At 39.4% G+C, this 48,709-nt stretch carries 41 protein-coding genes, 1 rRNA gene and 2 riboswitches; of the genes, 39 read left to right on the top strand and 3 right to left on the bottom strand.

Translation table 11 applies throughout. From position 1 onward, the window contains the following. From rrf to purD, 16 genes are all read left to right on the top strand, one after another. Positions 1-77 (top strand): 5S ribosomal RNA (gene rrf, locus SLH51_RS24645); the annotation flags it as partial. Between the two features lie 413 nt (positions 78-490). Further along, positions 491-1,588 carry a type III polyketide synthase gene (locus tag SLH51_RS17565; protein WP_335962725.1) on the top strand — a complete coding sequence of 366 codons (1,098 nt, stop codon included), beginning with the start codon at positions 491-493 and terminating at the stop codon, positions 1,586-1,588. Continuing rightward, positions 1,588-2,148, top strand: a complete 561-nt coding sequence (locus SLH51_RS17560; RefSeq protein WP_335962724.1) for an isoprenylcysteine carboxyl methyltransferase family protein — start codon at positions 1,588-1,590, stop codon at positions 2,146-2,148. The genes SLH51_RS17565 and SLH51_RS17560 overlap by 1 nt, the downstream gene beginning before the upstream one ends. A gap of 79 nt (positions 2,149-2,227) precedes the next feature. Beyond that, a complete protein-coding gene (locus SLH51_RS17555; protein WP_390183759.1) occupies positions 2,228-2,437 on the top strand; it encodes an NETI motif-containing protein in 210 nt (69 codons plus the stop codon). A gap of 77 nt (positions 2,438-2,514) precedes the next feature. Next, a riboswitch (purine riboswitch) is annotated at positions 2,515-2,616 on the top strand. A gap of 150 nt (positions 2,617-2,766) precedes the next feature. Continuing rightward, positions 2,767-3,252 carry a 5-(carboxyamino)imidazole ribonucleotide mutase gene (purE, locus tag SLH51_RS17550; RefSeq protein ID WP_335962723.1) on the top strand — a complete coding sequence of 162 codons (486 nt, stop codon included), beginning with the start codon at positions 2,767-2,769 and terminating at the stop codon, positions 3,250-3,252. Then, positions 3,249-4,382 carry a 5-(carboxyamino)imidazole ribonucleotide synthase gene (gene purK / locus SLH51_RS17545; protein ID WP_335962722.1) on the top strand — a complete coding sequence of 378 codons (1,134 nt, stop codon included), beginning with the start codon at positions 3,249-3,251 and terminating at the stop codon, positions 4,380-4,382. The genes purE and purK overlap by 4 nt, the downstream gene beginning before the upstream one ends. A gap of 85 nt (positions 4,383-4,467) precedes the next feature. Further along, positions 4,468-5,766 carry an adenylosuccinate lyase gene (purB, locus tag SLH51_RS17540; RefSeq protein ID WP_335962720.1) on the top strand — a complete coding sequence of 433 codons (1,299 nt, stop codon included), beginning with the start codon at positions 4,468-4,470 and terminating at the stop codon, positions 5,764-5,766. A gap of 69 nt (positions 5,767-5,835) precedes the next feature. Continuing rightward, a complete protein-coding gene (gene purC / locus SLH51_RS17535; RefSeq protein WP_335962719.1) occupies positions 5,836-6,558 on the top strand; it encodes a phosphoribosylaminoimidazolesuccinocarboxamide synthase in 723 nt (240 codons plus the stop codon). Continuing rightward, positions 6,546-6,797: a phosphoribosylformylglycinamidine synthase subunit PurS gene (purS, locus tag SLH51_RS17530; protein WP_335962718.1), complete on the top strand. Its 252-nt coding sequence runs from the start codon at positions 6,546-6,548 to the stop codon at positions 6,795-6,797. Before purC ends, purS begins: the two co-directional genes overlap by 13 nt. Next, positions 6,794-7,477, top strand: a complete 684-nt coding sequence (gene purQ / locus SLH51_RS17525; protein WP_335962717.1) for a phosphoribosylformylglycinamidine synthase subunit PurQ — start codon at positions 6,794-6,796, stop codon at positions 7,475-7,477. Before purS ends, purQ begins: the two co-directional genes overlap by 4 nt. Further along, complete coding sequence (purL, locus tag SLH51_RS17520; protein WP_335962716.1) at positions 7,461-9,686, top strand: phosphoribosylformylglycinamidine synthase subunit PurL; 2,226 nt, start codon at positions 7,461-7,463, stop codon at positions 9,684-9,686. The genes purQ and purL overlap by 17 nt, the downstream gene beginning before the upstream one ends. Next, positions 9,662-11,074, top strand: a complete 1,413-nt coding sequence (gene purF, locus SLH51_RS17515; protein ID WP_335962715.1) for an amidophosphoribosyltransferase — start codon at positions 9,662-9,664, stop codon at positions 11,072-11,074. The genes purL and purF overlap by 25 nt, the downstream gene beginning before the upstream one ends. A 19-nt stretch (positions 11,075-11,093) precedes the next feature. Further along, positions 11,094-12,128 (top strand): phosphoribosylformylglycinamidine cyclo-ligase, encoded by a 1,035-nt coding sequence (purM, locus tag SLH51_RS17510; protein ID WP_335962714.1) that lies wholly within the window; start codon positions 11,094-11,096, stop codon positions 12,126-12,128. Then, the gene (gene purN / locus SLH51_RS17505) at positions 12,128-12,715 is read left to right on the top strand and encodes a phosphoribosylglycinamide formyltransferase (protein ID WP_335962713.1); all 588 of its coding nucleotides are present in this window, start codon (positions 12,128-12,130) and stop codon (positions 12,713-12,715) included. The genes purM and purN overlap by 1 nt, the downstream gene beginning before the upstream one ends. Continuing rightward, on the top strand, positions 12,715-14,250 hold the full coding sequence (gene purH / locus SLH51_RS17500) for a bifunctional phosphoribosylaminoimidazolecarboxamide formyltransferase/IMP cyclohydrolase (protein WP_335962712.1): 1,536 nt from the start codon (positions 12,715-12,717) through the stop codon (positions 14,248-14,250). The genes purN and purH overlap by 1 nt, the downstream gene beginning before the upstream one ends. Positions 14,251-14,270: 20 nt before the next feature. Further along, positions 14,271-15,542, top strand: a complete 1,272-nt coding sequence (gene purD, locus SLH51_RS17495; protein ID WP_335962711.1) for a phosphoribosylamine--glycine ligase — start codon at positions 14,271-14,273, stop codon at positions 15,540-15,542. Here purD and SLH51_RS17490 read toward each other — a convergent pair. Together SLH51_RS17490 and SLH51_RS17485 are read right to left on the bottom strand one after the other, a co-directional pair. Then, positions 15,517-15,627 carry an EYxxD motif small membrane protein gene (locus tag SLH51_RS17490; RefSeq protein WP_335962710.1) on the bottom strand — a complete coding sequence of 37 codons (111 nt, stop codon included), beginning with the start codon at positions 15,625-15,627 and terminating at the stop codon, positions 15,517-15,519. The genes purD and SLH51_RS17490 overlap by 26 nt on opposite strands. Positions 15,628-15,756: 129 nt before the next feature. Beyond that, entirely contained in the window at positions 15,757-16,032 is a 276-nt protein-coding gene (locus SLH51_RS17485) for a YgaP family membrane protein (protein WP_335962709.1), read from the bottom strand. A 133-nt stretch (positions 16,033-16,165) separates the two neighbouring features. Between SLH51_RS17485 and SLH51_RS17480 the strand changes: the two genes are divergently transcribed. From SLH51_RS17480 to ade, 4 genes are all read left to right on the top strand, one after another. Continuing rightward, positions 16,166-17,905 carry an adenine deaminase C-terminal domain-containing protein gene (locus tag SLH51_RS17480; protein WP_335962708.1) on the top strand — a complete coding sequence of 580 codons (1,740 nt, stop codon included), beginning with the start codon at positions 16,166-16,168 and terminating at the stop codon, positions 17,903-17,905. Between the two features lie 58 nt (positions 17,906-17,963). Beyond that, complete coding sequence (locus tag SLH51_RS17475; protein ID WP_335962707.1) at positions 17,964-19,019, top strand: DUF3048 domain-containing protein; 1,056 nt, start codon at positions 17,964-17,966, stop codon at positions 19,017-19,019. Positions 19,020-19,095: 76 nt separating this feature from the next. Further along, positions 19,096-19,410, top strand: coding sequence for a YerC/YecD family TrpR-related protein (locus SLH51_RS17470; RefSeq protein ID WP_335962706.1), 315 nt, complete (start codon positions 19,096-19,098; stop codon positions 19,408-19,410). Between the two features lie 162 nt (positions 19,411-19,572). Next, complete coding sequence (gene ade, locus SLH51_RS17465; protein WP_390183758.1) at positions 19,573-21,306, top strand: adenine deaminase; 1,734 nt, start codon at positions 19,573-19,575, stop codon at positions 21,304-21,306. An 84-nt stretch (positions 21,307-21,390) separates the two neighbouring features. Here ade and SLH51_RS17460 read toward each other — a convergent pair whose 3' ends face one another. Next, the gene (locus SLH51_RS17460; protein WP_335962704.1) at positions 21,391-22,617 is read right to left on the bottom strand and encodes a PucR family transcriptional regulator; all 1,227 of its coding nucleotides are present in this window, start codon (positions 22,615-22,617) and stop codon (positions 21,391-21,393) included. A gap of 304 nt (positions 22,618-22,921) precedes the next feature. On the opposite strand from SLH51_RS17460, the gene SLH51_RS17455 reads away from it, so the two are divergent. The 19 genes from SLH51_RS17455 to SLH51_RS17365 form a co-directional block, all read left to right on the top strand. Beyond that, on the top strand, positions 22,922-23,863 hold the full coding sequence (locus SLH51_RS17455; RefSeq protein ID WP_335962703.1) for an alpha/beta hydrolase: 942 nt from the start codon (positions 22,922-22,924) through the stop codon (positions 23,861-23,863). Between the two features lie 44 nt (positions 23,864-23,907). Continuing rightward, positions 23,908-24,228 carry a YbjQ family protein gene (locus tag SLH51_RS17450; protein ID WP_335962702.1) on the top strand — a complete coding sequence of 107 codons (321 nt, stop codon included), beginning with the start codon at positions 23,908-23,910 and terminating at the stop codon, positions 24,226-24,228. A gap of 333 nt (positions 24,229-24,561) precedes the next feature. Next, positions 24,562-26,022: a glycine betaine uptake BCCT transporter gene (locus SLH51_RS17445; RefSeq protein WP_390183763.1), complete on the top strand. Its 1,461-nt coding sequence runs from the start codon at positions 24,562-24,564 to the stop codon at positions 26,020-26,022. Between the two features lie 199 nt (positions 26,023-26,221). Further along, positions 26,222-26,401, top strand: a riboswitch (cobalamin riboswitch). 123 nt (positions 26,402-26,524) lie between these two features. After that, positions 26,525-28,795: a ribonucleoside-diphosphate reductase subunit alpha gene (locus SLH51_RS17440; RefSeq protein ID WP_390183757.1), complete on the top strand. Its 2,271-nt coding sequence runs from the start codon at positions 26,525-26,527 to the stop codon at positions 28,793-28,795. 24 nt (positions 28,796-28,819) lie between these two features. Then, entirely contained in the window at positions 28,820-29,863 is a 1,044-nt protein-coding gene (locus SLH51_RS17435; protein WP_335962700.1) for a ribonucleotide-diphosphate reductase subunit beta, read from the top strand. Positions 29,864-30,104: 241 nt separating this feature from the next. Continuing rightward, positions 30,105-30,800, top strand: a complete 696-nt coding sequence (gene pcrB, locus SLH51_RS17430) for a heptaprenylglyceryl phosphate synthase (protein WP_335962699.1) — start codon at positions 30,105-30,107, stop codon at positions 30,798-30,800. A 77-nt stretch (positions 30,801-30,877) separates the two neighbouring features. Then, on the top strand, positions 30,878-33,085 hold the full coding sequence (gene pcrA, locus SLH51_RS17425; protein ID WP_335962727.1) for a DNA helicase PcrA: 2,208 nt from the start codon (positions 30,878-30,880) through the stop codon (positions 33,083-33,085). A 56-nt stretch (positions 33,086-33,141) separates the two neighbouring features. Continuing rightward, positions 33,142-35,157, top strand: coding sequence for an NAD-dependent DNA ligase LigA (gene ligA, locus SLH51_RS17420; protein WP_335962698.1), 2,016 nt, complete (start codon positions 33,142-33,144; stop codon positions 35,155-35,157). Positions 35,158-35,180: 23 nt separating this feature from the next. Further along, a complete protein-coding gene (locus SLH51_RS17415; RefSeq protein WP_335962697.1) occupies positions 35,181-36,356 on the top strand; it encodes a CamS family sex pheromone protein in 1,176 nt (391 codons plus the stop codon). Between the two features lie 454 nt (positions 36,357-36,810). Further along, positions 36,811-37,944 (top strand): BMP family lipoprotein, encoded by a 1,134-nt coding sequence (locus SLH51_RS17410; protein ID WP_335962696.1) that lies wholly within the window; start codon positions 36,811-36,813, stop codon positions 37,942-37,944. 167 nt (positions 37,945-38,111) lie between these two features. Continuing rightward, a complete protein-coding gene (locus SLH51_RS17405) occupies positions 38,112-39,641 on the top strand; it encodes an ABC transporter ATP-binding protein (protein WP_335962695.1) in 1,530 nt (509 codons plus the stop codon). Positions 39,642-39,679: 38 nt separating this feature from the next. Then, a complete protein-coding gene (locus SLH51_RS17400) occupies positions 39,680-40,699 on the top strand; it encodes an ABC transporter permease (protein ID WP_390183762.1) in 1,020 nt (339 codons plus the stop codon). A gap of 1 nt (position 40,700) precedes the next feature. Then, entirely contained in the window at positions 40,701-41,663 is a 963-nt protein-coding gene (locus SLH51_RS17395) for an ABC transporter permease (protein WP_335962694.1), read from the top strand. 475 nt (positions 41,664-42,138) lie between these two features. Further along, on the top strand, positions 42,139-43,635 hold the full coding sequence (gene putP / locus SLH51_RS17390; protein ID WP_335962693.1) for a sodium/proline symporter PutP: 1,497 nt from the start codon (positions 42,139-42,141) through the stop codon (positions 43,633-43,635). 156 nt (positions 43,636-43,791) lie between these two features. After that, positions 43,792-44,082 carry an Asp-tRNA(Asn)/Glu-tRNA(Gln) amidotransferase subunit GatC gene (gene gatC, locus SLH51_RS17385; protein ID WP_335962692.1) on the top strand — a complete coding sequence of 97 codons (291 nt, stop codon included), beginning with the start codon at positions 43,792-43,794 and terminating at the stop codon, positions 44,080-44,082. 17 nt (positions 44,083-44,099) lie between these two features. After that, the gene (gatA, locus tag SLH51_RS17380) at positions 44,100-45,557 is read left to right on the top strand and encodes an Asp-tRNA(Asn)/Glu-tRNA(Gln) amidotransferase subunit GatA (protein ID WP_335962691.1); all 1,458 of its coding nucleotides are present in this window, start codon (positions 44,100-44,102) and stop codon (positions 45,555-45,557) included. Positions 45,558-45,571: 14 nt separating this feature from the next. Continuing rightward, the gene (gene gatB, locus SLH51_RS17375) at positions 45,572-47,002 is read left to right on the top strand and encodes an Asp-tRNA(Asn)/Glu-tRNA(Gln) amidotransferase subunit GatB (protein WP_335962690.1); all 1,431 of its coding nucleotides are present in this window, start codon (positions 45,572-45,574) and stop codon (positions 47,000-47,002) included. Positions 47,003-47,268: 266 nt separating this feature from the next. Further along, entirely contained in the window at positions 47,269-48,171 is a 903-nt protein-coding gene (locus SLH51_RS17370; RefSeq protein WP_335962689.1) for a diacylglycerol kinase, read from the top strand. A gap of 275 nt (positions 48,172-48,446) precedes the next feature. Continuing rightward, positions 48,447-48,709 (top strand): general stress protein (locus SLH51_RS17365; RefSeq protein WP_335962688.1); only part of this gene is annotated, 263 nt, incomplete at its 3' end.

Below are 48,709 nucleotides of genomic sequence, written 5' to 3'. Positions count from 1 at the left end.
CCGAACACGGTCGTTAAGCTCTTTTGCGCCGATGGTAGTTGGGGGCTTCCCCCTGTGAGAGTAGGACGTTGCCAGGCAGATAAAAGACAATCCAATTGGATTGTCTTTTTTTGTGCGCATGTTTGGAATTTTAAAATTGGTTTTGATGAAATGACTGAGTAACAAAAAGAAACGATTGTTTATATCCATTGCAAAACTCGGAGTAGAAGATCAAAATACACAATTAAATTACTGGATATCAGTTGGAGCAGAAGGATGAGAGATATCTTCGAAAAAATCAAATAAATAAGGTCAGCCAGGAGTTGTCACTACGACAGCTTTTTTATTTTTTGTTAGCTTAACTTCATCGAGAAGTGAACGATGCAAGCTATAGAACTTAGGAAAATTCAACTTAACCCCAAGCCTTTGCACGTAGTTACCATTTTAATGCATGTTTAGCTAACATTTGGTGAACCTAACAATAAATTACTGAGTAGGGTAGGTGCAACGAATGCCTTCTATTGTCTCTATTAGTACGTACAGTCCACCTCATACATTGGACCAAAATACAACGACGGAATTTGCTAGAGAGCTTTTTAGTGACAGCTTTGAAGATATTGAACGATTATTGAAAGTATTTGCAAATGGTCAGATTAATGAACGGCAATTTGCAGTCCCTTTAAATTGGTTTCAATCAAATCATTCGTTACAGGAAAAAAATGATCTATATATTCAACTAGCTACAACGTTTTGTACAAACGTCATCAAACAATGTTTAACCAATTCAGTATTTGTTAATGAAGAGATAGATGTTGGGGATATTCATGCAATCATACTAGTTTCAAGTTCAGGAATGTCTACGCCGAGTTTAGACGCTCGTATTATGAACAGACTTCCTTTTTCTGCTCATACAAAAAGAATACCGTTATGGGGTTTAGGGTGTGCAGGAGGAGCTGCAGGAATAAGTCGAGCGTATGAGTATTGCAAAGCATTTCCGGAAGAAAATGTATTAGTTGTGTGTGTGGAATTATGCAGTTTGACATTTCAAAAGGATGACCACTCCAAAAGCAATCTTGTTGGTACGTCTTTATTTGCAGATGGAGTTGCGTGTGCACTTGTAGTAGGTGATGGCTCTGAAATGGTTTTAAAATCAAACAAAGCTATCCGACCGAATATCGTCTCAACTCAATCGACATTAATGCCAAATTCAGAAGATGTGATGGGTTGGGATGTAAAAGATACTGGATTGCATGTCGTCTTTTCAAGAGATATACCAGCAATTATTAAAGATTGGTTGGGACCTAATGTAGCGTCATTTCTCGTTGATAACAATATAGGGATAGAACAAATAAATTCATTTATAGCGCACCCGGGCGGAAAGAAAGTTTTAGAAGCTTACATTGAGACATTAGAGTTAGCTGAAAAAATGACGAATGTATCGAGGGAAGTTCTTAGGAGGCACGGAAATATGTCCTCGCCAACTGTTTTGTATGTTCTTGAACAATTCATGTTACAAGAACATGTACAAGGAGATTATGGTTTAATGGCGGCTCTTGGTCCGGGCTTTTGCTCGGAATTAGTATTATTACAATGGAAGGGGATGCACTGATGTTAGCTATTTACATTTTTATCACACTTGTGATTCTACAAAGAATTGTTGAGGTGATGATTGCCAATCGGAATGCTGAATGGATAAAGCGTCAGGGAGGTTATGAGGCAGGTAGAGGTCATTATAAGTTTCTCGTTGCGTTACATGCTCTTTTCTTTGTTTCCTTATTAATAGAAGTTACTGTTGTTGACAGTCGTTTTGTCTTTTGGGCTGTTGCACCATTATTTTTGTTCCTTCTTGCGCAAATATGTCGTGTTTGGGCTTTAACTGCGTTAGGAAGATTTTGGAACACTAGGATTATGATATTACCTGGAGCGCAAGTCGTTGCCAAAGGACCGTATCGATACCTTCGTCATCCGAACTATGTCATAGTCGTGACTGAATTGGCTTGTCTCCCTTTAATTTTTCAAGCGTATTGGACTGCCATCCTTTTTACAATTTTGAATGCATTAGTTCTGTCGATACGAATAAAGGTTGAGGAACAGGCTCTTGAAGATGCGACTAATTACCAGGAAGTCTTTAAAAAAAAGAGACGGTTTGTTCCTACATATGAAGACTAATGTAAGAAAACCCTTGATCAGATATAACATAGGAGGCTATCATTACTGCATAAGAGAAGAATAATGGAGGTACCTAATTTTGGCCAAGAAAAGAAAAGAGCGATTTGAAGTGCAGGAGTCTGAAACAATTGAAGAGTGTTTAAAACGAATGAAAGCAGAAGGGTATCAACCTGTGAAAAGAATGGAGAAACCCATTTTTAAGGAAGAAACGTTGAATTTGAAAAAAGAATATGTTCCAATCAGACAACAGATTATATTTGAGGGTATTTTAATAGAAAGCGAACAATAAAAGTCTGACATTTTAAAACGTTCGACATTTTGTTGACAGTCACCGTCGAAACTTGTAAGATAAAGCTATAAAGATGAACGAAAAACGAAATAAGACCTCATATAATCTTGGAAATATGGTCCATAAGTTTCTACCCGATTACCTTAAATAGTCGGACTATGAGGGAAAGTGATAGATACAGAGATTGTATTGTATTGTTTTCTGTATCGATGAAAGCGCAGAAGTGGCTTCCTTTCTCTCAAAGTGAGTAGATAAAGAAGTGATTCTGCGTTTTTTTTTATGTAGAAATGAGCAAGTTATATAGTGATAAATAATGGAGGAGAGCGACAATGAATCCTAAAATTGGTGTAATCATGGGAAGCACGTCAGATTGGGAAACGATGAAAGCTGCATGTGATGTATTAGATGAGTTAGAAATTCCGTACGAAAAGAAAGTAGTTTCTGCTCATCGTACGCCTGATTTGATGTTTCAATATGCTGAAGAAGCGAGAGATCAAGGGATAAAAGTTATTATTGCAGGTGCAGGTGGTGCGGCGCATTTGCCTGGAATGGTTGCAGCTAAAACAACACTGCCGGTCATTGGTGTTCCTGTTCAATCAAAGGCGTTACAAGGTCTGGATTCACTTTTGTCAATTGTTCAAATGCCTGGTGGAGTCCCAGTTGCAACGGTTGCGATCGGGAGAGCTGGAGCTACTAATGCTGGCTTACTTGCAGCACAAATCCTTGGAACATCACAAGCAGATATTGCTGACAGATTACATGCAAGGAGAGAAAAAACGAAGCAGGCCGTTATAGAAAGTAGTGATGAACTATGAGTCGGGTTGTTAAGCCGGGCGCAACGATAGGCATCATCGGTGGTGGACAACTAGGACGAATGATGGCGATATCAGCAAAGCAAATGGGATACCGTATTGCCGTACTCGAGCCAACAAAAGATTCTCCATGTGGACAAGTTGCTGATATCGTAATTGAAGCAGCTTATGATGATAGTGAGGGTGCGAAACGACTTGCTGAGGTTTCAGATGTTATCACGTATGAATTTGAAAATATCGATGAATATACAGCCAAATGGCTTACTGAACAGGCAGACTTTCCTCAAGGAGCGAAAGTATTAGGCATTACTCAACACCGTTTAAAAGAAAAAGAAGCAATTCAATCACTTGGGGTTCCGCTTGCTCCTTTTCATGCCATTCATTCAGTAAAAGATATAGATGAAGCAGCTGATAAACTAGGTTTTCCAGCTGTGTTAAAAACCTGTCGGGGTGGTTATGATGGCAAAGGCCAATCGGTTGTTCATGATCTCAAGCAACTGAAACAAGCTGCAACCGAATTACTCGAAAATGGAGAATGTGTACTAGAAGCTTGGATTCCTTTTTCATTAGAAATATCGGTTATTGTCACAAGATCTAGAAATGGTCAAACATCGGTTTTCCCGGTATCAGAAAATGAACATCGAGAAAATATCCTGTTTCGTTCACACGTTCCAGCAAGGATTGATGAAGCTGTTTGTGAAAAGGCTAAAGATCTAGCACTTCAGATTGTGACCGGCTTAGATGTCGTCGGGACGTTAGCTGTTGAACTTTTCATGCTTGAGGATGGAAGATTATATGCCAATGAACTAGCACCGAGACCACACAATTCAGGTCATTATACGATTGAGGCGTGTGAAACATCACAGTTTGAACAACATATAAGAGCTGTGTGTGGATTACCATTAGGGCAAACGACATTATGGTCACCTGTTGTGATGGAAAATATTCTTGGCGAAGAAGTGAATCATATTCTTGCTGCATCTGAGAACTTAGGCAATGTAAAGCTTCACCTTTATGGGAAAAAGGAAGCGAAAGCGAAAAGAAAGATGGGCCACTTGACGGCAACAGCTCTTACAGTTGAAGAGGCTTGTAACAAGCTCACAGGCTTGCAACAGTGGAATGTGTTAAAATAAAGAGGTTGTCTAAAAAGGTAAGTTCTTCCTTTTAGGCGCTGTTAAATAGATTTACTAAATAGAAAAGGTCGGAGGCTGGTTTTAGATGATCGAACGTTATACTCGCCCGGAAATGGGAGCTATATGGACAGAGGAAAATAAATTTCAAGCATGGTTAGAAGTAGAAATCGTCGCTTGTGAAGCTTGGGCAGAACTTGGAGATATTCCAAAGGAAGATGTTGTAAAGATCCGTGAAAATGCAAGCTTTGACATAAATCGTATTAATGAAATTGAATTAGAAACTCGTCATGATGTTGTCGCTTTTACACGTGCTGTATCGGAAACATTAGGCGAAGAAAGAAAATGGGTTCATTATGGATTAACGTCAACAGATGTAGTTGACACGGCTCTATCTTACTTGTTAAAACAAGCGAATGACATTTTACTTGCTGACATTGAACGTTTTATTGAAATCTTAAAGAACAAAGCCGCGGAACATAAGTACACAGTTATGATGGGGCGTACGCATGGTGTTCATGCTGAACCAACAACGTTTGGTTTGAAATTAGCATTATGGTACGAAGAGATGAAACGTAATCTTGAGCGCTTTAAACAAGCAGCTGAAGGAGTACGTGTAGGAAAACTATCAGGTGCTGTTGGTACATTTGCGAATATTGATCCATCAATTGAAGCATTTGTTTGTGAGAAATTAGGTCTTGAAGCAGCTCCAATCTCAACTCAGACCTTACAACGTGACCGTCATGCTGATTACTTAGCAGCACTTGCTTTAATTGCTACGTCAATTGAGAAGTTTGCTGTTGAAGTTCGAGGCTTACAAAAGAGTGAAACGAGAGAAGTAGAAGAATTCTTTGCGAAAGGGCAAAAAGGTTCATCGGCAATGCCTCATAAACGTAACCCAATTGGATCAGAGAATATGACAGGTTTAGCTCGAGTGATTCGTGGATATATGATGACAGCGTATGAGAATGTTCCATTATGGCATGAACGGGATATTTCCCATTCATCAGCTGAGCGTATTATTCTTCCAGATGCAACGATTGCGTTAAATTATATGCTGAATCGTTTTGGGAACATTATTAAAAACTTAACGGTATTCCCTGAAAATATGAAGCGTAACATGACACGCACATATGGTCTCATTTATTCTCAACGTGTTCTTCTTTCGTTAATTAATAAAGGAATGGTACGTGAAGAGGCTTACGATCTTGTGCAGCCGAAGGCAATGGAAGCATGGGAAAAAGGAATTCAGTTCCGTGAATTAGTTGAAGCTGAAGAGAGAATTACGAGTGTTTTAACACCTGATGAAATCGAAGACTGCTTCAACTATGAGCACCATCTAAAGCATGTTGATACGATTTTTTCAAGAGTAGGAATCGAAGCATAAACAAAGCAAGAGGGAGAGATCCCTCTTTAGCATAAAAATTCCAATATTTCAGTCTTTGGAGGTCTAATCATGGAAAAAGGCGTTCTGCTATACGAAGGCAAGGCAAAGCAAATATATCAAACAGCAAATGAAGAAGAGCTTTGGGTTAGTTATAAGGATGATGCTACTGCATTTAATGGAGAGAAAAAAGAAACACTAACGGGAAAAGCACGTTTGAATAATGAGATTACGTCGCTGATATTTTCTTACTTGCAAGAAAATGGAGTGGATAGTCACTTCGTCAAACGGCTATCTGAAACAGAACAGCTTGTTAAAAAAGTGGGAATTATCCCTTTAGAAGTGGTCGTTCGTAATGTGGTCGCAGGTAGTATGGCAAAGCGTCTTGGAATTGAAGAAGGGACAGCACTTGCAGAGCCGATTGTGGAGTTCTACTATAAAGATGATGCGTTAGGAGATCCTCTTGTAACGGAAGACCATATTGCCATTCTGAAAGTAGCATCAAGCTCTGATTTAACCGTGTTAAAAGAAAAAGCATTAGATGTAAACAAACATTTAATTAATTTATTTGACAATATGAACGTTCGCTTAATTGATTTTAAATTGGAATTTGGACGTACAAGTTCAGGGGACATTCTTCTTGCAGATGAAATTTCACCGGATACTTGTCGCCTGTGGGATAAAGAAACCAATCAACGGTTCGATAAAGATTTATTTAGAAGAAATTTAGGAAGTTTACAAGAAGGATATCAAGAAATCTTATCACGCTTAGGAGGCGCATCATGTACAAAGTAAAAGTTTACATTACGTTACGAGAAAGTGTATTAGATCCACAAGGAGGACAAGTGAAACGTGCTCTTCACACAATGGATTATAAAGAAGTAGAAGAAGTTCGTATCGGAAAATATATGGAACTTACATTAAAAAATACGGATGATGTTGAAGGGCGTATTGATGAGATGTGTTCAAAATTATTAGCTAATACGGTCATTGAGGATTATCGTTATGAAATCGAGGAGGTTGTTCCTTCATGAAATTCGCGGTAATTGTCTTTCCTGGTTCAAACTGTGACTCAGATATGTTTTTTGCGATTCAGGATGCATTAGGAGAAAAAGTTGAGTACGTTCGTCATGATGAAACATCGTTAGAAGGATTCGATGGAGTTCTATTGCCAGGTGGATTTTCTTATGGTGACTACCTTCGCTCTGGTGCGATTGCTTGCTTCTCTCCAATTATGGATGCAGTAAAACAATTTGCAGAAGAAGGCAAGCCAGTTCTTGGAGTTTGTAATGGATTTCAAATGCTTCTTGAATTAGGGTTGCTTCCTGGTGCGATGAAGCGGAACGACGGCTTGAAATTCATTTGTCGTCTGACTGATCTGAAAGTAGAAAACAATGAAACCTTGTTTACGACAGGCTATCAAAAAGGTGAAGTTATTTCCATTCCCGTTGCACACGGTGAAGGAAACTATGAATGTGACGAACAAACATTACAAGCGCTAGAAGCAAACAATCAAGTTGCGTTCCGTTATGCGCAAGCCATCAATGGCTCTAAAGCAAATATCGCTGGTATAACAAATGAACGTGGAAATGTATTAGGAATGATGCCACACCCTGAACGCGCTGTAGAATCATTACTAGGTAGCGAGGATGGCTTACGTTTATTTCAATCGATCGTACGAAATTGGAGGGAATCTCATGTCACTACTTCTTGAACCAACAGCTGAGCGAGTGAAAGAAGAGAAACTTTACCGCGAAATGGGTTTAACAGATGAAGAATTTGCAATGGTTGAGGAGATCATTGGTCGAACTCCGAACTGGACAGAAACAGGTCTTTTCTCAGTTATGTGGTCAGAACATTGTAGCTATAAAAATTCAAAAGTTCTATTGAAAAAGTTTCCTACAGAAGGAGAACGCGTCCTGCAAGGTCCAGGAGAAGGAGCAGGAATCATTGATATCGGCGATGAACAAGCAGTTGTGTTTAAAGTGGAAAGTCATAACCACCCTTCCGCTATTGAGCCTTATCAAGGTGCTGCAACAGGTGTTGGTGGGATCCTTCGTGATGTGTTCTCAATGGGAGCTCGTCCAATTTCGTTACTTAATTCACTACGCTTTGGTGAGTTAACATCCCCACGTGTGCGTTATTTATTTGAAGAAGTCGTAGCAGGTATAGCTGGCTATGGAAACTGCATGGGTGTTCCAACAGTAGGTGGGGAAATTCAATTTGACCCTTGCTACGAAGGAAATCCATTAGTAAATGCAATGTGTGTTGGATTAATTGATCATAAAGATATTCAAAAAGGACAAGCCAAAGGTGTTGGCAACACAGTCATGTATGTTGGTGCTAGCACGGGTCGTGACGGTATCCACGGGGCAACATTTGCTTCTGAAGAGCTTGGTGAAGATTCAGATGAGAAGCGCCCAGCGGTTCAAGTCGGAGATCCTTTTATGGAGAAACTTTTGCTTGAAGCTTGTTTGGAATTAATTCAAAATGATGCTCTTGTTGGAATTCAAGATATGGGTGCAGCAGGACTTACGTCTTCATCTGCGGAGATGGCAAGTAAAGCGGGATCTGGGATTGAAATGAATTTAGACCTAGTTCCGCAACGCGAGCAAGGAATGACGCCTTATGAGATGATGCTTTCTGAATCTCAAGAGCGTATGTTAATCGTTGTGAAAAAAGGTCGCGAGCAAGAAATTAAAGAAATCTTTGATCGCTGGGGATTGCTGTCTGCTGAAGTTGGACATGTAACGGATGACAAGCGCCTTCGTCTTCTTCATAAAGGGGAGGTTGTTGCAGATCTTCCAGTTGATGCACTAGCAGAAGAAGCACCAGTTTACCATAAGCCATCAAGTGTTCCGGCTTACTATGAAAAGTTCCAACAGCTAGAAGAAAAGACACCAGCTGTTGAAAATTATAAAGAAACTCTACTTAACTTGTTAGCTCAGCCTACAATTGCAAGTAAGGAATGGGTTTATGATCAATACGATTACATGGTTCAAACAAACACAGTTGTTGAGCCAGGTTCAGATGCAGCCGTAGTTCGTATTCGCGGCACGAGAAAGGCGTTAGCGATGACAACAGATTGTAACTCACGCTATTTATATCTTGATCCTGAAGTGGGCGGTCAAATTGCGGTTGCTGAAGCAGCGCGTAACATTGTTTGTTCTGGTGGTGTGCCACTTGGATTAACGGACGGTTTAAACTACGGAAGTCCAGATAAGCCTGAAATCTTCTGGCAGCTTGAGAAGTCAACAGACGGAATGAGTGAGGCTTGCCGTGTTCTTGAGACACCAGTAATAGGTGGAAACGTATCGCTTTATAATGAATCAGCGGGAGTAGCTATTTACCCAACGCCAGTTATCGGAATGGTTGGTCTTATTGAAGACATCGACCACATTACGACTCAAAACTTCAAACAAGCAGGTGATGTGATCTATCTTGTTGGAGAAACAAAGCCTGAGTTTGGTGGAAGTGAATTGCAAAAGCTGATAGAAGGCGATATTTCAGGGAAATCACCTGTGCTTGATTTAGAGTTAGAGAAACGACTTCAGAAGCAACTTTTAACAGCGATTCGTTCGGGTCTTGTAGCATCGGCTCATGATGTTGCAGAAGGTGGAGTAGCTGTTGCGCTAGCTGAATCTATGACATCTGGTGAAGTAGGAGCGACGGTAACATTATCTGGTGAAACAACGGCAGCTTTATTTGCTGAGTCACAAACTCGTTTTATCGTTACGGTTCCTAGTGAAAAAGCAGAGAAGTTTGAGCAATTAGTTTCTGCGACTCGAATTGGGGAAGTTACGGACTCAAAATCTCTTGAGATTAAAAATAATGAACAAGGTGTCATCCTTAAAACAACACAGGATGAGATTGTAACGGCTTGGAAAGGAGCCATTCCATGTTTGCTGAAATCAAAGGCTTAAATGAAGAATGTGGTGTGTTTGCTATATGGGGTCATAAAGATGCGGCACATCTTACTTATTACGGTCTTCATAGCTTGCAGCACCGCGGCCAAGAGGGTGCTGGGATTGTTGTAACAGACGGAGAACAGCTAAAGGTTCATAAAGGGTTAGGGCTTGTTAATGATGTTTTTAGTCCTGACGATTTTGAACAAATAAGTGGACATGCCGCAATTGGTCACGTTCGTTATGCAACAGCTGGTGGTGGGGGATTTGCCAACGTGCAACCCCTTCTCTTCCGTTCGCAAATGGGCAGCTTAGCGATCGCTCATAACGGCAACTTAGTAAATGCAAATAGTATGAAGCATCAACTTGAAAGCCAAGGAAGTATCTTTCAATCAACATCTGATACAGAGGTGGTTGCCCATTTAATAAAACGTAGTGGGTATAATACGCTTGAAGGACAGCTAAGAAATGCACTAGAAATGCTAAAAGGTGCTTATGCTCTTGCTGTGTTAAATGAAAAACAACTTATGGTTGCACTAGATCCAAATGGCTTGCGCCCACTATCAATCGGTAAACTAGGTGATGCTTATGTTGTGGCATCTGAGACATGTGCGTTTGATTTAATCGGGGCAACATATGAGCGTGAAGTTGAACCTGGAGAGCTTGTTATTATTGATGATAATGGCTTACGTTCAACAAGATTTTCTGGTTCAGCAACAAGAGCAATCTGTAGCATGGAGTATGTATATTTCGCACGACCTGATAGCAACGTTGATGAAATTAATGTTCATACATCAAGAAAGAATTTAGGGAAGCAGTTGGCGATTGAATCACCTATAGAAGCTGATGTTGTAACAGGTGTACCAGATTCTAGTATTTCAGCAGCAATTGGCTATGCTGAACAAACTGGAATTCCTTATGAGCTAGGAATGATTAAAAATCGTTATGTTGGTCGGACTTTTATTCAGCCTTCTCAAGAATTACGGGAACAAGGTGTGAAAATGAAGCTCTCAGCAGTACGAGGGGTTGTAGAAGGCAAACGTGTTGTCATGATCGATGATTCGATCGTACGTGGAACAACGAGCAGACGAATCGTTAATATGTTGCGTGAAGCTGGGGCAAAAGAGGTACATGTTCGAATCAGTTCACCTCCGATCAAAAATCCTTGCTTCTACGGAATCGATACATCCAATTCAGGTGAATTAATTGCTGCGAATCATTCAATCGAAGAAATGCGTGAGATGATGGGAGCAGATTCATTAGCGTTTTTATCCGTAGAAGGTTTGAAAACAGGGATTGGACGTTCTGATGAAACATCAAATTGTGGTCAGTGCTTAGCATGCTTTACAGGAGAATATCCGACTGAAATTTATCCAGATACATTACATCCATACGCAAAGGTTTAGAGGGAAGGGAGCAAGAAGAATGTCAGAAGCTTATAAAAAAGCAGGAGTCAGTCTTGAAGCGGGTTATGAAGCAGTCGAGCGAATGAAGAGTCATGTAAATAGAACAAAACGTTCTGGGGTGATGGGGTCACTTGGTGGCTTTGGAGGAATGTTTGATCTATCTACTTTGCAATTAAAAGAGCCGGTACTTGTTTCAGGAACTGACGGAGTAGGAACAAAGCTTATGCTTGCCTTTATGCTAGACCGTCATGATACGATTGGGATTGATGCAGTTGCGATGTGTGTTAATGATATTGTTGTACAGGGTGCAGAACCTCTTTATTTCCTTGATTACATTGCCTGTGGCAAAGCTGTCCCTGAACGTTTAGAAGCCATTGTTAAAGGTGTAGCTGATGGTTGCGAGCAAGCAGGGTGTGCTCTTGTTGGTGGAGAGACAGCTGAAATGCCTGGTATGTACAGTGAAGATGAATATGATTTAGCTGGCTTTTCGGTAGGTGCTGTGGAGAAAAAGAATTTGATTAATGGGGAGTCAATAAAGTCTGGAGATGTCGTAATTGGTCTTACATCAAGTGGTCTTCATAGCAATGGCTTTTCATTAGTGCGAAAAATTTTATTACATGATCATTCATTTAGCTTAGATCAACAAGTGGAAGAACTAGGAAAGACGCTTGGTGAGGAGCTTTTGACTCCAACAAAAATCTATGTAAAACCGTTACTTGCTTGTTTGCGTGAGCATACAGTTCATGGTATGGCTCATATAACTGGCGGTGGCTTTTATGAGAACATTCCGCGTATGTTACCTGAAGGAGTTAGCGTTCGGATTAATAACGGATCATGGCCGGTTCCTCCAATCTTTTCATTGTTACAAAAGTACGGCGAGTTAACCGATAAAGAACTTTTCTCAACATTTAATATGGGAATTGGAATGGTCGTAGTTGTTCCGGAAGAGGAGCATGTAGAAGTTCTTCGTTTACTCGAAGCAAATGGCGAATCCGCTTATATTATTGGAAAAGTTGAAAAGGGATCTGGTGTGACAATTGGGGGCATTGAGTAATGAAAATTGCTGTTTTTGCCTCAGGGAGTGGAACGAATGCGGAAGCAATTATTCAAGCTTCAAAAAAGCAACTCCTGCATGCTGAGGTTGCACTGATTGTAACAGATAATCCAAAAGCTAAAGTAGTTGCAAGAGCAAAGCAGCATGGCATTCCGATGTTTACATTTGATCCAAAGTCTTATGAAACAAAAGCTGATTTTGAACAAGAAATTGTTACTGAACTAAACAGTCAAGGTGTGTCTTTTGTTGTATTAGCAGGATATATGCGCTTAATCGGAGCAACATTGTTACAGGCGTACGAAGGAAGAATTGTTAACATTCATCCTTCCTTGTTGCCTTCATTTCCAGGACTTGATGCGATTGGACAAGCGTTTAAGGCAAAAGTGAAAATAACGGGTGTAACAATTCATTATGTGGATGCTGGAATGGATACAGGACAAATCATTGCTCAAGAGGCTGTCAGAGTTGAAGCGGATGATACAGTTGATTCATTGCAGCAAAAGGTGCAAGCCGTTGAACATAAATTGTATCCAGAAACATTGCAAGCAATAATTACAGAACATTGTATGGAGAGGTTGGGTAAGTGATGAGTAAAAGAAGAGCATTGGTGAGCGTCTCAAATAAAGAAGGAATAGTAGAATTTGTACAAGCGCTTGTTGAACAAGGGTTTGAAGTTGTTTCGACTGGTGGAACAAAGAAAGCACTTCAAGAAGCGGGTGTACCAGTTATTGGTATTTCTGAGGTGACAGGCTTCCCAGAAATTTTAGACGGACGAGTGAAAACACTCCACCCTAATATTCATAGTGGATTGCTTGCAATGAGAGAACGCGAAGAACATCAAAAGCAACTTGCTGATCACAATATTTCACCGATTGATCTTGTTGTTGTGAATCTTTATCCGTTTAAAGAAACAATTGCTAAGCCTGATTGTACATTTGCTGATGCAATTGAAAACATTGATATTGGCGGCCCTAGTATGCTTCGTGCAGCGGCAAAGAATCATCAACATGTAACGGTTGTCGTAGATCCAACAGACTATCAAACGGTTATTGATGAGTTTTCAAAAGGTGATGTAACATTGGAAACGAAACAACGCCTAGCTGCAAAGGTATTCAGACATACAGCTGCTTATGATGCACTTATTGCTGAATATTTAACCGAGGCTGTAGGGGAAGCAGAACCAGAAACGTTCACGGTAACTTATGAACGTAAGCAAGGGTTACGTTATGGAGAGAATCCTCACCAAAAAGCAACATTCTACAAAAAGCCATTAGCGGATGAAAGTTCAATTGCTAGCGCAATCCAATTACATGGAAAAGAGCTTTCATATAACAATATTCACGATGCAGATGCCGCTCTTGCGATTGTAAAAGAATTTACGGAGCCGGCTGTTGTAGCAGTTAAACATATGAACCCATGCGGAGTTGGAACAGGGGAAACGATAGAAGAAGCATACGGACGTGCATATGAAGCTGATTCTGTATCGATTTTCGGTGGAATTGTTGCAGCAAACCGTGAAATTGACGAAGCGACTGCTTTAAAAATGAAAGAGGTCTTCCTTGAGATCATTATCGCTCCTTCGTTTACAAAAGAAGCACTAGATGTGTTAACTACTAAGAAAAATTTACGTCTATTAACGGTTCCTACGAACAAGCAAGATCAACCAGAAGCGATGCTTACATCGATTCATGGTGGACTACTTGTCCAAGATGAAGATCATTTTGGTCTAGATGATGCGACGCTTTCAATTCCAACTGATCGAAAGCCAACAGATGCAGAGTGGGAAGCATTGAAGCTTGCTTGGAAAGTTGTAAAGCATGTGAAATCGAATGCAATCGTCTTAACAAATGGCCAAATGACCGTTGGAGTTGGAGCAGGGCAAATGAACCGTGTAGGATCTGCTGACATTGCCATCAATCAGGCAAGTGAGCGAATTGAAGGTGCGGTAATGGGTTCAGATGCCTTTTTCCCAATGGGTGATACAGTTGAACTAGCTGGAAAAGCTGGTATTACGGCTATTATCCAACCAGGAGGTTCGATTCGGGATGAGGAATCAATTGAAATGGCGAATAAATACGGTATAGCTATGGTGATGACAGGAGTTAGACATTTTAAACATTAATTGATAAAGGAGAGGGACCGATGAACGTTCTGATTATTGGTAGTGGCGGTCGTGAACATGCCATTGCATGGAAGGTTGCGCAAAGTGATCAAGTAACAGAAGTATTTGTTGCACCAGGAAATGCTGGCATGTCAGATGTTGCAACACCGATCAAAATCGAGGAAAACAATTTTGACGAACTCATTGCTTTTGCGAAAAAACAGGAAATAGGTCTAACGATTGTTGGTCCTGAGGTACCGCTACTCCAAGGCGTAGTGGATCGCTTTCAAGATGAGGGGTTGCGCATTTTTGGACCAAAAAGAGAAGCCGCCCTGCTTGAGGGAAGTAAATCCTTTGCAAAATCAATAATGAAAAAGTACGACATTCCAACAGGTAGCTATGAAACATTTACAGATTATGATAAGGCAGTTGCCTATGTGAAAGAGCAAGGTGCTCCAATTGTTATTAAAGCAGATGGTTTAGCTGCTGGTAAAGGCGTTGTCGTTGCAATGACAGAAGATGAAGCGATCAATGCGCTTTCTGCTATGTTAAACGACCAAGCTTTCGGTGCAGCTAGTGAGCAAGTGGTAATTGAGGAATATTTAGAAGGAGAAGAGCTTTCGTTGATGGCCTTCGTTCATCATGATAAAGTAATTCCAATGGTTGGTGCTCAAGATCACAAAAGAGCCTTAGATGGAGATCAAGGTCCAAATACAGGTGGCATGGGTGCTTATTCACCAGTTCCTCAGTTTTCAAGTGAAGATGTAGAAGAAGCTGTAGAAAAGGTGTTACAACCAACAGCTGATGCGTTAATTAAGGAAGGTACTCCATTTACTGGAATCCTTTATGCTGGTTTAATGATGACTTCAGCAGGACCAAAGGTGATTGAATTCAATACACGCTTTGGTGATCCTGAGACGCAAGTCGTTCTTCCACGATTGAATTCCGACCTTGTTACAGTTTTTACTACGTTACTTGACGGCAAGGTACCAGAGCTAGAGTGGTCAGAGGAAGAAGTAGTCGGAATTGTTTTAGCAAGTGAAGGATACCCTGGTACTTATGAAAAAGGAACAGTGATAAAGGGGCTTGACCAACTAACTGAAGATGTTCTCGTTTTTCATGCGGGTACGAAGAAAGAAGACGGGGAATGGAAGACAAACGGTGGACGTGTGTTACTCCTTGCATCGAAAAAAGCTTCCTTGCTAAATGCGCAAAAGCGAGTTTATGAACAAGTAAGCAAGGTTAGCACCGATGGTCTGTTCTACCGTAGAGATATTGCCAATAAAGCTATTTCGCGCGTTTCTTCTTCATGAATAAATAAATAAGCGCAACGATACTTCCGATGATCATAATGTAAACAAAAAGAGTGTCTGTAGCGTATTCTTGGATGTTGAACATAGGTATCACCTCCAATAAATAAATAAATAAATCAAAAACCGTATAAGGTCGTAGCGATCTTATACGGTTTTTACCTGTGGAAAAAATCACGTTTCGAAATAGTCATAAAAAATATGCCATTGTTTATGATTAGTTGACGACGTGACTCTGTTGATGTTCATCATGAGGACATCTTTGTTCATGAGAAGCGTGTTCTTGCATGGCTACCATTTTATGCTCTGCCATATAAACAAGAGGACAAAAACGTGTAATACCTTCTGCCACTTTCAACCCACCCATCATTGCTGCAAATAATGGTATATTGTTGCTTGGTTTTCGAACAAGCTTGGCAGTAGACCATGCGAGTACTGTAAACCCCATTGAAATTCGGCATAACGCATCAATGCGTCCAATGTTTGGTTTCATAAATGATCCACCTTTCACAAGTTTGTCAATCTTCCAATAAATATTGTGAAAAGATTTGACATAGTAATGAGTCATCTAACAAATTTTGTGGTACGATTAGAAAAATAGGAACTGATGAAATGGGTGATGACAATTGACTGAGAGACTTTACCGTTGGACAAAACAACGATTGCGACAGCAAGTTGCTGTAGTAAAAGGAGAAAAAGCTCCTTCTCTTGTCCTCCGAAATGCCAATTACTTAAATTTTGCCCGCCGAAAATGGCTGACAGCAAATATATGGATAGCTGAGGATCGCATCGTTTACGTAGGAAAAGAAATGCCCGCAGTGTTAACTGATACAGAAATTATTGATTGTAAAAACAAATTTGTTGTACCAGGTTATATTGAGCACCACGCTCACCCGTTTCAACTTTATAATCCCCATAGCTTTGCGAAGTATGCGTCAGGGCGAGGGACAACAACACTTATCAATGATAATTTAATGTTCTTTTTGCATCTCGAAAAAAAGAAAGCGCTTACTTTGATTGAGACGCTAGATGAATTACCTGCTTCTATGTACTGGTGGTCTCGTTATGATGCGCAAACAGAGCTTCGTGATGAAGAACCTTTATCGAACTCGAAAATGAAAGAATGGTTAGAACATCCTCTTGTTGTTCAGGGAGGAGAATTAACTTCATGGCCGAAAGTATTAGCAGGGGATGATTCAACCCTTCACTTGATGCAAGAAACAACTAGGTTACGTAAACCAATCGAAGGACACTTACCTGGTGCATCAGAGCGCACATTAGCACAAATGGCACTTCTTGGAGTGACATGTGATCATGAGGCTATGACAGGAGAAGAGGCTGTAAGACGTCTTGACTTAGGATATACAACATCGCTACGGCATTCCTCGATACGACCAGATTTACCTAAATTATTAAAAGAAATGCAAGAATTAGGAGTCGATTATTTTGAAAGGTGTTTAATGACGACAGACGGGTCACCGCCATCATTTTATGAAAATGGAGTCATGGATCAGTTGATTAAAATTGCGTTAGAAAGTGGACTAGATCCAATTGATGCATATGCAATGGCTAGTTACAATGTTGCGAAATATTACAGTCTTGACCATAAACTTGGAATGATTGCACCTGGACGAATTGCTCATCTGAACATTCTTGACGATGTAAATAACCCCCTTCCTAGTTCAGTGATTGCAAAAGGCAAATGGATTGTTCGAGATGGTGAGGAAATCAACCAATTTGGTGAATTTCCTTGGGGGGAGTATGGGATAAAACCTTTTAAGATTGATTGGGATCTAACGGAAGATGATCTTCATTTTTCGATGGCTATGGGAATAGAGATGATTAACTCTGTTATTTTAAAACCGTATCAAATTCCGATTGAAAGTACAGAAAAAAGTTTAAGTACTGACCATGATGAAAGCTTTTTTGTGATGATCGATAAAAACGGTAAATGGCATATTTCTACGATGATTAAAGGTTTTGCGACTCATGTATCTGGTTTTGCAAGTTCGTTTTCTAATACAGGAGACATCATTTTAATTGGAAAAAGTGTACCTGATATGGTCACAGCATTTACCGCTTTAAAAGAACAAGGCGGTGGCATGACACTAGTCGAATCAGGAGAAGTAATTGGGAACATCAAATTGGAATTGCTTGGGGTGTTATCGACTCAATCAATGGAAGATGTAATGAAAGAAGAGAAGAGGTTTGTTGATCAACTACGTGAGCGTGGTTACAAATTTGAAGATCCAATTTATAGTTTACTCTTTTTCTCATCGACTCATCTTCCGTATATTCGTGTAACGCAAAGAGGAATCTATGATGTAAAAAAGAAAACTGTACTCTTTCCTGCGATTATGCGTTAAACTATAAAAGAATCCTTTTTTACTGTAGTGAGTTAATTTATAAAAGGTCGTGTAACACATGTCAAAAAAAATGAGTTTCCCCCTTTTTTTAGCAGCGCTGTTCGTTGTCGGGGCATGTAATAATAACCAAGTTATAGAACCTGAAGTGGAAGACCAAATAGAAGAAAGCATCGTGGAAGATGAGGCGGAAGCGCCTCCTTTCTATACATATCCTTTAAATGGACTAAAGGCACAAGAGCCAGTTGATCGCAGAGTAATTGGTGTTTCAATAAATAACCATCCAGCTGCGAGGCCGCAATCAGGTCTAGGAGATGCTGACATCGTGTTTGAAATTTTGTCTGAGTTTGAAGTGACTCGCTTAGTGGCAATGTTTCATAGTCAACTTCCAGAACGAGTAGGTCCAATCAGAAGTGCTCGCCCTTATCATATTGAGTTAGTGAACGGATATAATGGGATGTTTGTCACACATGGTTGGAGTCCAGAGGCCCAACGACTTTTAGAAAGTGGCGAAGCTGATTTTCTAAATGGATTGTTTTATGATGGAACCCTTTTTCAACGATCAACCGAAAGAAAAGCACCTCATAATTCCTATATCACCTCTGATCATATGTTAGAAGGATTAGAGGCAAAGGGATATGAGCTCACTGGAGAAATTCCTAATCTTGCTTTTTATGAAAGTGAAGATATTTACGTAGCAGGACCAAGTGGGAAAGAAGTTGAAATCAATTATTACGACCTTAACCGTGTTACGTATCGATATGTTGAAGAAGTCGGTTTATATGAGCGCTTTAATGGTGATCAACAAACGATCGATCACGAGACAGGCTTACCGATTCAATTAGCTAATTTACTTATTATTGAAACGGAACATACCGTGTTAGATGATAAAGGTCGGCGTGCCATTGATTTAACCTCTGGCGGAAAAGCAATTCTTTTCCAAAGTGGAATTGCTAATGAAATTCGCTGGGAAAATCAAAATGGAAAAATTGTTCCAGTTAAAGATGGACAGGTAGTGCCGTTAAAGCCTGGACAAACATGGGTAAATGTTGTTCCGACATCTCCAGGTTTAAATGAGAGTGTAACGCATTTGGCGCAGAAAGAAAGCGTTGAGTAAGCTTTTATGAATGTACAGTCGTTGTGCTGTTTTTTAAAATCACTAAAAAAGCTTTTAATGAAAGGTGTGAATGTTAATGCAAATTGATAAACTTCGCGGAAAAGAACTTGATCAATTATTTAAAGCAATTCTTTCTCTTAAAGATCTTGAAGAGTGCTACGAATTCTTTGACGATCTATGCACGATTAATGAAATACAATCATTAGCGCAGCGGTTAGAAGTCGCTAGAATGCTCCAGAATGGATATACGTATCATAAAATTGAAACAGAAACAGGTGCAAGTACAGCGACGATCTCACGTGTGAAACGTTGTTTAAATTATGGCAATGATGGTTATAAGATGACGTTAGAGCGTGTAAAAGAAGAAGAAGTACAACAAATAGAGGAATAAGAAAAGAGAATCGCAGGAGTTCCTGCGATTTTTTTGTATGGTTGACATAGCAAGGAAAGCTTAAATCTCAGTGTTTGTTAGAAAATCTTGCTGAGTATGTGTATTTGAGTAGATTTCGTACTACAATAGATGAAATATCATTAAATAGCGAGGTGTATGAAGATGAGACAAACATTACAAACGAGGATTGCTGCTGCGACAAGAAGAGAAAAAGCAGAGATGGTTGTCAAAAACGCAACAATTATTGATGTCTTTACGTTAACCACATATAAGGCCGATGTTGCTGTCACTGATGGCATAATTGTTGGCATTGGAGAATACGAAGGACAGACTGTGATAGATGCTATGGGAGCATATATTGCACCTACCTTTATTGATGGACATGTTCATATTGAATCAGCAATGGTGCCCCCAGAGGAATTCACAAAAATTGTTGTTCCCAGGGGGGTAACAACTGTAATGGCAGATCCACATGAGATTGCGAATGTTGGTGGAATTGAAGCAGTTACGTACATGATCGAAGCAGCGAAAAACCTCCCACTAGATATTAAAATTATGGTGCCATCCTGTGTCCCGGCAACAGAATTCGAACATAATGGTGCCCAGTTAACGGCTGAAGATATTGAGTGTCTATTTGATCAACACAAAGCATATGGATTGGCTGAAGTCATGGATTATCCAGCTGTATTTTCCGGTGAAGAGAAGATGATCTCGAAGCTTGAAGCGGCTTGGAAGCGTGGGAAAAAAATTGACGGACATGCTGCTGGATTAAATGAAGTGGGGTTAAATGCTTATCGAGTTGCTGGAATAGAGAATGATCATGAGGCTGTAACAGCAGAAGAAGCACTTGCTCGCTTGCGACGTGGAATGTATGTGTTAATGCGTGAGGGAACAGCTGCTAAAGATGTAGAAGCTTTGTTACCTATTTTAACACCACAAAATGCAAGGCGCTGTGTGTTTGCAACAGACGATAAACATCTAGATGACCTTGTCAATGAAGGATCAATTGATGCAAGTGTTAGAAAGGCAATTCAACTAGGTGTTGATCCACTTCAAGCAATTCAGATGGCTAGCTTAAATGCTGCTGAATGTTTTGGTCTCGTAGAAAAAGGCGCCATCGCACCTGGATATGAAGCAAGCTTTCTATTAATTAGTGATTTAGACAAACTTGAAATTGAAGCTGTTTATATAAAAGGGGAATGTGTTGCAAAGAACGGTAAAATGACGCAACCGGTTCGGGAAGCGATTAACCCGCCACCGTATCTATTAAATAGTGTTCACTTGGAGCCAATTGAGACAGAAAGCCTAGAGCTAAAGCTGACATCATCTAAAGCACATGTAATTGGAGTAACGCCTGGTTCCATTGTGACAGACCATTTAATTGAAGAGGTAAATGTGGAAAATGGCGTCTTTATACCATCTGTTCTGAACAATCAGCTAAAATTAGTTGTCGCAGAAAGGCACCATAAACTTGGCCATGTAGGAGTTGGAATTGTAAAGGGGATTCCAATTAAAGATGGAGCGATTGTTGCAACAGTTGCTCATGATTCACACAACATTGTCGCTTGTGGAACAAACGACAGTAGCATTAAATATGCTATCGAACAAGTTGAAAACCAAGAAGGTGGAATTGCAGTTGTAAGGGGACAAGAGCTCCTAGCAGTATTGCCGCTTCCTTTAGCTGGTTTAATGTCATTAAAGCCATTTGAGGAAGTAAATGAATCATTACAAAAGTTAGAAGCAGCACTCAGAGAAATTGGTTTTGACGAAGAATGGAACCCATTTTTAACGTTATCTTTCTTGGCTTTGCCTGTTATACCTTCTTTAAAGTTGACGGATACAGGTTTATTTGACGTCGTGCGTTTTGCACATATTGATGCTGTAGCTCATGATTGATACACGACGGTGCCATATTTCCATAAGGTTTGATAGGGCTATCTCACTGGGGGTCAGTCAATTTTTTAGACTGCCCCCAGCGTTTTAATTGTCGCTTTTGTAAGATTGAAGTTTAACGTCTAAATAAAGACCAATTCGCTGAATAGGGTCTTTTAGTTGAATCGTTGTTATTTCGTGAATCCTTTTTAATCGGTAACTAAGTGTGTTAACGTGAATATGCAACTCTTTGGCAGCTTCGTTCATATTAGCATCTTTATTTAAGACCACTTCTAGTGTCTGATAAAGGGAAGTAGCATGCTGTTTATCGTACGACTGTAACTGGGATAGAGCAGGATTGATCACTAGATTTTTTTTGTGATTATGCAATACATCAAGGTGACGGAATACACCTAGTTGATGGTAAAAATAAGCTTGTTTAATATCTGTTGGGCGATTTCCTTTTAATTGAACAACTTTTTTGGCCTCTAGATAGCTTTGCATCAATTTTGAATAATCGTCGTATAAATAACCACACCCAATAAACATATCCTCCAAGCCAAATCGTTCCTTCATTTGTAGCTGTACAATCTCCATAAAGTCAAGTAGCTCTGATTGGTTGGTTTTGTCATGTATGGGGCTAATTAAACAGATAAGTTGATTCTCGTCTATTGTATCGATCAATAGGCTTATCTTATTTGTTGTTTTGACAATATACATAACATTCCTGTAAAGAATATCGGACATTTCATTAAAACGTAATACCATAAAACCAAGGGGTTTTGGAGAAAGGACTCCGACTTTTTTAAGAAGAGATACTATTTGTTCATGAGTTGTCGTGTCACCAGTTATGATTTGCCATAATAATTCTTGATGGCTTTTTTCACGACGCTTTTTTTGGAGATTTAATTGAAGCAAAAGGTTTTTTGCTTTTGCGGCAGCAATTTTTAACAATTGTTTATCTTGATCTGAAAGCTTCATATCAACTTCGATCACCCAAATGTACCCAAGAACCTCTTGGTTTTTTCGAATGGAGATCGCAACCCGGTTTCTAAGGCCAATATCTGTAATGCTATTAATTTCAATCGGATCATCATTTTGATTAAGAGCGGGAATGACTCCTTCTTTCCAAAAGCGATTAATTACTTTCTCTGGTACCCTTCTGCCTATGATTGTTGAAACTCTCGCTGCGTCCGTTTCATCATCATGAGAGCTGTATGCTAGTAATTGATGGTTAGCATCCTCAAGAGTGACAGGACAGCTTAGAACTTCACTAATTGTATCAACAAATTCTTCGAGAGAATTAAATACTCGGTCAAATTTATTCGAATCCATAACATATCTCCTGCCTTTTTTGAATGTAATGGTAGTGTTACTATAGCATAGAAATTGCAAACAGAACCGAATGAAATAGATCGGTTAGGGAAAACCATTTGTAGTTAAAGAATAACGAAAAGATTTGAAAAAATCTGTTCATAAAAAGGGATATTGATACCTGATACGAAGTAAAGTTAACTAAGCCAATTTAGATAAATGTTTTCTCCTTTTTTGTCCACGACCATCATGAAGATCGATTCAGTAAAGTAAGTAGCAAAGTAGATAACGATGTTATCCTGCATCAAAAGAGGAGGCGATTGAAATGACTGAAAAAGAAGTTCAATTTGGAAAGAGTAATCAGATTTTCGGGACATTAACGTATCCAGAAACGTCGCCAATTGCATTACCTGCTATTTTACTTGTTGCCGGGTCAGGGCCAATTGATCGCAACGGGAATGGCAAGGGAAAAGGCCAACTTTTTCATTTATATGATAAGCTTGCCGCTTTTTTAACCGATCAAGGTTTTATTACATTACGTTATGATAAACGGGGGATAGGAAAAAGCGAAGGGGTGTTTGGAAAAACGGGGTTCTGGGATCTTGTTCATGATGCCAAGGCAGCGATTCATTATTTGAAACAACAGCCTATTGTTGATCGAAATAAGATTTTTCTATTAGGTCATAGTGAAGGATGCTTGCTAGCACCAGAAATTGAAAAAGGAGAGGATTTAGCCGGTCTTGTATTAATTGCAGGAGCTGGGCAAACGCTTGAAGAGGCGCTTGGGTATCAGCGAGGACTAGTGGTTCGTTCTTTGCAGGAGCAAAGGGGTGTAAAAGGAATGCTCTTGAGCTTATTGAAAGTGGCAAAAAAAGCAGAAAAACAAGGCGTTAAATTTGATGAAAAAGTGCGTTCCTCAAAAAAAGATGTGATTCGTTATCAAGGAGCAAAAATTCCAGCAAAATGGTTTCGTGAACACTATCAATACAATGTGCTTAGCGGACTATCTCAAGTGACATGTCCAATTTTAGCTGTAACGGGATCTAAGGATGTCCAAGCGACTCCCGAGAAGGTGCATGAGATTACGAGTTATACAAATGTGGATACAGAAACCCGCATCATTGTTGGAATGAATCACATGCTACGTGATCAAGCAGACGATGCTCAAATCTTACAAATAAAAAAGGCGTACAAAAATATCGGAGAAAAACCACTCTCGCCAGCTTTTCTTGAAGTTTTAAAAAAATGGCTAAACCGTCATGTTTAAATATCGAAGTAAAAAATTTTATCAATACTGGAGGAAAATAAAACATGTTGATTGTGACAACTGAACAGGTTTCAGGCTATGACATTTCAGAAGTAAAAGGGTATGTAAAAGGCAGTACGATTCAGACAAAACATATTGGTCGTGATATTACGGCAGGTTTAAAAGGGATTGTTGGTGGTGAAATAAAAGGATACACCGAGATGATGACAGAAGCACGCAATTTGGCAATCGACCGAATGGTTCAAGAGGCAGAAGAGCAAGGAGCCAATGCGATCATCGGGATGAGAATGCAAACATCGACGGTGATGGCAAACGCAGCGGAGATTATTGCGTATGGGACAGCAGTGGTGATTGAGAAGTATTAACATGTTATAAGGATGTCTCAAAAAGTCAAAAGTAAACGACTTTTTGAGACATTTCTTTTTGGAAATGTAGAATTATGTCTTATTTAATCGAAATAGTAACTCTCATTATGCTGACAGTCGGTGAGCTCATGAAATAAGGAGTAATTCTTAAAAATGACTCTATATGATTTTTAAACTTTAAAAAGAAATATGGTTTAATAAAAATAAGTATTTATTGGCAAGTTTTCTAATCAGTAAATATAAAAACAATAAGGAGTGTTTATTATTTCAGATAAAGGTGAAAATGATAGGTCTATTTTTAAAGTAGCTGTGGCTATTGCTGCTATTTTTGTCATGATTGGTGTTTTGATTCCTGAACAATTAGGTTCAGCAATGGAAGTAGCTCAAGCTTTTGTTCTTGAGTCATTTGGTTGGTTTTATCAATTAGTAGCCACTTTCTTCCTGCTGTTTGCTTTTTTTATGATTTTTAGTAAGTATGGAAATATTAAACTAGGAAAACCTGATTCGAAACCAGAATATAGTCGTCCAGCCTGGTTTTCGATGTTATTTTCAGCAGGAATGGGAATTGGTCTTCTTTTTTATGGAGTGTCTGAACCGATAGCCCATTTTTCTACTCCGCCTTCTGGAGATGGAGGGACCGAACAATCAGCAATTGTTGGAATGCGCTACACTTGGCTTCATTGGGGGTTACATGCTTGGGCTATCTACGCAATCGTGGCACTATCCCTTGCTTATCAAAGATTCAGAAAAAATGCACCAGGTTTAATGAGTACTACTCTTTATCCTGTACTTGGTGAAAAGGTGAAAGGGCCTATTGGACAAACCATTGATATTGTGGCTGTTTTTGCAACTTTATTTGGAGTGGCGGCTTCCTTAGGATTAGGTTCACAGCAAATAAATGCAGGATTAGCATATTTGGTTGGGATTCCAAATAACTTTATGGTTCAAATGATTATTATGAGTATTATTACTGTCCTTTTCATTGTTTCAGCGAATACAGGAATATCAAAAGGAATTAAGTACTTAAGTCTTGCGAATATGTCGATAGCAACGCTTTTGTTTTTTGCTATGCTTATTATCGGCCCTACGTTATTTTTACTAAATATGTTTACATCAAGCCTAGGGAGTTATTTTCAAAACCTTCTATTAATGGGCTTGCGCATAGCTCCTTTTGATGAAACGGAGGCGGCGTGGACTCAAGGTTGGACTGTCTTTTACTGGGCATGGTGGGTTTCATGGACTCCATTTGTTGGGATGTTTATTGCTCGAGTATCCAAAGGTAGAACGATACGTGAATTTACTGTAGCTGTTCTTTTGGTCCCTTCATTTGTTTGTGCTATTTGGTTTACGGTTTTCGGTGGTACAGGTATCTATTTAGAGGTAACTCAAGGCTTAAATGTTTCTGAACAAGGACTTGAAACAGCCCTTTTTTATGTTTATCAACAGTTGCCATTTGGAATTATCTTATCAATTTTAACTGTAGCTTTAATCACAACGTTCTTTGTCACATCAGCCGATTCAGCTACTTTTGTTTTGGGGATGCAAACAACTGGAGGGAAGTTGAACCCATCAAATCGAGTAAAGGTTACATGGGGGTTAATCTTAGTAGCCTCTACTGCTGTATTAATGGCTTCAGGTGGGTTATCCGGATTACAAACAGCTATCATCGTTAGTGCATTGCCTCTTTCGTTTATTGTCTTGGCGATGTGTTATGGGTTAGTAAAAGAATTGAATCAAGACTTAAAAGATCAAAGTATAGCCCAAAAAGAAAAAAAGAAGAAAGTGGCTAGCTAAAGATTAGGAGAAAAGAGCTCTCATTATAATAGGGTACTCTGTTTCTACCGATCATTTACTAGGTTTGTCTCTCACTATAATGAGTGAGAAGCGAACCTAGTTTGTTTATAATGGAAAAAATGTTTTTCTTGCAATAGGTGAAATCTTCCTTTAGTATATACAATATATCGTATCTAATTAAGTTTTTAACAACTATATATTGAATTCGCGGAATGAACGGTGTCTAAATAGACTTAATAGGGAATCTGGTGCGAAGCCAGAACTGCCCCCGCAACTGTAAGTGTGGACGAAATGAGGGACCCACTGTGCATATTGCATGGGAAGGCTCATCGTAGGGTGAAGCACGAGTCAGGAGACCTGCCGTCATTCTTTAGTTAAACTATCTCCGGGGTGTGAGAAGTAAGACGGCAAAATATATTTAATGTCTTATTCACACGCCGTTTTACGCTCTTTCTCTAACTTGGAGAAAGAGCGTTTTTTATTTTGATAAGGAGGAAGATGAATGAAAAGTATGATTATACCAACCAATACCGTTGAAAAAGCAAAAATTCAGATTCAAGAACTAGTGAGTCTATTTCCAAAATTAGATTTTGCTTTATATAAGGAGAAGATTGAACAAGCAGTAACATCAAAAGAGAATATTTCAGAAGAAAACCTTAGCAATGTAATGATTTTGTCTGCTTTGGAGAGAATTTCTGCGGAGGAACCGGACTGGACCTATGTTGCAGCTAAAATATTATTAAAGCAACTTTATAGCAAAGCGGCTCACTGTAGGGACTATGAAGATAACCTACAGTATGGATCCTTTTACGAGTTAGTTCAACAATTAACGGGGATGGGCATTTACTCTGAAGAAATATTACAAGAGTATTCAAAGGAAGAGCTTGAAGAAGTAGAAAAAATAATTGTTCCTAAACGAGATTCGTTGTTTACATATGTCGGATTGCTAACTTTAGCAGACCGTTATTTAGCTAAATCGCACAGTGGAGAAATTTATGAACTTCCTCAAGAAAGATTTTTAGTCATAGCACTCACGTTAATGATGAAAGAGCCAAAGGAAAAACGTTTAGGCCTTATTATAGAAACGTACTGGGCGATTTCGAATTTATACATGACGGTGGCAACCCCAACACTGGCTAATGCAGGGAAAAGCTACGGACAATTATCCAGTTGTTTTATTGATACGGTAGACGATAGTCTTAGAGGGATCTATGACAGCAATACAGATATTGCAACGCTAAGTAAAAGTGGAGGAGGCATCGGCGCGTATTTAGGAAAGCTACGCAGTCGTGGAAGTGACATTAAAGGCTTTAAAGGAGTGTCGTCTGGAGTCATCCCGTGGATGAAACAGCTTAATAATACCGCGGTTAGTGTAGATCAGTTAGGTCAAAGACAGGGTGCAATCAGTGTGTATTTAGATATTTGGCACCGCGATATTTATAGCTTTTTAGCTGTGAAATTAAATAATGGTGATGAAAGGCAGCGTACCCATGATTTATTTACAGGCGTTTGTCTACCAGATTTATTTATGGAAAAAGTTGAGGCGCGGGATGATTGGTATTTATTCGATCCGCATTCAATCCGCCAAACTTTGGGTTTTAGTTTGGAAGATTATTATGATGAAGAAAGAGGAAAGGGAAATTTCCGTGATAAGTATAAACAGTGTATGGAAGCGGCTAACAACGGATTACTTGGTGAAAAAGGATTGTTATGGGAAGTCGTTCCGGCGATTGATATTTTCAAAGAAATTTTGAAAAGTCAGCTTGAGACGGGTACACCATATATGTTTTATAGAGATACTGTAAACCGAGCTAACACCAACCGTCACCAAGGGATGATCTATTGCAGTAACTTGTGTACAGAAATTACACAAAATATGAAAGCCACAACGGTCGTTGAAGAAAAAACCGAAGATGGCAAAATAATTGTCGTGAAAGAACCTGGGGACTTTGTGGTTTGTAATTTGTCTTCTATTAATCTAGCTAAAGCAGTAACAGAGAATATACTTGAAAGACTGATCCCTATTCAAGTTCGCATGCTTGACAATGTGATTGAATTAAATAATCTTCCAGTTTTGCAGGCACAAATAACAAATCAAAAATACCGTTCCATTGGATTAGGCACATTTGGCTGGCATCATTTGTTAGCTTTAAAAGGCATCAGATGGGAATCAGAGGAGGCGGTAGAGTACACAGACACATTATATGAAAACATCGCGTTTTTAACGGTTCGTGCAAGCCATGAGTTGGCAAAGGAAAAAGGAGCTTATCCACTTTTTCAAGGGTCTGATTGGGAAACAGGTGCATATTTTGATACACGTCAATATATGAGTGAAAAGTGGATGGAGCTTCGAGATGGTGTGAAGGAAAAAGGAGTGCGTAACGGGTATTTAATGGCAGTGGCACCGAATTCTACAACGGCAATCATTGCTGGGACGACCGCATCCATTGATCCGATATTTAAGAAAGAATACTCGGAGGAGAAAAAGAATTACAAAATTCCGGTGACCGCTCCAGACCTATCACCCGAAACAACTTGGTATTATAAGTCAGCGTACGAGATTGATCAAACTTGGAGCATTAAGCAAAATGAGGCTCGTCAACGCCATATTGATCAATCCATTTCATTTAATTTTTATGTGAAAAATACAATTAAAGCAAAAGACTTATTGCACCTTCATTTAGAGGCTTGGAAGTCAAACTTGAAAACGACGTATTATACAAGATCGACTTCTTTGGTTGAAATTGAAGAGTGTGAAAGCTGCTCTTCTTAACACTTAATAAGAGAGGGAATAATTATGAATCAACAAACATTACAATCTCGTAAACTATATGATCCAACCGCACCCAATGCTTCAACCGGCATTATTAATGGAGAAAGTTCAAACATATTGAACTGGGATGATGTCCGCTTTAAATGGGCTTATCCGATGTATAAAAATATGCTTGCGAACTTCTGGACCCCGTTTGAAATAAATATGTCTAATGACATTAAACAATGGCTCAAGCTTTCTGAAGATGAGCGGTATGCTTTCAAAAAAATAATTGGTTTGCTTGCTTTCCTCGATAGTGTACAAACAGACTATTCTGGAAAAGTAGCTGGGTATTTAACAGATTCCAGTCTTGCTGCTTTAATGCAAGTGTTATCGTTTCAAGAAGTCGTGCACAATCAGTCGTACTCTTATGTTTTATCGAGTCTAGTACCTAAGCAGGAACAAGATGAAATCTTTGAATATTGGAAGCATGATCCAATACTAAGAGAGAGAAATGACTTTATAGCAGAAGGGTACCAAAGATTTATCGATAATCCAACACCGCAAACATTTATGGAATCAATTGTGTTTGACGTCATTCTTGAGGGATTAAATTTCTATTCTGGTTTTGCATTCTTTTATAACTTGGCACGTAATCGAAAAATGGTGTCATCAAGCACAATGATCAACTATATTAATCGGGATGAGCAATTGCATGTGAATTTGTTTTCACATATTTTTAAAGAGTTATTAAAAGAGAACCCTGAACTTGATACACCTGAGACTCATAGATTTGTACAAGAAACATTTAAGCGAGCAGCAGAATTAGAAATCAAGTGGGGACAATCAATTATTGGAGATAAACTTGACGGGATTAATATGGATGAACTTGAAAGTTATATTAAATTTATTGCCAACAAACGTGTCAACCAACTAGGGATTGAACGCCCTTTTGAAGGGTATCGTCAAAATCCAATGAGATGGATTAATGCTTATGAAGATGTTGATAGTGGAAAAAGTGATTTCTTTGAACAAAAGTCAAGACAGTACGTAAAAGTATCTGATGTGAATGGGTTTGATGAACTGTAGGACCATTAGCCATTAATCAAACGTTTGTTTTAACAATTTTAGGGTGACTCCAATGCAACCTCTTGGAGTCACCCTATTTTATGATAGTGGAAGAAACGTCATCGCCAGGTTCAAACACTCCGATCAAATAAGAAAAATTTTGGTTACTTACTCCGGGCGACAACGTTTCTTTTCTTTGATATAATGACTTCTCAGACAGGTACTTACATGGAATTTGGTAGGGAAGCAGGAGTGATAAAAGATGCTTGAGTATATAGAGTGGCGACATGTGTTTAAATTAGACCCGAACAAAGAAATATCAGAGGAAGCATTAGAAGCGATTTGTGAATCTGGAACGGATGGTTTAATTATTGGTGGAACCGATGGGGTGACGCTCGATAATACATTACAGCTGTTGGCAAGGGTTCGCCGGTACACGGTTTCCTGTGCACTAGAGATTTCAAATAGTGAGGCAATCACTCCTGGGTTTGATTATTTTTTCATTCCATCAGTTATGAATAGTAACAAGGTAGAGTGGATTTCTGGACACCATCATGAGGCGATCAAAGAATACGGTGCGATTATGAACTGGGATGAAATCGCTGTGGAAGGGTATTGCATATTAAACGATGAAGCGAAGGCAGCCAAGCTTACCAAAGCGAAAACCGAACTTTCTTCCGATGACGTCGTTGCCTACGCGCGGATGGCGGAGCATCTTTATCACTTCCCAATCTTTTATTTAGAATATAGTGGAACATATGGCGATGTAGAGATTGTAAAGAATGTTTCTGGAGTTCTTGATCAGACAAAACTGTTCTATGGTGGTGGCATTCGTTCTGCTGAAAAAGCGAAGGAAATGGCACAATATGCTGATACGGTAGTAGTAGGAAATATCATCTATGAAGACTTGAAAGCTGCACTAACTACTGTTGCAGCCGTTAAAGAAACGTTGAAATAAAAGAAGAAGCACGATAAAATATAAAGTGAGAACATACGTTTGGTGGTGAGGGTGTGCAAGCGAAAATAATAGAAAAGATGCTCTCTGGGTTAAACCCTGAGCAAAGACAAGCCGTGACACATACAGAAGGACCTCTATTGTTAATGGCGGGTGCAGGAAGTGGGAAGACACGAGTGCTTACGCATCGAATTGCGTATTTACTACGTGAAAAAGAAGTTGCTCCTTGGAGTGTATTGGCAATTACATTTACGAATAAAGCAGCCCGAGAGATGAAAGATCGTGTTGCTCAGCTTGTTGGACCAGTGGCGGAAGATATTTGGATTTCAACATTCCACTCGATGTGTGTACGGGTATTACGTCGTGATATTGACCGAATTGGTTATAATCGAAACTTTACGATTTTGGATTCAGGAGACCAATTAACAGTCATTAAACAAATATTAAAAAACAAAAACATTGACCCTAAGAAGTTTGAAGCAAGAGGTATTCTTGGGACAATTAGTAGTGCGAAAAATGAATTAAAAAAGCCTGACGTTTTTGCTAAAAGTGCAACAGGACCATATGAGCAAACTGTTGCAGATGTTTACGTAGAGTACCAAAAGCAATTAAAAAAGAACCATGCGCTTGATTTTGATGATTTGATTATGAAGACAATTGAGTTATTTAAACTCGTTCCCGAAGTGTTGGAGTTCTACCAAAGAAAATTCCAGTACATTCTCGTAGATGAGTATCAAGATACGAACCGCGCTCAATATATGCTTGTAAATATGATAGCTGAGCGTTTTAAAAACCTTTGTGTAGTTGGTGATTCTGATCAATCAATCTATCGCTGGCGTGGGGCAGATATTGCCAATATTCTCTCATTTGAAGAAGATTACCCAAAAGCAAAAGTGATCTTGCTTGAACAAAACTATCGCTCAACGAAAACCATTCTTCAAGCAGCCAATCGTGTCATCGAGAACAACTCCAATCGAAAAAAGAAAAACTTATGGACAGATAACGACGCAGGTTGTGGAATTGGGTATTATGCAGCAGATACAGAACATTCAGAGGCTCAATTTGTCGTAGAACGAATTAGAGAAGCGATGCAAAAAGAGAACTATTCCTACTCGGACATAGCGATTTTATACCGGACGAATGCTCAATCACGTGTAATTGAGGAATTTTTTGTGAAGTCTAACATTGACTACAACATTGTTGGCGGAACAAAGTTCTATGATCGTAAAGAGATTAAAGATGTTTTAGCTTATTTGCGTTTAATCGCAAATCCGGATGATGACATTAGTCTGCAACGTATTATAAATGTACCTAAGCGTGGAATCGGTGCAACAACGGTTGATAAAATAGGTGCATTTGCGATCGAACAAGGAATATCGATGTTTGCAGCTCTTCAAGAGGTCGAGCAAATTGGTCTTACTGGACGTACTGTGAGCAAATTACGAGAGTTCTCCGATCAGCTCGGACATTGGGTGCAAATGCAGGAGTATTTATCGGTCACAGAATTAGTCGAAGAGTTACTAGATCGGACGGGATACCGTGAGATGCTAAAAAATGAAAAGTCCATTGAAGCGCTAAGTCGACTTGAGAACATAGATGAGTTTATTACAGTAACAAATGAGTTTGAAAAGCAAAATGAAGACAAGTCACTAGTGGCGTTCTTAACCGATTTAGCTCTTGTTGCTGATATCGATAAGTTAGATGATGAGAATGAAGGCAAACCAAAAGATGCCATTACCTTAATGACGCTTCATTCTGCAAAAGGACTAGAGTTTCCACTTGTGTTCTTAATTGGTATGGAAGAAGGAATCTTCCCACATAGCCGCTCTTTATTTGAGGAAGAAGAGATGGAAGAGGAACGCAGACTTGCTTATGTAGGGATTACACGCGCAGAAAAACAACTTTATTTAACAAATGCAAGAATGAGAACACTGTACGGGCGAACGAGTACCAACCCACCGTCACGTTTTATTGCAGAAATTCCAATTGAGTGCTTAGAGTCATTGAATGAAGTAAAGCAAACGCCTGACTGGATGAAAACATCGCGCAAAAATTCTGCACCGACACAACAACGTTCTAGATCAATAGACAGACCGAAAGTTATTCAAACCGGTGGAGAAAGCTTTTCCTGGAGTGTTGGTGATAAAGCGGCGCATAAGAAGTGGGGAGTTGGAACGGTTGTTAGCTTAAAAGGAGATGGCGAGTCACTTGAGCTTGATATTGCCTTTCCAAATCCAACTGGTGTAAAGCGATTATTTGCCAAATTTGCACCAATTACGAAGCAATAATCTCAAAGGGGCAGACCCTTGGGTATGGGGTTAATGTAATAGAAAGGAAGAATGCCATGGGGCAACAGCAAGTAGAAAAGAGGATCGAAGAACTTCGAAAGCAATTAGTAGAATATGGTCATCATTATTATGTACTTGATAATCCTATTGTTTCTGATGCTGAATATGATACGTTAATGAAAGAACTAATAAGGCTTGAAGGCGAACATCCTGAGTTTGTTAGTGAAGATTCACCGACCGTCCGAATTGGAGGAGAAACTCTGCCGTTTTTCAAAAAGGTTCAGCATCGTACTCCGATGTTGAGCCTAGGAAATGCTTTCTCTGATATGGATTTGCGTGATTTCGATCGCAGAGTTAGGCAATTAGTTGGCGATGATGTCACGTATAGTTGTGAATTGAAAATTGACGGTTTGGCGGTCTCCTTATCGTATGAAGATGGAAAATTTACACAAGGAGCCACACGTGGTGATGGAACAGTTGGGGAAGATATTACTGAGAACCTAAAGACAATTCCTGCAATACCACTTCGCTTAACAGAGGGTGTTAATCTAGAAGTGCGTGGGGAAGCTTATATGCCTAAAGGTTCTTTTGAAGCATTAAATGTAGCGAAAGAGCAAGCTGGGGAAGAAAAGTTTGCGAATCCACGTAATGCTGCTGCTGGCTCTTTACGTCAATTAAATCCAAAGCTTGCAGCGAAACGGAATTTATCGATGTTTGTTTATGCGATCGGTCATTTAGAAGGTGGTGAAGTCGAGTCTCATCATGAAGGACTAGCCTATTTAAAAGAACTTGGCTTTCGTGTGAACAACGAAAGCAAACACTGTTCATCGATTGAAGACGTGATAGCCTATACAGAGGAATGGGTAGAAAAACGAGCGACACTTCCGTACGATATTGATGGAATTGTGATAAAAGTCGATCGTCTAGAGCAACAAAAAGAACTTGGCTTTACTGCAAAAAGCCCTAGATGGGCGATTGCTTTTAAATTTCCGGCTGAAGAGGTCGTTACAAAGCTTGAAGAGATTGAACTAAGCATTGGACGCACTGGAGTTGTGACACCAACAGCTATCCTGTCTCCTGTCATTGTTGCCGGAACAACAGTGAAGCGAGCTTCACTACACAACGAAGATTTAATTCGTGAAAAAGATGTGAAGCTAGGAGATTCCGTTGTCATCAAAAAAGCGGGAGACATTATCCCAGAGGTTGTCAATGTACTTCCAGAGCTTCGTGATGGAAGCGAACGTGATTTTTCAATGCCAACACATTGTCCTGCTTGTGAGAGTGAGCTTGTACGATTAGAGGGAGAAGTCGCCCTACGTTGTATTAACCCACAATGTCCTGCGCAAATACGAGAAGGCTTAATTCATTTTGTATCAAGAAATGCGATGAATATCGATGGTCTTGGTGAAAAAGTCATTAGCCAATTATTTGAACATGATCTTGTTCACGATGTTGCAGATATTTATAAACTGAATCGTGATGAATTATTGCAACTTGAGCGAATGGGTGACAAGTCAGTTGATAATTTATTAGAAGCAATAGAGAAAACAAAAGATAATTCACTTGAGCGTCTATTGTTTGGGTTAGGAATCCGATTTGTGGGAGCAAAAGCAGCGAAAACGTTAGCGATGGAGTTCGAAACAATTCATAAGATTAAAGAGGCTTCAGAAGAAGAATTGATCGCTGTAAATGAAATTGGTGAAAAGATGGCCACGTCGATCAATCACTATTTTGCCAAACCAGAAGTACTGCGTTTAATCGATGAATTGGAAGCCTTAGGCGTTAATGTAACGTATAAAGGACCCAAAGCGCCTGCAAGTGCAGATGTAACAGGTAGTCCATTTGCGAAAAAAACTGTAGTGTTAACAGGGAAACTTGAACAACTTACACGTGGAGAAGCCAAAGAAAAAATAGAAGCTCTTGGAGGAAAAGTAACAGGGAGTGTAAGTAAAAAGACTGACCTTGTTATTGCCGGAGAAGATGCTGGTTCAAAACGAACAAAAGCGGAAGAGTTGCAGATAGAAATTTGGGATGAAGCTCAACTTGTAGAAGCTTTTCGCAAGGAAACATAGAAAAAGAAGGGAGGGGAGTACTTGTGTTTAAAAGATGGGGAATACTATGCCTTCTTTTGTTTCTTCTGACGGGATGTTTTCCTATTACACCTCGGGAAGAGGAGCAAGTCGTTGAGGAAGGAAATGAACAAGAACAGGAACAAGTGGTAGAAGTTGTTCCACAAGTGATTACACCAGATAATTACTACCAAAGCGTACTATATGATGGCTCTTATTTACATGGGGAATCAAGAGGATTTGGGAATTCTGTTGTTTACAATCGCCTTGATTTAGATCAATTGGAAATAGGACTTACACGTATCGCGCAACAATACTTTGATCCTGATAGATACTTTTTTAGAGAAGGGCAATTTATTAAACGCAATACGCTTAATAGTTGGTTGATGCGATATGATGAGGAAACTAATCCCCAAGGTCTTAATCCAGCACTTGGTGAAAGCGGGGAGATGAGAGAGAGAGAAGAAAGCCAACCTCGTTATTTGTCGCATATTTTAGAACATAATTATCTTGTAGAAGATAGCAATGGGCAATTAAACCTTGGTGGTATTGTGATTGGACTTTCTATGAATAGTGTCTATAATTTTAGAGTAGAAGATGAACAGGGACGTTATTATTTTTATGAATTGCCACTTTCAGATGAAGCAATTGAACAAGAAGGTCAACGAATCGCCAATGAAATTTTACAAAGATTACGTTCTGAAAATATGCAAGAAGGAGCCTTTCAAGACATTCCAATTGTATTTGCTCTATTTCGTGAGCAAGCACGGGAGTCGGTCATACCAGGCAATTTCATTGCAAGATCAAAAGCTGCAGCTCGCAGTGAACTAGAAAGATGGCAAAGGGTCAATGAACGGTATTATTTGTTTCCTTCAACCGAAGCAAATCAAGAAGCGCGAAATGAAGCAGATCAATTCCAACGTTTTAAAGATGATATTCAGGATTTTTTTGATACGTTCGTTGGAGTAGTTGGAAAAGGTCGTTATGTCGATAATCAAGTTCAAGAGTTAGAAATTGAAATTCCTCTTCGCTTTCAAGGAAAAGCGGAAATTGTTGCTCTGTCACAGTATGTAGCAAGTGAACTACAACAAAGATTTCAAGGAAATTATAAGGTGAGTGTCACGATTACGTCTGTGGCAGGAAATACAGAGAGTGTTATTATTCAGAACCCAAATGAGGAACCTTTTATTCACATCTTCTAATAAACGAGGTCACTTGATCGATCATTTTTCACCTAAAGTTGCAGGTTGAAAGGGATGGTTAAGAGGCCTTTTTCTTATGGAAAAGTATAAATTATAAATGGAAAACAATAACTGTGTAAATCAGTTAGTAAGATTTCCTACGATACTGAAAAAAATGTCGAATAAGAGCGGGTTTTACTTTTAAAAAACTATTTATTATTTGCAGAGTACATGATATATTTAGTTCGTTCGAAGACAACTTGTAAGAGGTCAGATGTCTGACGAACAACAGCCTATGTCTGGGATCACTACATACTATTTTTCATAAGGTCAAACTGATTTTTGCATAATAGGAATAGAACTTAAGTTACGTGAAAACCTATGCAAAGAACTGTTTGACATACTTGTTACTTATAGACAAAGTGTGTCCTACAATGATTAGGCGTGTGCACTTACATAAAAAGGGGGATTTCACATGAAAAATTGGTTACGTATGTTAACTGTTACTGCAGCGACGGTAATGGCATTAACAGCTTGTGGAGCAGGAGAAGAAGAAGCTCCAGGGACTGAAGAGGACCCAATGACTGAAGAAACAGCACCTGAAGAAGAAGAAGCAGTAGGTGCTGAGGATTTTACAGTAGGAATGGTTACTGATGTAGGTGGAATTGATGATAAATCATTTAATCAATCTTCATGGGAAGGTTTAGTTGAGTTTGGCCAAGAGTTTGGTTTGGAAGAAGGAACAGACTACCGCTACTTACAATCTAGTGATATAGCTGAATTTGAACCAAACCTGCGTAATCTAGTTCGTGAAGATGTAAATCTTGTTTGGGGGATCGGTTACTTAATGGAAGATGCGATTCGTACAATTGCACAGCAAGTAGAAGAAGCACAATTGGCGATTGTAGACTCTGTTGTAACAGATGAAGAAGGAACACCGATTTCTAATATTGCTAACATTACATTTAAAGAACACGAAGGGTCATTCTTAGTAGGTGTTGCAGCTGGTCTTCAAACAGAAGGAAATAAAGTAGGCTTCATAGGGGGCGTTGAAGGTGCTTTAATTAAAAAGTTTGAAAATGGATTTAAAGCGGGGGTCAAAGCCGTGAATCCAGATGCTGAGATCATTGTTCAATATGCAGAAAGCTTTAATAATCCGGACCGTGGTGCCCAAATTGCAAACACAATGTATAGCCAAGGTGCCGATATTATTTATCACGCAGCAGGTGATACGGGGAACGGATTATTTACAGAAGCAATTAACCGAGCTCGGAATGATGAGAATGTTTGGGCAATTGGAGTAGACCGTGACCAACATGAAGAAGGAGAATATGGTGATGGTCAATCAGTGACACTGACTTCAATGGTGAAACGTGTTGATACAGCGGTGTATTTAGTATCTGAACGTACAATGAACGGAGATTTCCCTGGTGGAGAAATCCTAGAGTATGGTCTTGATGATGAAGCTGTAGGGATCGCGCCTTCAACTGACAATATGTCCGAAGAGGCATTACAAGCTGTAGAAAAGTACAAAGCACAAATTCAAGCGGGTGACATTTCTGTTCCACAATCAGATGAGGAATATGAAGAGTATCTTTCATCCCTTTAATGAAATAAAGTGAAGGCTAGTGTCTCACTAGCCTTTTGTTTTTCAACGTGCATATCGTTTTACCGATTGAAGGCAAAAGGGACAATGAAGGATTGCTGATAGTCCAATCCTTCATTGTCTTTTTTCTTGTAATGGTGTTTTGAGTAGATAGTAAGGAGTGGTTCCACGTGAGTTACGTCATTGAAATGAATAACATTCGGAAAGAGTTCCCTGGGATAGTGGCCAATGATAATATTACACTACAGCTTAAAAAAGGCGAGATACATGCACTTTTAGGTGAAAATGGTGCTGGAAAGTCAACGTTAATGAATGTTCTGTTTGGGTTATATCAGCCAGAAAAAGGGGAGATTGTTGTTCGTGGTGAGAGAGTAGAAATTACAGACCCTAATGTAGCCAATCGCCTCGGAATTGGAATGGTTCATCAGCATTTTATGCTTGTAGATAAATTTACAGTTACAGAAAACATAATTTTAGGGAATGAACCGAAAAAAGCAGGTCGGATTAATATAAAGAAAGCTGCCAAGGAAGTTGAAGAAATATCAAATCGTTATGGATTAAAAGTAGATCCACATGCCAAAATTGAAAACATTTCAGTTGGGATGCAGCAACGAGTGGAGATCTTGAAGACGCTTTATCGTGGAGCAGATATATTAATATTTGATGAGCCGACAGCTGTATTAACACCGCAAGAAATTCAAGAGTTGATTAACATAATGAAAATGTTGGTGAAAGAAGGAAAATCAATTATCTTAATCACCCATAAGTTAAAAGAAATTATGTCTGTTTGTGATCGCTGTACAGTAATTCGTCGAGGCAAAGGAATTGGAACGGTAGAAGTCAAAGATACAGATCCAGATAAACTGGCGGAAATGATGGTAGGTCGAGAAGTAAACTTTGGAGTAGAAAAAGAGCCAGCACAGCCAAAGGACGTTGTCTTAAGTGTAAAGGACTTAATTGTCAAAGATGCTCGTGGAGTAAATGCTGTTAATAAACTCAATTTGGATATGAAATCTGGAGAAATCATCGGATTAGCTGGAGTTGATGGTAATGGCCAATCGGAATTAATAGAAGCTATCACAGGATTACGTAAAGTAGAGACAGGGACTATCTCTCTAAACGGGAAGAATATTACCAATTATAAACCACGAAGAGTAACAGAATCAGGTATTGGACATATCCCTGAGGATCGGCACAAGCATGGGCTTGTTCTTGATTTTACGATTGGTGAAAATATGGTTTTGCAAACGTATTATCAAAAGCCATTTTCTTCAAGTGGTATATTGAATTATCCTGAAATTTACAATAAAGCTCGAGAGTTGATTGAAGACTTTGATGTGAGGACACCTAGTGAACTAACTCCTGCTCGGGCGTTATCGGGAGGGAACCAGCAAAAAGGCATTATTGCGCGAGAAGTTGATCGATCACCAGACTTTTTAATTGCTGCACAACCGACTCGTGGATTAGATGTTGGGGCAATTGAATCGATTCACCGTCGCCTTGTGATGGAACGTGATAAGGGACGAGCTGTGTTGCTTATGTCATTAGAATTAGATGAAATTTTAAATGTCAGTGACCGGATTGCTGTGATGTATGAAGGAGAAATAGTAGCGATTGTAGATGCAGACAAAACAAATGAAAAAGAATTAGGTTTGCTGATGGCTGGTGGTCAGACGAGGAAAGAGGGTGAAGCAGAATGATGGAAAAATTACTACAAAAGGGGAGGTTAGTCTCCTTGATGGTTCCTTTAATTGCTGTATTTTTAGGAATCTTAATTGGTGCAGTAGTAATGCTTCTTAGTGGTTATAACCCAATAGCAGGGTACTCAGCATTATTAAGAGGGATATTTAGTGATTCCTATTACATAGGGGAAACGATTCGTACAATGACGCCACTAATTCTATCTGGACTTGCTGTAGCGTTTGCTTTTCGAACAGGATTGTTTAACATCGGAGTAGAAGGACAAGTCATAGTAGGATGGCTAGCATCGGTTTATGTAGGGATTGCATTTGAACTACCGAAAATCATTCACCTGCCAATGGCTATTTTAGTAGGTGCAATTGCCGGTGCTTTGTGGGGATTTGTACCTGGTCTATTAAAGGCGCGTTTCCAAGTACATGAAGTAATCGTGACAATTATGATGAATTATATCGCTCTATATACAGCTAATTACTTAATTCGAGCGTATTTGCTAGTGCCTGGAGAACGAACGGAAACCATTTCTCCTTCAGCATCTTTGGCCTCCCCTTTCTTAGAGTCCATGACGGATTATTCAAGACTCCACTATGGCTTCATTGTGGCCGCTATAGGGTGTCTTGTCATGTGGTTTCTATTATGGAGAACTTCAAAAGGATATGAACTTCGAGCGGTTGGATTTAACCAGCATGCTTCACGATATGCTGGAATGAATGTTGAAAGAAACATTGTCTTATCTATGATTATCTCAGGTAGTTTTGCAGGAGTTGCAGGTGCAATGGAGGGACTTGGAACGTATGGATATATGAGTATTCTTTCTGGATTTTCTGGAATAGGGTTTGATGGGATCGCAGTAGCTTTACTTGGGGCTAATACAGCGGTTGGAGTTGTATTTGCTTCATTCTTGTTTGGTGGCTTACAAATTGGAGCTTTGAATATGCAGTCGAGAGCCGGAGTCCCTACTGAACTTATTGATATTGTGATCGCTCTCATTATTTTCTTTGTCGCATCAAGTTATATCATACGTTGGGTTATGAATCGTATCAAGAAGGAGGGTATCTGATATGGATATTATGCAAATTTTGGCGCTTGTCATTCCAGCAGCCATTTACGCAGCGGCTCCCCTCATCTTGACTGCGCTTGGTGGGTTATTTAGTGAACGCTCAGGTGTTGTAAATATTGGCCTTGAAGGACTAATGGTCGTAGGGGCATTTACTGGTATCGTCGTGACGTTAGCGTTAGAAGGTATGGGACTGGGAATTGCTTCAACATGGATTGCCATGATCGCTGCTGTAGTCATTGGTGCACTATTTTCGCTTTTTCATGCGGTGGCTTCGATAACATTTCGAGCGGATCAAATTGTAAGTGGGGTGGCGTTAAATTTCTTAGCAGTTGGATTAACAGTCTTTTTAATTCGCTTATTTTATGGAAAGGGGCAAACAGACTATATCCGTAATCGAATTTACCGTGAGGATGTTCCTTTTTTAAGTGATATTCCGATCATAGGTCCTTTGTTCTTTGCAAATGCTTATGTAACATCCTATATTGCTATCGCCCTTACACTAGTTGTTTATTATGTTGTGTTTTATACGCCGTTTGGTTTACGTCTTCGTTCTGTAGGTGAACATCCAATGGCTGCAGATACAATGGGAATTCACGTCAATAAAATGCGTTATATCGGGGTAATGCTTAGCGGAGCTTTCGCCGGGTTAGGTGGAGCGGTATTTGCTGTTACCGTTTCAGGGAACTTCTCGGGTACAACCATTGTTGGACAAGGATTTATGGCTCTAGCAGCGTTAATATTTGGGAAATGGAATCCTTTAGGAGTACTTGGGGCAGCGTTGTTTTTCGGATTAGCACAAGCGTTAAGTATAACAGGTGCTCAAATTCCTCTATTGGCCAATGTCCCATCTGTTTTTCTTCTTATTGCACCTTATGTACTGACAATATTAGCGTTGGCAGGTTTTGTAGGACGTGCAGAAGCCCCAAAAGCAATTGGAAAACCGTATGTAAAAGGATCGAGATAGAAACAAGAAACTTTCTAGAGGTATATAACTTTAGAAAGTTTTTTTTTGAAAAAAAAGTGGGTAAAATACTTTTATCTAACTAAAAATAATTTACCCCAGTAATGTAATAAAGAAATTAATGAACATTATTCTTGTTGTATATATATTACTCTATATTGATTAAAGCGCTTGTATACAGGAGAAACAAGAATAAATATGCAATAGCCTTTTTGATTTAAAATTGTTAGAGTGTTCTGTTTTTTATTTTATGTTATGGTAAATAGCATGTCTAGTATGAGTCAATTTACTTAAATAAACATTTGTTTAAGTAATCAAGTTTCTTGTACTTGCATAGTAGTTGCATAGAGCCGATTAAAGGGGGTGTACAAATGGATTATGGTTTGACTACAGCAACTTGGCTTTTGTTGTTTATCCCAATGCCGTTATTAATTATTTTATCGTTAGCGTCATTAGTATTTAAGAAGGAGTGATTAATTTGGAACTAGCAACGATTATTACATTTATCTTGTATTTGCTCGGGATGCTCGTAATCGGATTAGTAGCTTATAAAATGACAAGTAATTTATCAGACTATGTTCTTGGAGGACGACGACTTGGCGGAAGCGTTGCTGCTTTAAGTGCAGGTGCCTCTGATATGAGTAGTTGGTTATTACTCGGTTTACCTGGTGCAATGTATATAGGCGGCATGGGTGAAATTTGGATTGCTGTTGGATTAGCTATTGGTGCGTATTTAAATTGGCAGTTTGTTGCAGCTCGTCTTCGTACGTACACAGAAGTGGCGAACGATTCGATTACGCTGCCTGATTTTCTGGAAAATCGGTTTCATGATAAGTCGAAGGTATTACGTATTATTTCTGCACTCGTTATTCTTGTTTTCTTTGCATTTTATACGTCTTCAGGACTTGTCGGTGGTGCACTTCTTTTTGAAGCATCATTTGGAATGAGTTATACGCAAGCACTTTGGATCGGGGCACTAGTTATTATTTCATACACGTTCTTGGGTGGATTTCTTGCAGTTAGCTGGACAGATTTTTTCCAAGGAATTCTTATGTTCTTAGCATTAATTATTGTTCCAATTGTTTCCATTTCTAAAATGGGTGGTTGGAATGAGACCGTAAATGCAGTAGGGACAATGGACCCTGCCTATTTAGATGCGTTCCAAGGGGCAACGTTGATTGGCGTTATTTCGTTGCTTGCATGGGGATTAGGTTACTTTGGTCAGCCACATATTCTGACCCGCTTTATGGCTGTGAAATCAGTAAAAGAAATTCCAAAAGCACGTGCGGTTGGAATGACTTGGATGGTACTTGCTTTATTTGGTGCAATATTCACTGGTTTTGCCGGGATTGCGTATTTTTCAACAAATGGCCCAGGAGGGCATCCTCTGCCTGATGGAGCCCATGAAACAGTCTTTATCCTGTTTACACAAGTCCTGTTTGACCCTTGGGTAGCTGGATTCTTGCTTGCTGCTATTTTAGCAGCGATTATGTCTACAATTGATTCTCAGCTTCTTGTTTCATCTAGTGCTCTTGCTGAGGATGTTTATAAGGGCTTTATTCGCCAGAATGCTTCTCAAAAAGAACTAGTTTTAGTTGGGAGAATTGGGGTTGTTGCGATTGCACTGCTAGCTACATTGCTTGCTTACAACCCTGAAAGTTCCGTACTCGATTTAGTAGGGTATGCATGGGCTGGGTTTGGAGCAGCATTTGGTCCAGTCATCATCCTCGCTCTCTTCTGGAAGCGAATGACGAAAAATGGAGCATTAGCAGGAATGGTCGTTGGTGGAATTACGGTGATTGTCTGGGCTGAGCTTGATCGTTGGTTCGGTTTATCAGCAGAGCAGTTTCCATTATTAGGGTTATATGAAATTGTTCCAGGCTTTATCTTAGCTTGGGTTGCGATCCTTGTTGTAAGTTTACTTGGTGAAAAGCCGTCAACGGAGATTGAAGTAGAATTTGATCAATCGAAATAATAATACGTTAACCTCTCTTAGTGTTTGAGCTAAGAGAGGTTTTTCTTATCTAATTAAACGATTAGATAGATTGGGCTTTGTTGCCTGCAGGTGTGGAATTTGGTATTATTAATAATATTGTCAAAATGATCGAATTTTTTCGGAGGTGAAGGAGAAATGTCACGAATCCAAGAAGAACAAGTAAAGCATGTTGCGCACTTAGCAAGACTTGCGATTACAGAAGAAGAAACGAAAATGTTTACGGAACAACTTGATGCGATTATTACTTTTGCTGAACAATTAAATGAACTTGATACAACAGGTGTAAAACCGACTACACATGTTCTTGATATGAAGAATGTTTTGCGTGAAGACAAATCTGCAGAAGGTTTACCGATTGCAGATGTATTAAAAAATGCACCGGATCATGAAGATGGTCAAATACGTGTACCATCAATTATAGAATAGTAGGGAGGACAAGCTTCATGTCATTATTTGACCATAAGATGTCAGAGCTTCACACGATGCTTCTAAAGAAAGAAGTGAAAGTCTCTGACCTTGTTGATGAATCATACAAGCGCATTGCTGAGGTAGACGATAAAGTAAAGGCGTTTGTCACACTTAATGAAGAAAAGGCGCGTGCTTACGCCACTGAGCTAGACGAAGCACTTAGCTCAAGCAGTGAGCGTGGGCTTTTATTTGGTATGCCAATAGGTGTTAAGGATAATATTGTTACGAAGGGCCTACGTACAACATGTTCAAGTCGCATCCTTGAAAACTTTGATCCGATTTATGATGCTACGGTCGTTCAAAAGTTGAAAAACGCTCAATCTATTACGATTGGAAAGTTAAATATGGATGAATTCGCAATGGGTTCATCAACGGAGAATTCAGCTTTACAAGAAACGAAAAACCCATGGAATCTAGAGACTGTACCTGGTGGATCTAGTGGTGGATCAGCTGCTGCTGTAGCAGCAGGAGAAGTTCCGTTTTCCCTTGGTTCAGATACAGGTGGTTCCATTCGTCAACCAGCAGCCTTTTGTGGCGTTGTTGGGCTAAAACCTACATATGGAAGAGTTTCGCGTTTCGGGTTAGTGGCATTTGCATCTTCTTTAGATCAAATTGGACCAGTTACTCGTAATGTAGAAGATAATGCATACCTTCTTCAAACGATTACAGGTGTTGATCCGATGGATTCGACTTCTGCTAATGTGGAAGTACCTGACTTCTTGTCTGCTCTAACAGGAGATGTGAAAGGATTAAAAATTGCTGTTCCGAAAGAGTATCTTGGTGAAGGGGTGCAAGAGGAAGTTAAGCAATCAGTTTTAGATGCGTTAAAGGTGCTTGAAGCACAAGGGGCAACATGGGAAGAAGTATCTCTTCCGCATTCTAAATATGCACTTGCAACGTATTATCTGATTTCTTCTTCAGAGGCATCAGCGAACCTTGCTCGATTTGATGGCGTTCGTTACGGCTATCGTACGGATAATGCCGAGAACCTTCTTGAAATGTACAAGCAAACACGTGCTGAAGGGTTTGGAGATGAAGTAAAACGTCGTATTATGCTTGGTACATTTGCTTTAAGTTCAGGTTACTATGATGCTTACTATAAAAAAGCACAACAAGTTCGTACGCTAATTAAGCAAGACTTTGAAAAGGTATTTGAAAAATACGATGTCATTGTTGGGCCAACAACACCAACTCCAGCATTCAAAATTGGTGAAAATACAAAAGATCCATTAACAATGTACGCAAATGATATTTTAACGATCCCTGTAAACTTGGCTGGTGTCCCTGGAATCTCGGTTCCTTGTGGATTTACGAATGGGCTACCACTTGGGTTGCAAATTATTGGAAAGCATTTTGATGAAAGTACAGTATATCGTGTGGCACATGCATTTGAGCAAGCAACAGACTATCACACGAAAAAACCTACGTTGTAAGGGGGGAGACTGCGATGAATTTCGAAACAATTATTGGACTTGAGGTCCACGTAGAATTAAAGACAGAATCGAAAATTTTCTCAGCTAGTCCGAACCACTTCGGATCTGAGCCGAATGCCAATACAAGCGTCATCGACCTTGGATACCCAGGCGTCTTACCTGTGTTAAACAAATCGGCTGTTGAGTTTGCCATGAAAGCAGCGATGGCATTGAATTGTCAAGTTGCAACGGATACGAAGTTTGATCGAAAGAACTACTTCTATCCAGATAATCCGAAAGCTTATCAAATTTCACAATTTGATAAACCGATCGGGGAGCATGGCTGGATCGAAATTGAGGTAGAAGGCGAGAAGAAACGGATTGGGATTACTCGTCTTCATTTAGAAGAAGATGCAGGGAAGCTTACCCACTCTGGTAACGGTTATTCTCTTGTGGATTACAATCGTCAAGGAACGCCTCTTATTGAAATTGTTTCAGAGCCAGATATTCGTACGCCTGCTGAGGCATATGCGTATCTTGAAAAGCTGAAAGCGATTATTCAATATACGGGAGTATCTGATTGTAAAATGGAAGAAGGATCCTTACGTTGCGATGCGAACATTTCCCTCCGTCCAGTAGGACAAGAGAAATTTGGTACGAAGGCAGAGCTAAAAAACTTAAACTCTTTTAACTTTGTTCGTAAAGGACTTGAATATGAAGAAAAGCGTCAAGAGCAAGTGCTTCTGTCAGGTGGAATTATCGAACAGGAAACGCGCCGCTTTGATGAAGCAGCGAATAAAACACTTTTAATGCGTGTAAAAGAAGGGTCAGATGACTATCGTTACTTCCCTGAGCCTGACCTCGTTGATTTATATATTGATGACGAATGGAAAGAGCGTGTCCGCTTTGAAATTCCAGAACTTCCAGATGCACGTAAAAAGCGTTATGTCGAAGAATTAGGACTTCCAGCTTATGATGCGGTGGTTCTGACACTGACAAAAGAAATGTCCGATTTCTTCGAACAAACAATTGAACAAGGTGCAGGAGCGAAGCAAGCTTCGAACTGGTTAATGGGTGAAGTATCTGCTTATTTAAATGCAGAGCAAAAAGAGCTTCAAGACGTAGCTCTGACACCAGTTGGCCTTGCCAAGATGATTACTCTAATTGAAAAAGGGACGATTTCTTCTAAGATTGCAAAGAAAGTATTTAAAGAGTTGATCGAAGCAGGAGGAGATCCAGAACAAATTGTCAAAGACAAAGGACTGGTCCAAATTTCTGATGAAGGTGAACTACTTAAGATGGTTACAGACGTTCTTGATAACAACGCTCAGTCCGTTGAAGATTATAAAAACGGGAAGGAAAAGGCCATTGGCTTCCTAGTAGGACAAATAATGAAGGCATCAAAAGGAAAGGCTAATCCTCCTATGGTGAACAAATTGTTGCTCGAGGAGATTGCCAAGCGTTAACTGAAGAAAAGATCTGTTCTCTCAAAGTTTATTGGGTGAGCAGATTTTTTTCTGTGCTAAAAGCTCTACTCTAAACATCGGTCACATTTTTTGTGGAATGAGAAATTGGGTATCCTATATTTTGTGTGTGAAGGACAATAAGTTAAGGACACTTTTCGTTTTTTTAGTCAAGAATGAAATATTGCTGAAATATGATTAACTAAGGTACAATACAAGCAGCAATGGATATAAGATGTGGAGATTATTATAAAAGTAGGGGATCTACTATGAAAACTGCCAGACTTATTTATAACCCAACATCTGGGCGTGAACAAATTCGTAAAAATTTAGCTTATGTGTTAGAAAGACTTGAACAGGCTGGTTATGAAACATCGACTCATGCAACGACAGGTGAAGGGTGTGCAAAACGAGCTGCACGTAAAGCGGGAGAAAATGGATATGATTTGGTAATCGCGGCCGGTGGAGATGGAACGATTTTTGAAGTAGTGAATGGACTTGCTGACTTAGAAACTAGACCGAACCTTGGTTTGATTCCTGCTGGGACAACGAATGATTTCGCAAGAGCGTTGCGGATACCACGTGATATTGAGAAGGTATGTGATATTCTTTGTGGAGGTCATTTTGAACCGATTGATATTGGACGTGTGGATGATCGTTATTTTATCAATATAGCAGCCGGCGGGATGTTAACAGAGCTAACCTATGAAGTTCCAAGCAAACTAAAAACCGCTGTTGGGCAACTAGCCTATTATATAAAAGGGCTTGAAAAACTTCCGTATATAACACCACGGAAAGTGAAAATTGAGTATGATGGTAAATTATTTGAAGGTGAAATCATGATGTTCCTTGTGTCGAACACGAACTCTGTAGGTGGCTTTGAGAAGCTAGCTCCAGACGCTTCTCTTCAGGATGGCATGTTTGATTTTATTCTCGTCAAGAAACTCTCTTTCCCTGAGTTTCTACATTTGGCAACACTTGCCCTACGTGGCGAGCATATTCATCATCCAAAAGTGATGTATGTTCATGCTAATCGCATTAAAGTACAGGTTGAAGGGGACATGCAACTAAATTTAGATGGTGAGCACGGTGGAGCTCTACCAGCTGAATTTGTTAATATGTATCAGCACTTTCAGATGCTAACTCCAAAGGACCGGATACAGCGAAGATAGAAACTAAAGGTTTAATTGATTGGTCTTATAATATATAGATCTGATTATGTGAAAATACAGTAGAGATAACATATGATATCGAGTATTAAGCCGCATAGGCTTTATACTCGATTTTTTTCATATATGAAATGAAAAAGTAATATTCACTACTAAATCTACTTGATTGATTATCGAACATAGCAAAAAATAAATTAAAAATAGTTTAAGTGAATAATAGAAGTGGTAAACAGAACTATGCAACACCTAATCTAAAATTCCAAGGAGGTAGATTTGAAATGGCTAACAACAAGTCAAACCAAAACAACAACTCTAACGGAACGATGAGTCGTGAGGAAGCTGGAAGAAAAGGCGGAGAAGAAACAGCTAGAAAATACGATAGAGAGCACTTTGAAGAGATTGGACAAAAGGGTGGAAGAAGTTCTTCCGGAAATCAGAATACGACTAGTAATAACAGCAGCAACAACAACAACTCTAACGGAACGATGAGTCGTGAGGAAGCTGGAAGAAAAGGCGGAGAAGAAACAGCTAGAAAATACGA

This window comes from Halalkalibacter kiskunsagensis (assembly GCF_037027555.1).
Taxonomy (GTDB): Bacteria; Bacillota; Bacilli; order Bacillales; family Bacillaceae_D; genus Halalkalibacter; species Halalkalibacter kiskunsagensis.
The sequence above is the reverse complement of the archived record's forward strand: the minus strand, read 5'-3'. Positions and strand labels throughout refer to the sequence as shown.

Excerpts from the sequence above, each read along its gene's own strand:
- SLH51_RS17565 (WP_335962725.1), top strand. The coding sequence starts at position 491 with ATGCCTTCTATTGTCTCTATTAGTACGTACAGTCCACCTCATACATTG.
- SLH51_RS17560 (WP_335962724.1), top strand. The coding sequence starts at position 1,588 with ATGTTAGCTATTTACATTTTTATCACACTTGTGATTCTACAAAGAATT.
- purE (WP_335962723.1), top strand. The coding sequence starts at position 2,767 with ATGAATCCTAAAATTGGTGTAATCATGGGAAGCACGTCAGATTGGGAA.
- purK (WP_335962722.1), top strand. The coding sequence starts at position 3,249 with ATGAGTCGGGTTGTTAAGCCGGGCGCAACGATAGGCATCATCGGTGGT.
- purB (WP_335962720.1), top strand. The coding sequence starts at position 4,468 with ATGATCGAACGTTATACTCGCCCGGAAATGGGAGCTATATGGACAGAG.
- purC (WP_335962719.1), top strand. The coding sequence starts at position 5,836 with ATGGAAAAAGGCGTTCTGCTATACGAAGGCAAGGCAAAGCAAATATAT.
- purS (WP_335962718.1), top strand. The coding sequence starts at position 6,546 with ATGTACAAAGTAAAAGTTTACATTACGTTACGAGAAAGTGTATTAGAT.
- purQ (WP_335962717.1), top strand. The coding sequence starts at position 6,794 with ATGAAATTCGCGGTAATTGTCTTTCCTGGTTCAAACTGTGACTCAGAT.
- purL (WP_335962716.1), top strand. The coding sequence starts at position 7,461 with ATGTCACTACTTCTTGAACCAACAGCTGAGCGAGTGAAAGAAGAGAAA.
- purF (WP_335962715.1), top strand. The coding sequence starts at position 9,662 with ATGTTTGCTGAAATCAAAGGCTTAAATGAAGAATGTGGTGTGTTTGCT.
- purM (WP_335962714.1), top strand. The coding sequence starts at position 11,094 with ATGTCAGAAGCTTATAAAAAAGCAGGAGTCAGTCTTGAAGCGGGTTAT.
- purN (WP_335962713.1), top strand. The coding sequence starts at position 12,128 with ATGAAAATTGCTGTTTTTGCCTCAGGGAGTGGAACGAATGCGGAAGCA.
- purH (WP_335962712.1), top strand. The coding sequence starts at position 12,715 with ATGAGTAAAAGAAGAGCATTGGTGAGCGTCTCAAATAAAGAAGGAATA.
- purD (WP_335962711.1), top strand. The coding sequence starts at position 14,271 with ATGAACGTTCTGATTATTGGTAGTGGCGGTCGTGAACATGCCATTGCA.
- SLH51_RS17490 (WP_335962710.1), bottom strand. The coding sequence starts at position 15,627 with ATGTTCAACATCCAAGAATACGCTACAGACACTCTTTTTGTTTACATT.
- SLH51_RS17485 (WP_335962709.1), bottom strand. The coding sequence starts at position 16,032 with ATGAAACCAAACATTGGACGCATTGATGCGTTATGCCGAATTTCAATG.
- SLH51_RS17475 (WP_335962707.1), top strand. The coding sequence starts at position 17,964 with ATGTCAAAAAAAATGAGTTTCCCCCTTTTTTTAGCAGCGCTGTTCGTT.
- SLH51_RS17470 (WP_335962706.1), top strand. The coding sequence starts at position 19,096 with ATGCAAATTGATAAACTTCGCGGAAAAGAACTTGATCAATTATTTAAA.
- ade (WP_390183758.1), top strand. The coding sequence starts at position 19,573 with ATGAGACAAACATTACAAACGAGGATTGCTGCTGCGACAAGAAGAGAA.
- SLH51_RS17460 (WP_335962704.1), bottom strand. The coding sequence starts at position 22,617 with ATGGATTCGAATAAATTTGACCGAGTATTTAATTCTCTCGAAGAATTT.
- SLH51_RS17455 (WP_335962703.1), top strand. The coding sequence starts at position 22,922 with ATGACTGAAAAAGAAGTTCAATTTGGAAAGAGTAATCAGATTTTCGGG.
- SLH51_RS17450 (WP_335962702.1), top strand. The coding sequence starts at position 23,908 with ATGTTGATTGTGACAACTGAACAGGTTTCAGGCTATGACATTTCAGAA.
- SLH51_RS17445 (WP_390183763.1), top strand. The coding sequence starts at position 24,562 with ATGATTGGTGTTTTGATTCCTGAACAATTAGGTTCAGCAATGGAAGTA.
- SLH51_RS17440 (WP_390183757.1), top strand. The coding sequence starts at position 26,525 with ATGAAAAGTATGATTATACCAACCAATACCGTTGAAAAAGCAAAAATT.
- SLH51_RS17435 (WP_335962700.1), top strand. The coding sequence starts at position 28,820 with ATGAATCAACAAACATTACAATCTCGTAAACTATATGATCCAACCGCA.
- pcrB (WP_335962699.1), top strand. The coding sequence starts at position 30,105 with ATGCTTGAGTATATAGAGTGGCGACATGTGTTTAAATTAGACCCGAAC.
- pcrA (WP_335962727.1), top strand. The coding sequence starts at position 30,878 with ATGCTCTCTGGGTTAAACCCTGAGCAAAGACAAGCCGTGACACATACA.
- ligA (WP_335962698.1), top strand. The coding sequence starts at position 33,142 with ATGGGGCAACAGCAAGTAGAAAAGAGGATCGAAGAACTTCGAAAGCAA.
- SLH51_RS17410 (WP_335962696.1), top strand. The coding sequence starts at position 36,811 with ATGAAAAATTGGTTACGTATGTTAACTGTTACTGCAGCGACGGTAATG.
- SLH51_RS17400 (WP_390183762.1), top strand. The coding sequence starts at position 39,680 with ATGGTTCCTTTAATTGCTGTATTTTTAGGAATCTTAATTGGTGCAGTA.
- SLH51_RS17395 (WP_335962694.1), top strand. The coding sequence starts at position 40,701 with ATGGATATTATGCAAATTTTGGCGCTTGTCATTCCAGCAGCCATTTAC.
- gatC (WP_335962692.1), top strand. The coding sequence starts at position 43,792 with ATGTCACGAATCCAAGAAGAACAAGTAAAGCATGTTGCGCACTTAGCA.
- gatA (WP_335962691.1), top strand. The coding sequence starts at position 44,100 with ATGTCATTATTTGACCATAAGATGTCAGAGCTTCACACGATGCTTCTA.
- gatB (WP_335962690.1), top strand. The coding sequence starts at position 45,572 with ATGAATTTCGAAACAATTATTGGACTTGAGGTCCACGTAGAATTAAAG.
- SLH51_RS17370 (WP_335962689.1), top strand. The coding sequence starts at position 47,269 with ATGAAAACTGCCAGACTTATTTATAACCCAACATCTGGGCGTGAACAA.